Origin of the sequence: Pseudomonas sp. PDM25 (assembly GCF_019219045.1) — a bacterium.
Lineage (GTDB): Bacteria > Pseudomonadota > Gammaproteobacteria > Pseudomonadales > Pseudomonadaceae > Aquipseudomonas.
This window is the reverse complement of record NZ_JAHUWL010000004.1, coordinates 115344-170889: the sequence shown is the minus strand read 5'-3', so window position 1 is coordinate 170889 and position 55546 is coordinate 115344. Positions and strand designations below refer to the sequence as shown.

General features: G+C 58.5%; 59 protein-coding genes and 1 pseudogene (2 of these 60 only partly in view). 29 read left to right on the top strand and 31 right to left on the bottom strand.

Features of this window, described 5'->3' with window-relative positions; all coding sequences use genetic code 11:
• From alr to dadA, 3 genes are all read right to left on the bottom strand, one after another.
• Window positions 1–551: the 5' portion of an alanine racemase gene (alr, locus tag KW848_RS08955; protein ID WP_218536603.1), read on the bottom strand. The gene continues 523 nt to the left of window position 1, outside the view; the window shows 551 of its 1074 coding nt (coding positions 1–551); it begins with the start codon at window positions 549–551; its stop codon lies off the left edge, out of view.
• 96 nt (window positions 552–647) lie between these two features.
• A complete protein-coding gene (locus tag KW848_RS08950; RefSeq protein WP_076029299.1) occupies window positions 648–1001 on the bottom strand; it encodes a RidA family protein in 354 nt (117 codons plus the stop codon).
• A complete protein-coding gene (gene dadA, locus KW848_RS08945; RefSeq protein WP_074880408.1) occupies window positions 973–2277 on the bottom strand; it encodes a D-amino acid dehydrogenase in 1305 nt (434 codons plus the stop codon). The genes KW848_RS08950 and dadA overlap by 29 nt, the downstream gene beginning before the upstream one ends.
• 157 nt (window positions 2278–2434) lie before the next feature.
• Here dadA and KW848_RS08940 point away from each other — a divergent pair, with 157 nt between their 5' ends.
• The gene (locus KW848_RS08940) at window positions 2435–2923 is read left to right on the top strand and encodes an Lrp/AsnC ligand binding domain-containing protein (RefSeq protein ID WP_003206849.1); all 489 of its coding nucleotides are present in this window, start codon (window positions 2435–2437) and stop codon (window positions 2921–2923) included.
• A 121-nt stretch (window positions 2924–3044) separates the two neighbouring features.
• Here the strand turns inward: KW848_RS08940 and KW848_RS08935 are convergent, their stop codons facing one another.
• Complete coding sequence (locus KW848_RS08935) at window positions 3045–3398, bottom strand: YkgJ family cysteine cluster protein (RefSeq protein ID WP_007947437.1); 354 nt, start codon at window positions 3396–3398, stop codon at window positions 3045–3047.
• A gap of 147 nt (window positions 3399–3545) precedes the next feature.
• Between KW848_RS08935 and KW848_RS08930 the strand changes: the two genes are divergently transcribed.
• A complete protein-coding gene (locus KW848_RS08930; protein ID WP_218536602.1) occupies window positions 3546–4859 on the top strand; it encodes an FAD-binding oxidoreductase in 1314 nt (437 codons plus the stop codon).
• 106 nt (window positions 4860–4965) lie between these two features.
• Here KW848_RS08930 and KW848_RS08925 read toward each other — a convergent pair whose 3' ends face one another.
• Entirely contained in the window at window positions 4966–5211 is a 246-nt protein-coding gene (locus tag KW848_RS08925; protein WP_008150185.1) for a DUF1127 domain-containing protein, read from the bottom strand.
• A 179-nt stretch (window positions 5212–5390) separates the two neighbouring features.
• Between KW848_RS08925 and KW848_RS08920 the strand changes: the two genes are divergently transcribed.
• The gene (locus tag KW848_RS08920) at window positions 5391–6812 is read left to right on the top strand and encodes a PLP-dependent aminotransferase family protein (protein ID WP_192408911.1); all 1422 of its coding nucleotides are present in this window, start codon (window positions 5391–5393) and stop codon (window positions 6810–6812) included.
• Window positions 6813–6868: 56 nt separating this feature from the next.
• Window positions 6869–8467 carry a phospholipase D family protein gene (locus tag KW848_RS08915; protein WP_218536601.1) on the top strand — a complete coding sequence of 533 codons (1599 nt, stop codon included), beginning with the start codon at window positions 6869–6871 and terminating at the stop codon, window positions 8465–8467.
• 14 nt (window positions 8468–8481) lie between these two features.
• Here the strand turns inward: KW848_RS08915 and KW848_RS08910 are convergent, their stop codons facing one another.
• Together KW848_RS08910 and KW848_RS08905 are read right to left on the bottom strand one after the other, a co-directional pair.
• Window positions 8482–9624: an MFS transporter gene (locus KW848_RS08910; protein WP_218536600.1), complete on the bottom strand. Its 1143-nt coding sequence runs from the start codon at window positions 9622–9624 to the stop codon at window positions 8482–8484.
• 160 nt (window positions 9625–9784) lie between these two features.
• Window positions 9785–11278, bottom strand: coding sequence for an aldehyde dehydrogenase (locus KW848_RS08905; RefSeq protein ID WP_046045050.1), 1494 nt, complete (start codon window positions 11276–11278; stop codon window positions 9785–9787).
• A gap of 237 nt (window positions 11279–11515) precedes the next feature.
• Here KW848_RS08905 and KW848_RS08900 point away from each other — a divergent pair, with 237 nt between their 5' ends.
• Window positions 11516–11878 (top strand): cupin domain-containing protein, encoded by a 363-nt coding sequence (locus KW848_RS08900; RefSeq protein ID WP_111448285.1) that lies wholly within the window; start codon window positions 11516–11518, stop codon window positions 11876–11878.
• 185 nt (window positions 11879–12063) lie between these two features.
• Entirely contained in the window at window positions 12064–12348 is a 285-nt protein-coding gene (locus KW848_RS08895) for a peptidase inhibitor (protein WP_218536599.1), read from the top strand.
• Window positions 12349–12430: 82 nt separating this feature from the next.
• Here KW848_RS08895 and rpmG read toward each other — a convergent pair whose 3' ends face one another.
• Together rpmG and rpmB are read right to left on the bottom strand one after the other, a co-directional pair.
• Window positions 12431–12586 carry a 50S ribosomal protein L33 gene (rpmG, locus tag KW848_RS08890; protein ID WP_008150173.1) on the bottom strand — a complete coding sequence of 52 codons (156 nt, stop codon included), beginning with the start codon at window positions 12584–12586 and terminating at the stop codon, window positions 12431–12433.
• An 11-nt stretch (window positions 12587–12597) separates the two neighbouring features.
• Window positions 12598–12831, bottom strand: a complete 234-nt coding sequence (gene rpmB, locus KW848_RS08885; protein WP_007894701.1) for a 50S ribosomal protein L28 — start codon at window positions 12829–12831, stop codon at window positions 12598–12600.
• Window positions 12832–13276: 445 nt separating this feature from the next.
• Between rpmB and KW848_RS08880 the strand changes: the two genes are divergently transcribed.
• Window positions 13277–14863: an ABC transporter substrate-binding protein gene (locus KW848_RS08880; protein ID WP_008150170.1), complete on the top strand. Its 1587-nt coding sequence runs from the start codon at window positions 13277–13279 to the stop codon at window positions 14861–14863.
• 138 nt (window positions 14864–15001) lie between these two features.
• Here the strand turns inward: KW848_RS08880 and radC are convergent, their stop codons facing one another.
• A complete protein-coding gene (gene radC, locus KW848_RS08875) occupies window positions 15002–15676 on the bottom strand; it encodes a DNA repair protein RadC (RefSeq protein WP_111448282.1) in 675 nt (224 codons plus the stop codon).
• A gap of 136 nt (window positions 15677–15812) precedes the next feature.
• Between radC and coaBC the strand changes: the two genes are divergently transcribed.
• The 7 genes and pseudogenes from coaBC (at window position 15813) to KW848_RS08840 (ending at window position 21435) form a co-directional block, all read left to right on the top strand.
• Window positions 15813–17021, top strand: coding sequence for a bifunctional phosphopantothenoylcysteine decarboxylase/phosphopantothenate--cysteine ligase CoaBC (coaBC, locus tag KW848_RS08870; protein WP_192408905.1), 1209 nt, complete (start codon window positions 15813–15815; stop codon window positions 17019–17021).
• 5 nt (window positions 17022–17026) lie between these two features.
• The gene (gene dut / locus KW848_RS08865) at window positions 17027–17482 is read left to right on the top strand and encodes a dUTP diphosphatase (protein WP_111448280.1); all 456 of its coding nucleotides are present in this window, start codon (window positions 17027–17029) and stop codon (window positions 17480–17482) included.
• 268 nt (window positions 17483–17750) lie between these two features.
• A pseudogene (locus KW848_RS08860) lies at window positions 17751–19127 on the top strand (phosphomannomutase/phosphoglucomutase); the annotation flags it as partial.
• Between the two features lie 39 nt (window positions 19128–19166).
• Window positions 19167–20072: an acetylglutamate kinase gene (argB, locus tag KW848_RS08855; RefSeq protein ID WP_008007602.1), complete on the top strand. Its 906-nt coding sequence runs from the start codon at window positions 19167–19169 to the stop codon at window positions 20070–20072.
• 190 nt (window positions 20073–20262) lie between these two features.
• Window positions 20263–20475, top strand: coding sequence for a hypothetical protein (locus KW848_RS08850; RefSeq protein ID WP_218536597.1), 213 nt, complete (start codon window positions 20263–20265; stop codon window positions 20473–20475).
• A gap of 17 nt (window positions 20476–20492) precedes the next feature.
• A complete protein-coding gene (locus KW848_RS08845; RefSeq protein ID WP_192408901.1) occupies window positions 20493–21065 on the top strand; it encodes a hypothetical protein in 573 nt (190 codons plus the stop codon).
• Window positions 21052–21435 carry a hypothetical protein gene (locus KW848_RS08840; protein WP_218536596.1) on the top strand — a complete coding sequence of 128 codons (384 nt, stop codon included), beginning with the start codon at window positions 21052–21054 and terminating at the stop codon, window positions 21433–21435. Before KW848_RS08845 ends, KW848_RS08840 begins: the two co-directional genes overlap by 14 nt.
• Before the next feature lie 164 nt (window positions 21436–21599).
• Here the strand turns inward: KW848_RS08840 and pyrE are convergent, their stop codons facing one another.
• Window positions 21600–22244 (bottom strand): orotate phosphoribosyltransferase, encoded by a 645-nt coding sequence (gene pyrE / locus KW848_RS08835; protein WP_111448275.1) that lies wholly within the window; start codon window positions 22242–22244, stop codon window positions 21600–21602.
• An 82-nt stretch (window positions 22245–22326) separates the two neighbouring features.
• Between pyrE and KW848_RS08830 the strand changes: the two genes are divergently transcribed.
• Window positions 22327–23106, top strand: coding sequence for an exodeoxyribonuclease III (locus KW848_RS08830; protein ID WP_007934608.1), 780 nt, complete (start codon window positions 22327–22329; stop codon window positions 23104–23106).
• Window positions 23107–23272: 166 nt separating this feature from the next.
• On the opposite strand, the gene KW848_RS08825 is transcribed toward KW848_RS08830, so the two are convergent.
• Both KW848_RS08825 and rph read right to left on the bottom strand, forming a co-directional pair.
• Window positions 23273–23641, bottom strand: a complete 369-nt coding sequence (locus KW848_RS08825; RefSeq protein WP_218536595.1) for a DUF4870 domain-containing protein — start codon at window positions 23639–23641, stop codon at window positions 23273–23275.
• A 28-nt stretch (window positions 23642–23669) separates the two neighbouring features.
• On the bottom strand, window positions 23670–24392 hold the full coding sequence (gene rph / locus KW848_RS08820; protein WP_046045041.1) for a ribonuclease PH: 723 nt from the start codon (window positions 24390–24392) through the stop codon (window positions 23670–23672).
• Window positions 24393–24662: 270 nt separating this feature from the next.
• On the opposite strand from rph, the gene KW848_RS08815 reads away from it, so the two are divergent.
• The 7 genes from KW848_RS08815 to KW848_RS08785 all read left to right on the top strand — a co-directional run bounded on the left by KW848_RS08815 (window position 24663) and on the right by KW848_RS08785 (window position 30771).
• Window positions 24663–25526 (top strand): YicC/YloC family endoribonuclease, encoded by an 864-nt coding sequence (locus KW848_RS08815; RefSeq protein ID WP_008150145.1) that lies wholly within the window; start codon window positions 24663–24665, stop codon window positions 25524–25526.
• A gap of 12 nt (window positions 25527–25538) precedes the next feature.
• Window positions 25539–26159, top strand: a complete 621-nt coding sequence (gene gmk / locus KW848_RS08810; protein ID WP_218536594.1) for a guanylate kinase — start codon at window positions 25539–25541, stop codon at window positions 26157–26159.
• A gap of 167 nt (window positions 26160–26326) precedes the next feature.
• Window positions 26327–26590 carry a DNA-directed RNA polymerase subunit omega gene (gene rpoZ, locus KW848_RS08805; protein ID WP_007894670.1) on the top strand — a complete coding sequence of 88 codons (264 nt, stop codon included), beginning with the start codon at window positions 26327–26329 and terminating at the stop codon, window positions 26588–26590.
• A gap of 56 nt (window positions 26591–26646) precedes the next feature.
• Window positions 26647–28752 (top strand): bifunctional GTP diphosphokinase/guanosine-3',5'-bis pyrophosphate 3'-pyrophosphohydrolase, encoded by a 2106-nt coding sequence (spoT, locus tag KW848_RS08800; protein WP_218536593.1) that lies wholly within the window; start codon window positions 26647–26649, stop codon window positions 28750–28752.
• Between the two features lie 25 nt (window positions 28753–28777).
• On the top strand, window positions 28778–29158 hold the full coding sequence (locus tag KW848_RS08795) for a RidA family protein (protein WP_003229509.1): 381 nt from the start codon (window positions 28778–28780) through the stop codon (window positions 29156–29158).
• A 57-nt stretch (window positions 29159–29215) separates the two neighbouring features.
• Window positions 29216–29956 carry a hypothetical protein gene (locus tag KW848_RS08790; protein ID WP_111448274.1) on the top strand — a complete coding sequence of 247 codons (741 nt, stop codon included), beginning with the start codon at window positions 29216–29218 and terminating at the stop codon, window positions 29954–29956.
• Window positions 29957–30036: 80 nt separating this feature from the next.
• Window positions 30037–30771 (top strand): hypothetical protein, encoded by a 735-nt coding sequence (locus tag KW848_RS08785; RefSeq protein WP_218536592.1) that lies wholly within the window; start codon window positions 30037–30039, stop codon window positions 30769–30771.
• A gap of 51 nt (window positions 30772–30822) precedes the next feature.
• Here KW848_RS08785 and KW848_RS08780 read toward each other — a convergent pair whose 3' ends face one another.
• Window positions 30823–31680, bottom strand: a complete 858-nt coding sequence (locus KW848_RS08780; protein WP_218536591.1) for an SDR family oxidoreductase — start codon at window positions 31678–31680, stop codon at window positions 30823–30825.
• Window positions 31681–31869: 189 nt separating this feature from the next.
• On the opposite strand from KW848_RS08780, the gene exbB reads away from it, so the two are divergent.
• The 6 genes from exbB (at window position 31870) to KW848_RS08750 (ending at window position 38795) form a co-directional block, all read left to right on the top strand.
• Window positions 31870–32844: a tonB-system energizer ExbB gene (gene exbB / locus KW848_RS08775; protein ID WP_218536590.1), complete on the top strand. Its 975-nt coding sequence runs from the start codon at window positions 31870–31872 to the stop codon at window positions 32842–32844.
• A 6-nt stretch (window positions 32845–32850) separates the two neighbouring features.
• Window positions 32851–33279: a TonB system transport protein ExbD gene (gene exbD / locus KW848_RS08770; protein WP_008150131.1), complete on the top strand. Its 429-nt coding sequence runs from the start codon at window positions 32851–32853 to the stop codon at window positions 33277–33279.
• Window positions 33276–34025, top strand: coding sequence for an energy transducer TonB (locus KW848_RS08765; RefSeq protein ID WP_218536589.1), 750 nt, complete (start codon window positions 33276–33278; stop codon window positions 34023–34025). Before exbD ends, KW848_RS08765 begins: the two co-directional genes overlap by 4 nt.
• Window positions 34026–34301: 276 nt before the next feature.
• Window positions 34302–35231, top strand: coding sequence for a hydrogen peroxide-inducible genes activator (locus KW848_RS08760; RefSeq protein ID WP_218536588.1), 930 nt, complete (start codon window positions 34302–34304; stop codon window positions 35229–35231).
• 9 nt (window positions 35232–35240) lie between these two features.
• The gene (recG, locus tag KW848_RS08755) at window positions 35241–37316 is read left to right on the top strand and encodes an ATP-dependent DNA helicase RecG (RefSeq protein WP_218536587.1); all 2076 of its coding nucleotides are present in this window, start codon (window positions 35241–35243) and stop codon (window positions 37314–37316) included.
• 78 nt (window positions 37317–37394) lie between these two features.
• Window positions 37395–38795 carry an aminoacyl-tRNA deacylase and HDOD domain-containing protein gene (locus KW848_RS08750; protein WP_218536586.1) on the top strand — a complete coding sequence of 467 codons (1401 nt, stop codon included), beginning with the start codon at window positions 37395–37397 and terminating at the stop codon, window positions 38793–38795.
• 313 nt (window positions 38796–39108) lie between these two features.
• Here KW848_RS08750 and KW848_RS08745 read toward each other — a convergent pair whose 3' ends face one another.
• From KW848_RS08745 to KW848_RS31750, 10 genes are all read right to left on the bottom strand, one after another.
• Window positions 39109–39498 (bottom strand): hypothetical protein, encoded by a 390-nt coding sequence (locus KW848_RS08745; protein WP_008150118.1) that lies wholly within the window; start codon window positions 39496–39498, stop codon window positions 39109–39111.
• Window positions 39499–39661: 163 nt separating this feature from the next.
• Entirely contained in the window at window positions 39662–39844 is a 183-nt protein-coding gene (locus KW848_RS31765) for a hypothetical protein (protein WP_256365085.1), read from the bottom strand.
• Complete coding sequence (locus KW848_RS32230; protein WP_309140068.1) at window positions 39823–40104, bottom strand: lysozyme inhibitor LprI family protein; 282 nt, start codon at window positions 40102–40104, stop codon at window positions 39823–39825. The genes KW848_RS31765 and KW848_RS32230 overlap by 22 nt, the downstream gene beginning before the upstream one ends.
• Window positions 40101–41675, bottom strand: coding sequence for a hypothetical protein (locus tag KW848_RS31755; RefSeq protein WP_256365084.1), 1575 nt, complete (start codon window positions 41673–41675; stop codon window positions 40101–40103). Before KW848_RS31755 ends, KW848_RS32230 begins: the two co-directional genes overlap by 4 nt.
• 30 nt (window positions 41676–41705) lie before the next feature.
• Window positions 41706–42554, bottom strand: a complete 849-nt coding sequence (locus tag KW848_RS08730; protein ID WP_218536585.1) for a type IV pilus biogenesis/stability protein PilW — start codon at window positions 42552–42554, stop codon at window positions 41706–41708.
• A gap of 371 nt (window positions 42555–42925) precedes the next feature.
• Window positions 42926–45376 carry an alpha/beta hydrolase gene (locus KW848_RS08725; RefSeq protein WP_218536584.1) on the bottom strand — a complete coding sequence of 817 codons (2451 nt, stop codon included), beginning with the start codon at window positions 45374–45376 and terminating at the stop codon, window positions 42926–42928.
• Window positions 45377–45385: 9 nt separating this feature from the next.
• Window positions 45386–46828 carry a TIGR01777 family oxidoreductase gene (locus KW848_RS08720; RefSeq protein ID WP_218536583.1) on the bottom strand — a complete coding sequence of 481 codons (1443 nt, stop codon included), beginning with the start codon at window positions 46826–46828 and terminating at the stop codon, window positions 45386–45388.
• On the bottom strand, window positions 46821–47309 hold the full coding sequence (locus KW848_RS08715) for a cell division protein (protein ID WP_218536582.1): 489 nt from the start codon (window positions 47307–47309) through the stop codon (window positions 46821–46823). Before KW848_RS08715 ends, KW848_RS08720 begins: the two co-directional genes overlap by 8 nt.
• 109 nt (window positions 47310–47418) lie before the next feature.
• Window positions 47419–48288 (bottom strand): hypothetical protein, encoded by an 870-nt coding sequence (locus tag KW848_RS08710; protein ID WP_256365083.1) that lies wholly within the window; start codon window positions 48286–48288, stop codon window positions 47419–47421.
• A gap of 18 nt (window positions 48289–48306) precedes the next feature.
• Entirely contained in the window at window positions 48307–48705 is a 399-nt protein-coding gene (locus KW848_RS31750) for a hypothetical protein (protein ID WP_256365082.1), read from the bottom strand.
• 383 nt (window positions 48706–49088) lie between these two features.
• On the opposite strand from KW848_RS31750, the gene KW848_RS08705 reads away from it, so the two are divergent.
• Window positions 49089–49475, top strand: a complete 387-nt coding sequence (locus KW848_RS08705) for a DUF6124 family protein (RefSeq protein ID WP_218536581.1) — start codon at window positions 49089–49091, stop codon at window positions 49473–49475.
• A 51-nt stretch (window positions 49476–49526) separates the two neighbouring features.
• On the opposite strand, the gene KW848_RS08700 is transcribed toward KW848_RS08705, so the two are convergent.
• The 7 genes from KW848_RS08700 to tssI all read right to left on the bottom strand — a co-directional run.
• Window positions 49527–49742 (bottom strand): DUF1328 domain-containing protein, encoded by a 216-nt coding sequence (locus KW848_RS08700; protein WP_218536580.1) that lies wholly within the window; start codon window positions 49740–49742, stop codon window positions 49527–49529.
• 118 nt (window positions 49743–49860) lie between these two features.
• Window positions 49861–50727, bottom strand: coding sequence for a tetratricopeptide repeat protein (locus KW848_RS08695; RefSeq protein WP_218536579.1), 867 nt, complete (start codon window positions 50725–50727; stop codon window positions 49861–49863).
• Window positions 50714–51583 (bottom strand): tetratricopeptide repeat protein, encoded by an 870-nt coding sequence (locus KW848_RS08690; RefSeq protein ID WP_218536578.1) that lies wholly within the window; start codon window positions 51581–51583, stop codon window positions 50714–50716. Before KW848_RS08690 ends, KW848_RS08695 begins: the two co-directional genes overlap by 14 nt.
• Complete coding sequence (locus KW848_RS08685) at window positions 51567–52433, bottom strand: tetratricopeptide repeat protein (protein WP_218536577.1); 867 nt, start codon at window positions 52431–52433, stop codon at window positions 51567–51569. Before KW848_RS08685 ends, KW848_RS08690 begins: the two co-directional genes overlap by 17 nt.
• Entirely contained in the window at window positions 52420–53292 is an 873-nt protein-coding gene (locus tag KW848_RS08680; protein ID WP_223529964.1) for a tetratricopeptide repeat protein, read from the bottom strand. Before KW848_RS08680 ends, KW848_RS08685 begins: the two co-directional genes overlap by 14 nt.
• Entirely contained in the window at window positions 53273–55459 is a 2187-nt protein-coding gene (locus tag KW848_RS08675) for a phosphatidylserine/phosphatidylglycerophosphate/cardiolipin synthase family protein (RefSeq protein ID WP_218536576.1), read from the bottom strand. Before KW848_RS08675 ends, KW848_RS08680 begins: the two co-directional genes overlap by 20 nt.
• Window positions 55460–55473: 14 nt before the next feature.
• On the bottom strand, window positions 55474–55546 hold the final stretch of the coding sequence (tssI, locus tag KW848_RS08670) for a type VI secretion system tip protein VgrG (protein ID WP_218536575.1). It continues 2288 nt past the right edge of the window; only the last 73 of its 2361 coding nucleotides appear in the window; the start codon falls outside the window, past its right edge — the gene reads right to left on this strand; it ends in the stop codon at window positions 55474–55476.

Here is a 55546-nt window from a genome sequence, read left to right as displayed (position 1 = left end):
AAGCCCTGACGCGCCGCTTCGAACACCGCGACCTGCTCGACACTGGCCTGACTGTGCAACTCATCGGCCCGGGCGAAGTGGCTCATCAGAACAATCTTCGCCACCTTGCCGCTGGCCAGCAGCCGTTGATAGCCCGCCTGATAATCCTTTGGATGCAAGCCCACCCGATGCATGCCCGAATCGAGTTTGAGCCAGACCGTGATCGGTTTGCTCAGTGCAGCGTTCTCGATGGCTTCGAGCTGCCACAGCGAATGCACCACGCACCAGAAGTCATGCTCGACGATCAGCGACAGCTCATCGGCTTCGAAAAAACCTTCCAGCAACAACACCGGCGCACGAATGCCCGCGGCTCGCAGCTCCAACGCTTCTTCGATACAGGCTACGGCGAAACCGTCTGTTTCGGCTTCCAGCGCCTGGGCGCAACGCACCGCGCCATGGCCGTAGGCATCGGCCTTGATCACCGCGAGGGCCTTGGCCCCCGTGACTTCACGGGCGATTTGGTAGTTGTGACGCAGGGCTTGAAGGTCGATCAGGGCACGGGCTGGACGCATGGCGGCAGACTTCTAGGCGGTCATGGGAAGAAAAACCGGCGCTGGCTGACGGCGTGAACCGCCAGTAGCACCGGGAGAGGGATCTTTCTGACGGGTTTATGGCAGAGCGGCGACAACCGACAGCTCAACCAGGATTTGCGGTTCGCACAACTTCGATTCAACGGTGGCACGGGCCGGGGCGACGCCTTTTGGCAGCCACTTGTCCCAGACCGCGTTCATGCCTTCGAAGTGTGCATCAATGTCTTTCAAGTAAATCGTTACCGACAGCAGGCGGCTCTTGTCGGTCCCGGCCAGATCCAGCAAACGCTCGATGTTGGCAAGCGTTTCACGGGTCTGCTGTTCAATCCCGGCGTTCATATCGTCGCCGACCTGCCCTGCCAGATACACGGTACCGCTGTGGACTACGATCTGGCTCATGCGCTCATTGGTGAGCTGGCGCTGGATTGACATGTTTTGCAGACTCCTGAAGTTTTTTTCCATAACGGGAAATATCGAGGCCTTCGGCGCTGATCTGCGGCGTTTTCTTCGCCATCAGATCGGCCAGCAAGCGACCGGAACCGCACGCCATGGTCCAACCAAGCGTGCCGTGACCCGTGTTCAAAAACAGATTGCTGAACGGCGTAGCACCCACGATCGGCGTGCCGTCCGGGGTGGTCGGACGCAGACCGGTCCAGAAACTCGCCTGGGCCAGATCGCCGCCCTGAGGATAGAGGTCGTTGACGATCATCTCCAGGGTTTCGCGCCGACGTGGGTTCAGCGACAGGTCAAAACCGGCTATTTCAGCCATGCCACCGACGCGGATGCGGTTGTCGAAACGGGTGATCGCGACCTTGTAGGTCTCGTCGAGAATAGTCGAAGTAGGGGCCATCGCCGGGTTGGTGATCGGTACGGTCAAGGAATAACCCTTGAGCGGATACACCGGCGCCTTGATCCCCAGCGGCTTGAGCAGTTGCGGCGAGTAGCTGCCCAGGGCCAGCACGTAGCGATCAGCGGTTTCCAGCTTGCCGTCGATCCATACGCCGTTGATGCGGTCGCCGGCGTAGTCGAGACGCTGAATGTCCTGGTCGAAGCGGAATTCCACACCCAGTTTGGTCGCCATTTCGACCAGGCGGGTGGTGAACATCTGGCAATCGCCGGTCTGGTCGTTCGGCAGGCGCAGGGCACCGGCGAGGATGTCGGTGACGCTGGCCAGGGCCGGTTCGACGCGGGCAATGCCGGCACGGTCGAGCAGTTCGAATGGCACGCCGGACTCTTTCAGCACGGCGATGTCTTTCCAGGCGCCGTCGAGTTGAGCCTGGGTGCGGAACAGTTGGGTAGTACCGAGGCTGCGGCCTTCGTAGGCGATACCGGTTTCGGCACGCAATTCGTCGAGGCAGTCACGGCTGTACTCGGACAGGCGGACCATGCGCTCTTTGTTCACCGCATAACGGCTGGCGGTGCAGTTGCGCAGCATCTGCGCCATCCACAGGTATTGGTCGATGTCGGCGGTGGCCTTGATCGCCAGCGGTGCGTGGCGCTGCAACAGCCACTTGATGGCCTTGAGCGGCACGCCCGGCGCGGCCCACGGCGAGGCATAACCCGGCGAAACCTGCCCGGCGTTGGCGAAACTGGTCTCCATCGCAGCGGCCGGCTGACGGTCCACAACCACCACTTCAAATCCGGCACGCGCCAGATAGTAAGCACTGGTGGTACCGATGACGCCGCTACCCAAGACCATAACGCGCATTTTCATATCCCTCATCGCGGCTTGCCGCTGACGTTCGTAGTTGTCGAGCATTGATGTGCGCAGTGTAAAAAAGATTAGGCAGTGCTTTTCACTATATAAGTGCCTATATTTGGCGAGAATTCTCGGCAAAAACGCTTTTCACGGAGGCGCATCCCCTATGCGTACCAACACTCAGACCAAACGTGAGCTGGACAAGATCGACCGCAACATCCTGCGGATCCTACAAGCGGACGGACGCATCTCCTTCACCGAGCTGGGGGAAAAGGTCGGGCTCTCGACCACGCCATGTACCGAACGGGTCCGGCGGCTGGAGCGCGAAGGGATCATCATGGGCTACAACGCCCGGCTCAATCCGCAGCACCTCAAGGGCAGTCTTCTGGTGTTCGTCGAAATCAGCCTCGACTACAAATCCGGCGATACTTTCGAAGAGTTCCGACGCGCGGTCCTGAAGCTTCCCCACGTGCTGGAGTGCCATTTGGTGTCAGGGGATTTCGACTATCTGGTGAAGGCGCGGATTTCCGAGATGGCCTCGTATCGCAAGTTGCTGGGCGACATCCTGCTCAAGCTGCCGCATGTGCGCGAATCCAAGAGCTACATCGTGATGGAAGAGGTGAAAGAGAGCTTGAACCTGCCGATTCCGGATTGAAGTATGCGGTGTCTGTTCGGCCGCCTTCGCGAGCAAGCCCGCTCCCACACTGGATCTGTGCCGTACACAAAACCACTGTGGGAGCGGGCTTGCTCGCGAAGGCAGGCAACTCGGTCATTCCTTAGACCAGCACCTGCCGCGTCGAAGCCATGTACTCATGAATCTGCTTCTCGACCCGCGGATGAATCAGCTCCACCGGCCCCCGCCCATTCGGGCACGGCAAGGTCTTGGTGGTGCCGAATAGTCGACAGATAAGTGGCCGCTCGTCATACACGGTGCAGCCGTTGGGCCCCAGGTGAACGCAATTGAGCTCATCCATCGCAGCGTCCTGCTCGGCCCGGGTCTTGCGCGGCAGGCGGGACATTTCTTCCGGCGAGGTGGTCACCGGCCCACAGCAGTCATGGCAGCCGGGCACACACTCGAACGAGGGAATTTGCTGCCGTAGCGTGCGAATTTTCTGACTGTTGCAGCTCATCGAAGCGTTGACCAAAAGCGGAATAGAGCGGGATTCTGACGCAAAAGCCCCGATCCAGACAGCACCAACCGACCAGTGTTGCCGGTATCCGAAGGTCCGGCTTATGCTCCGTCAAATTTTCTAAACACAAGAATCAGGAACACGCACATGAATGCCCGTGCTCAGCAGCCTGCCCCGAACCACCAGCACCCTGCTTCTTACTACGCCGCCAGCAGCTTGCCGCAGCCCGATCATCCGGTGCTCACAGGCGACCTGGTGGCTGACGTTTGCGTGGTCGGTGGCGGGTTCTCCGGTTTGAACACGGCGCTCGAACTGGCCGAACGCGGCTTCAGTGTGATCCTGCTTGAAGCCCACAAAATCGGTTGGGGCGCCAGCGGACGCAATGGCGGACAGTTGATTCGTGGCGTCGGCCATGGCCTCGATCAGTTCGCCAACGTGGTCGGTGCGGACGGCGTGCGTCAGATGAAACTCATGGGCCTGGAAGCGGTGGAAATCGTCCGACAGCGCGTCGAGCGTTTTCAGATCCCTTGCGACCTCACGTGGGGCTATTGCGACCTGGCCAACAAGCCCCGGGACCTCGAAGGTTTTGCCGAAGACGCCGAAGAGTTGCACAGTCTCGGTTACCGTTACGAAACCCGTCTGCTACAAGCCAGTGAAATGCATTCCGTAGTGGGTTCCGACCGTTACGTCGGCGGTTTGATCGACATGGGCTCCGGGCACCTGCATCCGCTGAACCTGGCATTGGGCGAAGCGGCCGCCGCCCAGCAGTTGGGGGTGAAGCTGTTCGAACAATCGGCAGTCACCCGCATCGATTATGGCCCCGAGGTCAAGGTCTACACCGCCCAAGGTTCGGTCCGCGCCAAGACGCTGGTGCTGGGCTGCAACGCCTACCTCAATGAACTCAATCCCGAACTCGGCGGCAAGGTGCTGCCCGCCGGCAGCTACATCATCGCCACCGAACCCTTGAGTGAAGCGCTGGCACACTCGCTACTGCCGCAGAACATGGCGGTCTGCGATCAACGGGTGGCACTGGATTACTATCGGCTCTCGGCGGACCGCCGCTTGCTGTTCGGCGGCGCCTGCCATTATTCAGGTCGCGACCCGAAGGACATCGCCGCCTACATGCAGCCGAAGATGCTGGAGGTTTTCCCGCAACTGGCCGGGGTCAAGATCGACTATCAATGGGGCGGGATGATCGGCATCGGCGCCAACCGTCTGCCGCAGATCGGGCGACTCAAGGATCAGCCGAATGTGTATTACGCCCAGGCTTATTCCGGTCATGGCGTGAACGCCACGCACCTCGCGGGGAAGTTGTTGGCTGAAGCTATCAGTGGCCAGCAGGGTGGAGGGTTTGATCTGTTTGCCAGGGTGCCGCATATCACCTTTCCTGGCGGCAAGCATTTGCGCTCGCCGTTGTTGGCGCTGGGGATGATGTGGCATCGGCTTAAAGAGTTGGTCTGATACATTTCTGTGCCTGTACTGGCCTCATCGCGAGCAGGCTCGCTCCCACAATGGATTTGTGAACGCCACAGATCACCTGTGCGAGCCTGCTCGCGATGGGGTCGACTCAAATCCGCCAAAACGGTTTAAGCCCCTCCTCCCGCGCCTGCTCCCGACTCAACCCGACGTCCTTAAGCTGCTCGGGCGTGAGCTCCAGCAATGCCTTGCGCGTGTGCAGACGATGCCAGAACAGACCCCAGCGACTCAGGCCGGACGGTGCGTTGCGCATGACCGCCTCGCGTGCACCGTTGTTTTGCCCTGCCGCCAGTTCCTGACTGTGTAACGTCAGCCGCACATCGCTCAAGCCGTTCATTTTGATTGCTCCTGTTTACTTGGGTAGCCAGAGCTTTCATGATGCGTCGACGGCAAAAAGCATTACAGATTCAACGAGACTGTATTAATTCCATACAGATTTTGCATTTCAGCGTCTGAATCCCCTATTTTCGACCCATCTGTACTGGTCAACCGAATCACCCACACCGAGACTGCGCCATGACCCTTTACGTCAACCTCGCCGAACTGCTCGGCACGCGTATCGAACAGGGCTTCTATCGCCCCGGCGACCGGCTGCCGTCGGTGCGGGCGTTAAGTGTTGAACACGGCGTCAGCCTGAGTACGGTGCAGCAGGCGTATCGCGTGCTGGAAGACAGCGGCCTGGCGACACCCAAACCCAAGTCGGGCTACTTCGTACCGGTGGGTCGTGAACTGCCGGAGCTTCCGGCCATTGGCCGCCCGGCGCAGCGGCCGGTGGACATTTCCCAGTGGGATCAAGTGCTGGAACTGATCCGCGCGGTGCCACGCAAGGATGTGGTGCAACTGGGTCGCGGCATGCCGGACATCACCACGCCGACCATGAAACCGCTGCTGCGCAACCTGGCGCGAATCAGCCGACGGCAGGACATGCCCGGTCTGTATTACGACAACATCTACGGCACCCTCGAACTGCGCGAACAGATTGCCCGCCTGCTGCTCGATTCCGGCTGCCAATTGACTGCTCACGACCTGGTGATCACCACTGGTTGTCACGAAGCGCTGTCCGCCAGCATCCGCTCCATCTGCGAGCCGGGCGACATTGTCGCCGTGGACTCGCCCAGCTTTCACGGCGCCATGCAGACGCTCAAGGGCCTGGGCATGAAAGCCCTGGAAATCCCCACCGACCCGCTCACCGGGATCAGCCTCGATGCGTTGGAACTGGCGTTGGAGCAATGGCCGATCAAGGCCATACAGTTAACCCCCAACTGCAACAACCCGCTGGGCTACATCATGCCGGAGTCGCGCAAACGCGCGTTGTTGACACTCGCACAGCGTTTCGACGTGGCGATCATCGAGGACGATGTGTATGGCGAACTGGCCTACACCTACCCGCGTCCGCGCACGATCAAATCCTTCGACGAAGACGGCCGCGTTCTGCTGTGCAGTTCCTTTTCCAAGACCCTGGCACCGGGGCTGCGTATCGGTTGGGTGGCGCCGGGACGGTATCTGGAACGGGTGCTGCACATGAAATACATCAGCACCGGCTCTACCGCGCCGCAACCGCAGATCGCGATTGCCGAATTTCTCAAGGCTGGGCATTTCGAACCGCATTTGCGGCGGATGCGTACCCAATACCAACGCAATCGCGACGTGATGATCGATTGGGTCAGCCGCTATTTCCCAGCCGGTACCCGCGCCAGTCGCCCCCAAGGCAGCTTCATGCTCTGGGTCGAGCTGCCGGAGGGCTTCGACACCCTGAAACTGAATCGTGCGCTGCACGATCAAGGCGTACAGATTGCCGTCGGCAGTATCTTTTCCGCCTCGGGCAAATACCGCAATTGCCTGCGGATGAACTACGCTGCCAAAACAACCCCGCAGATCGAAGAAGCAGTGCGCAAGGTCGGTGCGACAGCCATCAAACTGCTGGCGGAAATCGACTGACCTTTCTTCGGGAAGCGGCGTCCATATGCTAACCGTCACTCCCCGGAATACGCTCCGTGAGAATCAGACAGCCCCTGCTTGCTCTTCTGTTACTCGCCTCGCTCCTTGGTGGCTGTACGACACTCAATGTCCCTCGCGAACCGAGTCAGGCCCTGCCGGCCGCCGATTCTGCGTTCGGCCGTTCGATCCAGGCACAGGCCGCCCCCCATGAGGGTCAATCGGGCTTTCGCTTGCTCTCCGATAGCTCAGAGGCCTTCACTGCCCGCGCCGAGCTGATTCGCAAAGCCCAAAGCAGCCTCGACCTGCAGTACTACATCGTCCACGACGGCATCAGCACACGAATACTGGTGAGCGAACTGCTCAACGCCGCCGACCGCGGCGTGCGGGTGCGGATTTTGCTCGACGACACCACCAGCGATGGCCTGGACCAGATCATCGCGACCCTTGCCGCACATCCAAAAATTCAGATCCGGGTGTTCAACCCGCTGCACTTGGGCCGCAGCACCGTCGTTACGCGAACCATGGGCCGACTCTTCAACCTGTCGCAGCAACACCGACGCATGCACAACAAACTGTGGGTCGCAGACAACAGCGCAGCGATCGTGGGCGGGCGCAACCTGGGGGACGAGTATTTCGATGCCGAGCCCAACCTCAATTTCACCGACATCGACATGCTCAGTGTCGGCCCGGTTGCAGAGCAGCTGGGGCATAGCTTCGACCAGTACTGGAACAGCGCCCTGAGCAAGCCGATCGAGCAGTTTCTCTCGACCAGGCCGACAGCCAAGGATCTGAGAAACACCCGGACCCGACTGGACGAATCCCTGGAGGAAACGCGCAAACAGAACCACGCGCTTTATCAGCAGTTAATGGCCTATACCACTCACCCGCGCCTGGATGTCTGGCGCCGAGAGTTGATCTGGGCCTGGAACCAGGCGTTGTGGGACGCACCAAGCAAGGTGCTGGCCGACGGCGAACCGGACCCGCACCTGATACTGACCACCCAGTTGGCGCCCGAACTCAATGGGGTCAGCAAGGAGCTGATCATGGTCTCGCCCTACATCGTGCCCGCCCAACCGGGCCTGGTGTACCTGACCGGTCGCGCTGATGCCGGCGTGTCGGTGAGTTTGCTGACCAATTCACTGGAAGCCACCGATGTACCGGCCACGCATGGTGGTTACGCGCCTTATCGCAAAGCCTTGCTGGAGCACGGTGTGCAATTGTTCGAATTACGCCGCCAGCCCGGCGACAGCGGTGGCAGCGGTGGCAGCGGTGGCAGCGGCAGAGGACCGAGCCTGTTCCACAGTGGGAGCAACACCTCCCGTGGTTCCGAATCCAGCCTGCACAGCAAGGCAATGGTTTTCGACCGACAGAAAGCCTTCATCGGCTCGTTCAATTTCGACCCGCGCTCGGTACTGTGGAACACCGAAGTCGGGGTACTGGTGGACAACCCGCAGCTCGCCGGACGGGTGCGCGAACTGGCACTGGAGGGTATGGCGCCGCCCCTCAGCTATCACGCCCGGCTGGAAAAGGGTCAGATCGTCTGGGTCACTGAAGATGACGGCAAACAGCACACACTGACCAAAGAACCGGGAAGTTGGTGGCAGCATTTCAATTCATGGCTCAGCAGCATGGTCGGCCTGGAGCGGATGTTGTAACAGCTGCTACAGAACTATACCGGCTGCACCGCACCAAACGCGCCTTGCCGTGACAGCAGAATCACCAACCCCAGCGCACCCGCCGCCATCAGCAGCGGCAACGCATGCCCGCTGATCCACTGACTGCCGGCGCCGGCCGCCAGCGGTCCGACCAGGCAACCGATACCCCACAGCTGCGCGATATGCGCATTGGCGCGCACCAGCGCATCGTCGCGATAGCGCTCGCCGATCAGGATCAGTGACAAGGTGAACAAACCGCCGGCACTGGCACCGAACAACACCCACAACGGCCAGATCAGCAACGTGTCGATCAACAACGGGATGGCCAGGCTCGATATCAGCAGAACCGCCGCACACCCGGTGAACAGCGTGCGCCGCGACAAGCGATCGGCCAGTGCGCCAATCGGCAACTGCAGCAAGGCATCACCCACCACCACCGTACTGACCATCGCCAACGCAATTTCCGTCGTAAAGCCCTGACGCAGGCAATACACCGGCAACAACGTCAGGATCATCGCTTCGAACGCGGCGAACAGCGACACCGCCCAGGCAATCGCCGGCAGGCCACGGCAGAAACCCAGCAAGTCGCTGAAGGTCACGCTGCAGGCTTCACTGGTCGGCGCGCCGCTGCGGCCCAGCAACAGGAACGGTGCCGCCATCAACAAACCGACGCCGACCCAGAATCCGTAATCGTGCTCAGTGCCCAGTACGCCAAGCAGCAACGGCCCGGCCAGCTGACTCAGCGCGTAGCTGCTGCCATACAACGCCACCAATCGCCCGCGCCACTCTTCCACCACAAGCTGGTTGATCCAGCTTTCGCCGAGGATGAACACAAGGGTCAGGATCACGCCGATCATCAAACGCAACGCCAGCCAAATCGGATAGCTCGGCAACAACGCCAGCAAACCGATGGACAACGCCCCGGCCCACAGGCACAAACGCATCAGATTGGCCGTGCCCAGACGCGCGGCCAGATGGCTGGAGACCTTCGCACCCAACAGCACGCCTATGGCGGGCATCGCCGCCATCACGCCAATGGCGAACGAGCCATAGCCCCAACCTTCCAGACGAAACGACACCAGCGGCATGCTGACGCCCAAGGCCAGGCCGACACTCAAGACAGACGCCAACACGGCGAAATAAGTCGCCCAACGCATTTCCCACGCTCCTGTGGATATTATTTTTCAGACACCGCACAAAACAAATGTGGGAGCGGGCTTGCTCGCGAAGAGGCCATCACATCCAACATCATCGTTGGCTGTCACGGCGCCTTCGCGAGCAAGCCCGCTCCCACAGGGGATCGTCGTTGTGTGGTACTTACAACTTGATCCAGGTCGCCTTCAGCTCGGTGTACTTGTCGAATGCATGCAGCGACTTGTCACGACCGTTGCCGGACTGTTTGAAGCCACCGAACGGCGCCGTCATGTCGCCGCCGTCATACTGGTTGACCCACACGCTACCAGCGCGCAGTGCCTTGGCGGTCAGGTGGGCCTTGGAAATATCCTGGGTCCACACCGCTGCGGCCAAGCCGTAAGGGGTGTCGTTGGCAATCGCAATGGCTTCTTCGGCGGTATCGAACGTGATCACCGACAGCACTGGGCCAAAGATTTCTTCCTGCGCGATTTTCATCGCGTTGCTGACGCCGTCGAAAATCGTCGGCTCAACGTAAGTGCCACCGGTTTCCTGAAGGATGCGCTTGCCGCCCGCCACCAGTTTGGCGCCGTCGGTGTGGCCGGATTCGATGTAGGACAGCACGGTGTTCATCTGCTGGGTATCCACCAGCGCACCGACGTTGGTTGCCGGGTCCAGCGGGTTGCCCGGTTTCCAGGTTTTCAGTGCCTCGATCACCAGCGGCAGGAATTTGTCCTTGATCGAACGCTCCACCAGCAGGCGCGAGCCGGCAGTGCAGACTTCGCCCTGGTTGAAGGCGATGGCACCGGCAGCCGATTCAGCGGCAGCTTGCAGGTCCGGCGCATCGGCGAACACGATGTTCGGGCTCTTGCCGCCGGCTTCGAGCCAGACGCGTTTCATGTTCGATTCGCCGGAGTAGATCAGCAGTTGCTTGGCGATTTTGGTCGAACCGGTGAACACCAGGGTGTCCACGTCGTTATGCAGGGCCAGGGCCTTGCCGACGGTGTGACCGTAGCCTGGCAATACGTTCAGCACGCCTTTCGGGATACCAGCCTCGACGGCCAGCGCAGCGATGCGGATGGCGGTCAGCGGGGATTTTTCGGACGGCTTGAGGATCACCGAGTTACCGGTGGACAGCGCCGGGCCGAGTTTCCAGCAGGCCATCATCAGCGGGAAGTTCCACGGCACGATCGCGCCGACGACGCCGACGGGTTCGCGGGTCACCAGACCCAGCTGGTCATGGGGAGTGGCGGCCACTTCGTCGTAGATCTTGTCGATGGCTTCACCGCTCCAGCTCAGGGCTTGCGCCGCGCCTGGAACGTCGATGTACAGGGAGTCGCTGATCGGCTTGCCCATGTCCAGGGTTTCAAGCAGGGCCAGCTCTTCGGCGTGCTGTTTCAGCAGGCCGGCGAAACGGATCATGGTGGCTTTACGCTTGGTCGGCGCCAGGCGGGACCAGACGCCGGAATTGAAAGTAGCGCGGGCATTTTCAACAGCGCGCTGGGCGTCGGCGGCGTCACAGCTGGCAATCTTGCCCAGCAGACGGCCATCGACCGGGCTGATGCACTCGAAGGTCTCGGCGGAGACGGCATCGGTGTATTCACCATTGATGTAGGCGCGGCCTTCGATCTTCAGATCGCGAGCCCGTTGTTCCCAATCGGCACGAGTCAGGGTGGTCATACGAGTGTCCTCCTCTTATTGAATACGAACGCTCCACGGTCTTCGCGGGCGCTGTCAGGAATTCTGCCCAGCCAGCCTGATTTGTCGGCCCAAGGCAACTGCCACCCTAAACCAGTGGCCGGGGTTGTTTCAATATATTTGACACAAGGTCGGCAAACGGCCTTGCGGTGTTCATTTTAATAAACATAGACTTTGGACTTTCCAGCCATCGCGTCGCAATCACGGGGGATAACAACAATGAGCATCCAGGACATCGTCGACTTCAGCCAGGCCACCACCCAGCCCGAACGCTATCGGCCAGACCAGGCAAAAGTCCTCAAGGGTGACCCCGAGCAAGCAGTGTACAACCACTACAACAGCCCTTGTGGTCAGTTGAACGCCGGCGTGTGGGAAGGTGCGATTGGTCAGTGGCTGGTGAATTTTACCGAGCATGAATACTGCGAAATCGTCCAGGGCGTGTCCGTGCTACGCGACAACGACGGCAACAGCAAGACCGTTCGGGCAGGCGATCGTTTCGTCATCCCGGCCGGGTTCCGGGGTACCTGGGAAGTGCTGGAGACCTGCCGCAAGATCTATGTGGCGTTTGAACAAAAGACCTGAGCAGTTTGTTAAGGCATCAAAATGGCCCATATCGCGAGATATGGGCCTTTTTTTTGCTTAGCTGCACTGCCAGATGCCAGGTGAAGTACTTAATTACCGCACTCAATCGCTGACCTTGCCGAATGCTGTTCTCGCTCCCGAATAAAGGAGCCTCACCGTCATCATTCACAAGGAAGCGAATAAACATGAAAAATTTTCTTAACACTGGCCTGCTGGCAGGTCTTTTCCTGGCAGTCACCCTGACGTCGGCACATGCGAACGAACCGGAACAGCCAGCGCAGCGATGCGATGCACGGAGGGTTACGTACCTGATTGGCGAATACCTGTCCCGGTCCGTTCGAGATGAGGCATTCAGGGAGTCACGGGCGACCAGCATTAAAGTCAACTCCCGCGACCTGGACCCTGACAACAATCGCCTGCAAATCAGGACCGATATAAACCTGGAGATTATTGCCATGTACTGCGGCTGATCACTCGCAAGGACGACTTGTGGGCAACAAAAAAGGCCCGTATCTCGCGATACGGGCCTTTTTCGTAAGAGGGAAAAATCAATTACTTGATTTTGCCTTCTTTGTACATCACGTGCTTGCGAACGCGCGGATCGAACATGCGCTTTTCGAGCTTGTCCGGAGTAGTACGCTTGTTCTTGTCGGTAGTGTAGAAGTGACCAGTACCGGCGCTAGAAATCATTCGAATCAATTCACGCATGATTAGCTCCCTTAGATCTTGCCAGCTTTGCGAATTTCGGCCAGCACGACAGTAATGCCACGCTTGTCGATGATACGCATGCCTTTGGCAGATACGCGCAGACGCACGAAACGTTTCTCTTCTTCAACCCAGAAGCGGTGATGCTGCAGGTTCGGCAGGAAACGACGACGGGTTTTGTTGTTTGCGTGGGAAATGTTATTCCCAGTCACCGGACCCTTACCGGTAACTTGACATACTCTCGACATGCCTCAGCCCTCTAAAACCACATGCCCAACCCGGCATGGGTTGGCCGCTTAATCTCTCAGTCATTTGGCGCCAGGCGCCGCGTTTCTTTAGAGGTCTTACCGGCTACACCTACAGTGAAGGAACCGGGCCCCTAGAAAAGAGCGCTGCTTTATACCAGAAAGACTGGAGAGCAACAACATTCCGTGTGCGCGGACTTGATAAATCCCCCATTTTTCGCGCGCCGAGCGCCTTGGATAAAGGCTGTCGTCGATTAAGACCGCTCGTCGCAGAGAATCGGCCAACCGACCGATTCCGGGTTTTCCTCGGCCCGCATCACCGAAAACAAGCGCACATAGTCCACTTAAAATGAAAAAGGGGATAGTCATTTGCAAAAGAGCCCACTAGGGTAAGCCTTTTCCAGACTGCACTTGCAGATGGGCCTTCGATCTGTAAAGGAATCCGACCATGCGCCTCGCTGCCCTACCGCTGCTGCTCGCCCCTCTTCTGCTGAGCCCGCTGGCTCATGCCGCCGCTCTGAGCGTTTGCACTGAGGCAAGCCCGGAAGGGTTCGACGTGGTGCAATACAACTCGCTGACCACCACCAACGCCTCGGCCGACGTGCTGATGAACCGTCTGGTGGACTTCGATACCGCCAGCGGCAAAGTGGTCGCCAGCCTCGCGGACAGCTGGGAAGTCACGCCCGACGGCCTGACCTACGTGTTCAAACTGCATCCGCAGGTGAAATTCCACCGCACTGAATACTTCAGCCCGACCCGCGACCTGACCGCCGAAGACGTGAAATTCAGTTTCGACCGCATGCTCGACCCGGCGAACCCGTGGCACAAGGTCGCCCAGAGCGGCTTCCCGCACGCCCAGTCGATGCAGTTGCCGGCATTGATCAAGAAGATCGACGCACTGGACCCGCTGACCATACGGTTCACCCTCGACCACCCGGACTCGACCTTCCTCGCGACCCTGAGCATGGGCTTCGCCTCGATCTATTCGGCTGAATATGCCGACAAACTGATGAAGGCCGGCACCCCGGAGAAGCTCAATAGCCAGCCAATCGGCAGCGGGCCGTTCATCTTCACGCGCTTCCAGAAAGATGCCTCGATCCGCTACAAGGCCAACCCGGATTACTTCCGCGGCAAGCCTTCGGTGGATCCGCTGATTTTCGCCATCACCCCTGACGCCAACGTGCGTCTGCAGAAATTGCGCCGCAACGAGTGCCAGATCGCCCTGTCGCCCAAGCCTCTGGACGTACAGGCCGCGCTGAAAGAACCGACCCTGAAAGTGGAAAAGACTGACGCCTTCATGACCGCGTTCGTCGGCATCAACAGCCAGCATCCGCCACTGGACAAGCCTGAAGTGCGCCAGGCGATCAACCTCGCGTTCGACAAGGCCAACTACGTCAAAGCTGTGTTCGAAGACACCGCCGAGGCCGCCAACGGCCCGTACCCGCCTAACACCTGGAGCTACGCCAAAGGCCTGCCGGGTTATCCGCATGACGTCGAAAAAGCCAAAGCACTCATGGCGAAGGCCGGGCTCAAGGACGGTTTCCAGACCACCATCTGGACCCGACCTTCTGGCAGTCTGCTTAACCCAAACCCGAGCCTCAGCGCTCAAATGCTGCAATCGGACCTCGCGGAAATCGGCATTCAGGCCGAGATTCGGGTGATCGAATGGGGTGAGCTGATTCGCCGCGCCAAGGCCGGTGAACACGACCTGTTATTCATGGGCTGGGCCGGCGACAACGGCGACCCGGACAACTTCCTCACGCCGCAGTTTTCCTGCGCTGCGGTCAAATCCGGCACCAACTTCGCACGCTACTGCAACCAGGACCTGGACAAACTGATCAGCGCCGGCAAGACCACCGGCGAGCAAGGTGTGCGTACCAAACTCTACGAACAGGCCCAGGCACAGATCCAGCAGCAGGCACTGTGGTTGCCGCTGGCCCACCCGACCGCCTTCGCGCTGACGCGCAAGGACGTTGAGGGTTATCAGGTCAGCCCTTTTGGTCGTCAGGATTACTCGAAGGTCAACCTCAAGTAATCCGCCCCGCCACAACCCCCTGTAGGAGCCGAGCTTGCTCGCGATGGCGTTCCTTCACTCACTGTACAGGGTGACTGATACGACGCCATCGCGAGCAAGCTCGGCTCCTACAGGGTTTTATGTTTGTCGTGATGCCTCTTACATCCACCCGTACTCGGCCATGGACAGCGGATCGCCGTCACCGATGATGAAATGGTCGAGCACCCGCACATCGATCAGGTCCAGCGCCTCTTGCAGGCGCTTGGTCAGCACTCGGTCGGCTTGACTGGGGTTGGTATTACCCGACGGATGGTTATGGCAGAGGATCAACGCTGCGGCGTTGTGGGCCAACGCACGTTTAACCACTTGTCTCGGATAGACACTGGTGCTGTCGATGGACCCGCGAAACAGCACTTCAAAGGTCTGCACTTGATGCCTGGAATCCAAAAAAAGACAGCCGAACACCTCGTGAGGCTCGTGGCGCAGCATTGATTTCAGGTAATCACGAACCGCTTGCGGATTTTCCAGCGCCGATTTTTGGCGCGCACGTTCGGCCAAATGACGCCGGCTCATTTCCTGGACCGCTTGCAACTGAGCGAATTTCGCCGGCCCGAGCCCCAACTCCCTGCTGAACGCCTCCTGATCGGCCTCGAGCAGCGAGCGCAGGCTGCCAAACTGATTCAACAGGTGTCGCGCCAGATCTACCGCGCTTTTGCCCGACACGCCCGTTCGTAAAAAAATCGCCAGCAGTTCGGCGTCTGAAAGGCTCCCCGAGCCCAACTCAAGCAACCTCTCCCGCGGCCGTTCCGCCGCTGGCCAATCGCGAATACTCATAGCACCTCCCTGGTCTGTGGGCGCCGCTGTTCCGTAGCGGTCGCTGTGATATCGTAGCCCATCTTTTTTGCGGGCGATTTCATCCCTGGGGAGGGGGTATCGCCATGCAGTCATCAACGAAATGAAAGGCAGACCTATGCAGCGGCTGTATCGGAAACGCATCGTTCTGGGCGTCGGCGGCGGCATCGCTGCCTACAAGAGCGCCGACCTGGTTCGCCGCCTGATCGACCAGGGCGCTGAAGTGCGCGTGGTCATGACCCGCGGCGGCAGCGAGTTCATCACACCGTTGACCATGCAGGCCTTGTCCGGGCATCCGGTCCACCTCGACTTGCTCGACCCTGCGGCCGAAGCTGCCATGGGCCACATCGAGCTGGCCAAATGGGCCGACCTGGTGCTGATCGCCCCCGCCACCGCGGACCTCATTGCCCGTCTGGCCCAAGGCATTGCCAACGACCTGCTGACCACGCTGGTGCTGGCCACCGACGCCGTGGTCGCCGTTGCCCCGGCGATGAACCAGGCCATGTGGCGCGACCCGGCTACCCAGGCCAACCTGCAAACCCTCGAAAGCCGCGGCCTGAAAACCTTCGGCCCAGCCTCCGGCAGCCAGGCCTGCGGCGACGTTGGCATGGGTCGCATGCTCGAAGCCACCGACCTCGCCCAGTGCGCGGCGGACTGCTTCCAGCGTCAGGCGCTGACCGGCAAACACGTGCTGATCACCGCTGGCCCGACCCAGGAAAACATCGACCCGGTGCGCTACATCACCAACCACAGCTCCGGAAAGATGGGTTTTGCCCTGGCCGAGGCCGCAGTGGAAGCCGGCGCCCGCGTCACGCTGATCACCGGCCCGGTGCACCTGCCGACCCCGGATCGCGTCACCCGCATCGACGTGGTCAGCGCCCGCGACATGCTCGCCGCGTGTGAAGCCGCGATCCCTTGCGACCTGTTCATCGCCTCGGCAGCGGTTGCGGATTACCGCCCGGAAGTCGTCGCCCCACAGAAACTCAAGAAAGACCCTACGAACGGCGACGGCTTGTTGCTACAGATGGTGCGTAACCCAGACATTCTGGCCACCATTGCCACACGCCCCGACCGTCCGTTCAGTGTCGGGTTCGCCGCCGAAACCGAACACTTGCTCGATTACGCTGCACGCAAGTTGAAAGACAAGAACCTCGATTTGATCGTCGCCAATGACGTCGCCAACCCGAGCATTGGCTTCAACAGCGAAGAAAACGCCTGCAGCGTGATCGACCGCCAGCTACACGCCACACTTTTCGCCCAGACCAGCAAGAGCAAGATTGCTCGCCAGCTGATCACTTTTATCGCCGAACGTCTGAACCAGGTTTAATTTACATGCACGCTTTGCAAGCCAAGATCCTCGACCCTCGCATCGGTACCGATTTCCCGCTGCCGCAGTACGCCACGCCAGGCTCCGCCGGCCTCGACCTGCGCGCCATGCTGGAAAAAGACACCGTCATCAAGCCGGGCGAAACCCTGCTGATCCCGACTGGCCTGTCCGTCTACATTGGCGATCCGGGCTTGGCGGCGCTGATTCTGCCGCGCTCCGGCCTGGGCCATAAGCACGGCATCGTGCTGGGCAACCTGGTCGGCCTGATCGACTCCGATTACCAGGGCCCGCTGATGGTGTCGTGCTGGAACCGTGGCCAGAACGATTTCAACATGGTGGTAGGCGAACGCCTGGCCCAGTTGGTGCTGGTACCGGTGGTTCAAGCGCATTTCGAGATGGTCGAGGAATTCGTCGAAACCCAGCGCGGCACTGGCGGGTTCGGCCACTCCGGCAGCCATTGATGATTTCCTTGTGGGAGCCAGCAGGCTCGCTCCCACAAGTTTTGTACTGAATTGCAAAGACGTCATCTGGAAGGTTTACCACTGAAAATCAAGGCATTGGCCGGCCATTTACTCGCCGATGCTGGTGGCATGGCCTTTTCACACCACGAACTCTCAGTGGAAAACGCCGTCATACCCTTCAGTTTGAGCCTGCCGACGAGTTCTTCGCGGCAGGTCCAGCCACTTTCGAGATGGAGCATTCCTACAGATGAGCACCCCAGCCCAAGTCGCACCCAAGTTCCCCGACAGCATCTTCCGCGCCTACGATATTCGCGGCACCGTCCCGGAATTCTTGAACGCTGAAACCGCGTATTGGCTCGGTCGCGCCATCGGCTCCCAGAGCCTGGCCCAGGACGAACCCAACGTGTCCGTCGGCCGTGACGGTCGCCTGTCCGGCCCAGAACTGGTCGAACAACTGATCAAAGGCCTCGCCGACAGCGGTTGCCACGTCAGCGACGTCGGCCTGGTGCCAACGCCTGCGCTGTACTACGCCGCCAACGTGCTGGCCGGCAAATCCGGCGTGATGCTCACCGGCAGCCACAACCCGTCGAACTACAACGGCTTCAAGATCGTCATCGCTGGCGACACCCTGGCCAACGAACAGATCCAGGCCCTGCACGAACGCCTCAAGACCAACAACCTGAGCAGCGGCAAGGGCAGCATCACCCAGGTCGAGATCCTCGACCGCTACAACACCGAAATCGTCCAGGACATCAAACTGGCTCGCCGTCTGAAAGTCGTGGTCGACTGCGGTAACGGCGCGGCCGGCGTGATCGCCCCGCAACTGATCGAAGCCCTGAACTGCGAAGTCATCCCGCTGTTCTGCGACGTCGACGGCAACTTCCCGAATCACCACCCGGACCCAGGCAAGCCTGAAAACCTTGTGGACCTGATCGCCAAGGTCAAGGAAACCAACGCTGACCTGGGCCTGGCGTTCGACGGCGACGGCGACCGCGTCGGCGTGGTGACCAACACCGGCAGCATCGTCTACCCCGACCGTCTGCTGATGCTGTTCGCCCGTGACGTGCTGGCGCGCAACACTGACGCGGAAATCATCTTCGACGTCAAATGCACCCGCCGCCTGACGCCGCTGATCAAGGAATACGGCGGCCGTCCGCTGATGTGGAAGACCGGTCACTCGTTGATCAAAAAGAAAATGAAACAGACTGGTGCCCTGTTGGCCGGCGAAATGAGTGGGCACATCTTCTTCAAGGAACGCTGGTTCGGTTTCGACGACGGCATTTACAGCGCCGCGCGTCTGCTGGAGATCCTCAGCAAAGAAAAATCCACCGCGGAAGAGCTGTTTGCGACCTTCCCGAACGATATTTCTACGCCGGAAATCAATATCCATGTGACCGAAGAGAGCAAATTCAGCATCATTGATGCTCTGCACGACGCGAAGTGGGGCGAAGGCGCCGACCTGACCACCATTGACGGCGTGCGAGTCGACTACGCCAAAGGCTGGGGCCTGGTGCGCGCGTCCAACACCACACCGGTGCTGGTGCTGCGCTTCGAGGCCGATGACGAGGCTGAATTGCAACGCATCAAGGACGTGTTCAAAGTCCAGTTGAAGCGTGTTGCCCCTGATCTCCTTTTACCGTTTTGATTTATCGAAGCGCCTTTTATTGAAGTGCCGGAGCCCTGAATGACCCTCGAACGCGAAGCCGCCGCCAACACCGCCAAGGTCCTGTCCGAAGCGCTGCCTTACATTCGCCGCTATGTCGGCAAGACGCTGGTGATCAAATATGGCGGCAACGCGATGGAAAGCGAGGAGCTGAAAACCGGCTTCGCCCGCGACATCGTGCTGATGAAAGCCGTCGGCATCAACCCGGTGGTGGTTCACGGCGGCGGCCCGCAAATCGGCGACCTGCTCAAGCGTCTGTCGATCGAGAGCCACTTCATCGATGGCATGCGCGTGACTGACGCGCAAACCATGGACGTGGTGGAAATGGTCCTCGGCGGCCAGGTCAACAAGGACATCGTCAACCTGATCAACCGTCATGGCGGCAGCGCCATCGGCCTGACCGGTAAAGACGCCGAGCTGATTCGTGCGAAAAAGCTCACCGTGACCCGCCAGACGCCGGAGATGACCCAACCGGAAATCATCGACATCGGCCAGGTCGGTGAAGTGGTCGGCATCAACACCGACCTGCTGAACCTGCTGGTCAAAGGTGACTTCATCCCGGTGATCGCGCCAATCGGTGTCGGCGCCAACGGCGAGTCGTACAACATCAACGCTGACCTGGTAGCCGGTAAAGTCGCCGAAGCACTGAAAGCTGAAAAGCTGATGCTGCTGACCAACATCGCCGGCCTGATGGACAAGTCGGGCACGGTCCTGACCGGCCTGACCACCCAACAGGTCGACGACTTGATCGCCGACGGCACCATCTACGGCGGCATGCTGCCGAAGATCCGTTGCGCGCTGGAAGCCGTTCAAGGTGGCGTGGGCAGCTCGTTGATCATCGATGGCCGGGTGCCGAATGCGATTCTTCTGGAAATCTTCACCGACACCGGTGTGGGTACCTTGATCAGCAATCGCAAGCGTCACTGATTCAAGTACGTCAAAAGATCGCACCCTTCAGCAGCACCTATGGATGTACGAATATTCCGTAGGAGCTGATGAAGTCTGCGATCTTTTTTATGCGCGCAGGAAATGTCTGACCTGATTAAGCGAAACATCCGACATCCCGCCAGCATTAGTCCGCATAGGATCTTCCCTGTATCCACAGGAGATCTTCCCCATGAAAAAAGACCACGTTCCCTACGGCAGTGATGTTTCAGCAGGCACTTACGAGTGCGCAGACTGCGGGCGCGAATACTCCAATCAGTCAAAGACTTCGCTTCCGCCGTGTCCAGACTTCAAACCCAGCACCCACACACTCAATGGCTGGAATATCCTGACCGGCCAAGGTGACGCCGTGGCAGATCCGTATCCAAACAAGCCTTCCAAGTAATCACGGGGGTCTGAACCATGCAGATCTCGTTCACGATTGACGCCCAGGCATTCGACCTCGAGCAAAAGGAGCCGGTCAAAAAGACCCTGAGGATTTCCGACCACGAAATCGCCCACGCCCTGCAGCGAATAGCCAAGGCGAGTCTGACCGAATACTTGAAAATGCTGGTCGAAGGCGGCATGCCGAGTCGGGCCGATGAAGCGAAACAGGACCGTTTGCTGTATCTGATTCAAAGCTACTTCGGACAGACATTGCCGACCGAATCTCAGATATCGACGATTTTTCAGCTGACCCAAAGCCAAAGCAAAACCCTGCTGAAAAACACGGTTTCGCGCTTTCGCAATCAGCTGGACGAGATCCTTCAACACAGCATGAGGGCCGTGATCGAAACGGCAGAGCATGCGCAGACGGTTTATCTGGTGGTCATCAGCTCTGACGTCATCCGTGATGAGCTGAACATGCTGATCACCCAAAACGAGCCGACATTCAAACCCATCACCAAACGCAAAGGCAGCGCCGGTCAGTTCGAAATCAGTGAAGACTCCCACGCGCTGTTATGCCAGACACTGGGCCTGAATGCCGCTCAGTGACATCGTCGCGGTCAGCGGTTTGCTGCTGACCTTGACCACCTTCATGTTCAACCTGGCTTGGCCGAAGCTGCATGAAGCGTTGGAACTGGATGAAAAACAACCAGGTCCGCTGGCCAGAAAACGCAGCCAAGGGAAAGTGATGAGCGTTTTGTTGGGCCGCGCCGTACCGCTGACCTGCGCCTTCATGGCGTTGTTTTACGTCAATCTGCCGGCCGCCGTAAGGATCATGGGAAGCAGCACGCTGGATCTGTGGGATTTCGATGTGGATCGCACGCTCTACGTGCTAGTCGTCCTGGCACTGCTGGTGTTTGCGCTGTTCAGCCTGGGATTGGTACTAAAACTAATCGGAAAATGGCGAAGACTGCGCTGACGACACAAAACAAAAGACCCCACTCAGCCTGGCTGAGCGGGGTCTTTTTTTGTACGCCAATCCTGTGGGAGCGGGCTTGCTCGCGAAGAGGCCATCAGATTCAACATCTTCGTTGACTGATACACCGCTTTCGCGAGCAAGCCCGCTCCCACAGGTGATTGTGGTTAAACGCCGAACTGCGCGCGGTAGGCTTCAACCGCCGGCAGGTGCTGCTTGAGCTGCGGGTCATCAGCCAGGAATTCGAGCACCTGGTTCAGCGAAACAATGCTGATCACCGGAATACCGAAGTCACGCTCCACTTCCTGGATGGCCGACAACTCGCCGTTGCCACGCTCCTGACGGTTCAGGGCGATGAGCACACCCGCCGCCTTGGCGCCGTCCTGGGAAGCGATGATCTGCATCACCTCGCGGATGGCAGTACCGGCGGTGATCACGTCGTCGATGATCAACACATCACCGGTCAACGGCGCGCCGACCAGACTGCCGCCTTCGCCGTGAGCCTTGGCTTCCTTGCGGTTGAAGCACCATGGCAAATCACGGTCATGATGTTCGGCCAAGGCCACTGCGGTGGTCGCCGCCAAAGGGATGCCTTTGTACGCCGGGCCAAACAAGACATCGAACGAAATACCGCTCTCGACGATGGCTGCCGCGTAGAAACGACCCAGCTGCGCAAGGGCCTTCCCTGAGTTGAACAGGCCGGCATTGAAGAAGTAAGGACTGGTGCGTCCGGACTTCAGGGTGAACTCGCCGAAGCGCAAAACGCCGCGATCGATGGCAAAACGAATGAAATCGCGCTGATACGCTTGCATGAAAAAAACCCCAAATACCACGGATTTAGCTAATTAGGTTGACGCCGTGTATCATACACGCACGCGATTTTTGGGGCCATTTATGCGGATCATCAGTGTGAACGTCAATGGTATTCAGGCTGCAGTGGAGCGAGGTTTGCTCAGTTGGCTGCAAGCACAGAATGCCGACGTCATCTGCCTGCAGGACACCCGCGCCTCCGCCTTTGAACTGGACGATCCAGCCTTCCAACTGGATGGCTACTTCCTTTATGCCTGCGAAGCTGAAGTTCCCGCCCAGGGTGGCGTGGCTTTGTATTCGCGGTTGCAACCGAAGGCAGTCATCAGCGGTCTCGGCTTCGAGACAGCCGACCGCTACGGGCGCTACCTGCAAGCCGATTTCGACAAGGTCAGCATCGCGACCTTACTGCTCCCTTCGGGGCAGAACGGCGATGAAGACTTGAACCAGAAGTTCAAGCTAATGGACGATTTCGCCCGTTATCTGGATAAACAGCGACGCAAACGTCGCGAGTACATTTACTGTGGCTCGCTGTACGTGGCGCAACAGAAGCTGGATATCAAGAACTGGCGTGACAGCCAGCAATCCCCGGGCTTCCTGGCACCTGAACGTGCCTGGATGGACGAGATTGTCGGCAACATGGGTTATGTCGATGCGTTGCGCGAAGTCAGCCGTGAAGGCGACCAGTACAGCTGGTGGCCGGATAACGAACAGGCTGAAATGCTCAATCTCGGTTGGCGTTTCGACTATCAGTTGCTGACTCCAGGCCTGCGTCGCTTCGTACGCAGCGCGCGTCTGCCTCGTCAGCCACGGTTCTCGCAACACGCACCGCTGATCGTGGACTACGATTGGACGCTGACCATCTAAGCGTCGTTTCGCAGATGCAAAAAAAGCCGACAGTGATGTCGGCTTTTTTGTGCACGCCTTATTTCTGTAGGAGCATAGCTTGCTCGCGATGAACGAAGACGCACTGTATCTGACGCACCGCGGCGCCTGATCGCGAGCAAGCTTTGCTCCTACAGGACCGTGGTGATTATTTGATCAAGCGCCAGGTGAACGGGTAACGATAAGGCACCCCTTCATTGGCCTTCACGCCGGCAATGATCGTCAGCACCAGCGCACCGATCGCCACCAGACCGAACAGGAAGAACCCGACGATCACCACCATCAGCAGGAAGCAGATGGCGGAGGCAATGGCGACGGTGATCTGAAAGTTCAGCGCCTCCTTGCCTTGAGCATCAACAAACGGGTCCATCTCGCGCTTCATCTGCCAGAGAATCAGCGGGCCGATCAGCGTACCGAACGGAATCCAGATCCCCAGCAAGGCGGACAGGTGACAAAACATTGCCCACTGCCGAACCTCTTTGCTCGGTGTGGGAAGCAGCTGTTGCTCGTCACTCATGGCGTCCTCCTTGTGTGGAACAGTCCGATCAGTCGGCCAGTGCAGCCTTTTGCAGCTCGAAGATTTCGCTCATGCCTTTCTTCGCCAACTCAAGCATAGCGTTCAGTTCTTCCGGCTGGAACGGAGCGCCTTCGGCAGTGCCCTGGACTTCGATGAAGCCGCCAGTGCTGGTCATCACCACGTTCAAGTCGGTCTCGGCGGCCGAGTCTTCCAGATAGTCGAGGTCGAGTACCGGCTCACCCTGGTACATACCCACCGATACGGCTGCAATCATTTGCTTGAGCGGGTCGCCGCCTTTCAGGCCGCCGCGCTTCTTGATCACTTTCAAGGCATCGACCAGTGCAACCATGGCGCCGGTGATGGACGCGGTGCGGGTGCCGCCGTCAGCCTGGATCACATCGCAATCGACGTACAGGGTGACGTCGCCCAGCTTGGACATATCCAGCGAAGCGCGCAGGGAACGACCGATCAGACGCTGGATCTCCAGGGTGCGGCCGCCTTGTTTGCCGCGGCTCGCTTCACGCTGGTTACGCTCGCCGGTGGCGCGCGGCAGCATGCCGTATTCAGCGGTCAACCAGCCTTGGCCCTGACCTTTGAGGAAACGCGGCACGCCATTCTCGACGCTGACGGTGCAGATGACTTTGGTATCACCGAACTCGACCAGTACAGATCCCTCGGCGTGTTTGGTGTAGTTGCGGGTAATGCGGATCGAGCGGAGCTGATCGGCAGCGCGACCACTTGGACGTTTCATAGGGAATACCTGTACGGGGGACGGAAAACTGCGGAGCATTATAGAGCCGCAGGGCCAGGAGTGGGCACTTCTAAAAAAATCCCCCGACGACTGAAGGCCCGCAATAGCGCTTTACCGACGGCCTGCAGCCCTTTGTCACTCCGTGTGTTTGGGCGCATTCGCCCCACTGCGCTACAATCCTGCGCCTTTGCTGCCTCTTGGCTTAAATTCATATAGATCAGGTCTGCGAAACCTTTGGTAACGCATGAACCTGCATTGCGAGGTACCTCCATGGTGCACAGCATGACCGCCTTCGCCCGCGTCGAAAAAGCCGGCGCCCAAGGCACCCTGAGCTGGGAACTGCGCTCGGTCAACAGCCGCTACCTGGAGCCGCACTTGCGTCTGCCGGAGTCCTTTCGCGACCTCGAAGGCGCGGTCCGCGAAGCGTTGCGCCAGGGAATCTCCCGGGGCAAGCTCGAATGCACCTTGCGCTTCACCGAAGAAAATACCGACAAACCCCTGCAAGTGGACCGCGAGCGTGCCGCGCAATTGGTCGCCGCCGCCGAGACAATCGCCGGCCTGATCAAAAATCCGGCCGCGCTGAACCCGCTGGAAGTCCTGGCCTGGCCCGGCGTGCTGGTGGGCGACGCGACCGACCCGCAAGCCTTGAATGCCGAAGCCCTGGCGCTGTTCAACGAAGGCCTGAAAGAACTCAAGGCCGGCCGCGAGCGCGAAGGCGCGGAGCTGGCGCGGTTGATCAACGATCGCCTGACCTCCATCGAAGAAGACGTGGTAACCCTGCGTGAACTGGTCCCGCAGATGCTTGCCACCCAGCGCCAGAAGGTCCTCGACCGCTTCGCCGACATGAAGGCCGAGATGGATCCGCAGCGGCTGGAGCAGGAAATGGTCATGCTCGCGCAAAAGAGCGACGTCGCCGAAGAACTGGATCGCCTGAGCACTCACATCATCGAAGTCCGCCGGGTGCTCAAATCCGGTGGCGCTGCCGGTCGGCGCCTGGACTTCCTGATGCAAGAGCTCAACCGCGAAGCCAACACACTGGGCTCCAAAGCCTTCGACCCGCGCAGCACCCAGGCGGCGGTCAACCTCAAAGTGTTGATCGAGCAGATGCGCGAACAAGTGCAGAATATTGAGTAAGGCAACCCTGACATGACCCACAGCACCGGCACCCTGTACATCATTTCCGCCCCTTCGGGCGCGGGCAAGAGCAGCCTGGTCAAGGCCTTGACCGACTCCGATCAGGAGATCCGCGTCTCGGTTTCCCACACCACCCGCGCCATGCGCCCCGGTGAAGTGGACGGCGTGAACTATCACTTCGTCTCCCGCGAAGCGTTTGTGAAGATGGGCGAACATGGCGACTTCCTGGAGCGCGCCGAAGTGTTCGGCAATCTCTACGGCACCTCGCAAAGCCACTTGCAGCAGACCCTCGACGCAGGCCACGACTTGATCCTGGAAATCGACTGGCAAGGCGCCGAGCAAGTGCGCAAGTTGATGCCCCAGGCCCGTTCGATCTTCATTCTGCCGCCGTCCCTGCAAGCCTTGCACCAGCGTCTGACCAATCGCGGCCAGGACAGCGACGAGATCATTGAAGGCCGGATGCGCGAAGCCGTCAGCGAAATGAGTCACTACGTCGACTACGATTACCTGATCATCAACGACGATTTCGCCCACGCACTGCGCGATTTGCAGGCGATTTTCCGTGCCAATCAGCTGCATCAGAAGCGCCAGCAGCAGCGTCACGGAAAACTTTTGGCCGAATTACTCGGCTAAACAGCTCTTCCCAAAACCGCTGCAAGGGCTTTACATTGGTACTTGCAGCGCGTTGAAGGGCTTGGTCAAAAAATCAGCGCTTCCCTAATCGCTGGTGATTTTTTAAACTGTTGAGTCCGCTCGCCCAACCGGGCAGCGCGCATATTGCATTCGCTCCGAGGAATACCATGGCCCGCGTAACCGTTGAAGATTGCCTAAACCACGTGGAAAACCGCTTTGAGCTGGTCATGCTGTCTACCAAGCGTGCCCGTCAACTGGCCACCGGCGGCAAAGAGCCACTGGTTCAGTGGGAAAACGACAAGCCTACCGTTGTAGCCTTGCGTGAAATCGCTGAAGGCCTGATGAGCTACGAGTTCATCGCCAACGCTGAAATCGTCGAAGACGAACCGCTGTTCGCAGCGTTCGAGGACGAGTCCAACGAGGCAGTCTAAGCCATGCCTGGTCGACGTAGCACGGCGCGGGGTCACAGCGAACGGCAGGTCTCATCATGCCGAGCATAGACGCCCTCGCCGATCGCTTATCGACCTACCTCGGCAAGGACCAGGTCAACCTGGTCCGCCGAGCGTACTTCTACGCCGAACAAGCCCACGACGGCCAACGCCGCCGTAGCGGCGAGGCGTACGTCACGCACCCACTCGCGGTTGCGAATATTCTTGCCGACATGCACATGGACCATCAGAGCCTGATGGCTGCGATGCTGCATGACGTGATCGAAGACACCGGTATTGCCAAGGAAGCGCTGCAAGCGCAGTTCGGCGAAACCGTGGCCGAACTGGTCGACGGGGTCAGCAAACTGACCCAGATGAACTTCGAGACCAAAGCCGAAGCCCAGGCTGAAAACTTCCAGAAGATGGCGATGGCCATGGCCCGCGACATTCGCGTGATCCTGGTCAAACTGGCCGACCGCCTGCACAACATGCGGACCCTGGAAGTCCTGTCCGGCGAAAAACGCCGACGCATCGCCAAGGAAACCCTGGAAATCTATGCGCCCATCGCCAACCGGCTGGGCATGCACGCCATCCGCATAGAATTCGAAGACCTTGGCTTCAAGGCGATGCACCCGATGCGTTCCGCACGGATCAACCAGGCGGTCAAACGCGCCCGGGGCAACCGCAAGGAAATCGTCAACAAGATCGAAGAATCCCTCAGCCATTGCCTGGCCATCGACGAAATCCAGGGCGAGGTCAGCGGTCGCCAGAAACACCTCTACGGCATCTACAAGAAAATGCGCGGCAAGCGTCGGGCCTTCAACGAGATCATGGACGTCTACGCGTTCCGGATCATCGTCGACAAGGTCGATACCTGCTACCGCGTGCTGGGTGCTGTGCATAATTTGTACAAACCGTTGCCGGGGCGCTTCAAGGATTACATCGCGATCCCCAAGGCCAACGGCTACCAGTCGCTGCACACCACCTTGTTCGGCATGCACGGTGTACCGATCGAGATTCAGATCCGCACCCGTGAAATGGAAGAGATGGCCAACAACGGCATCGCCGCCCATTGGCTCTATAAATCCAGTGGCGATGAACAGCCCAAAGGTACTCATGCCCGCGCCCGCCAGTGGGTCAAAGGCGTGCTGGAGATGCAGCAACGGGCCGGCAACTCGCTGGAATTCATCGAGAGCGTGAAGATCGACCTGTTCCCGGACGAGGTCTACGTGTTCACGCCCAAAGGCCGGATCATGGAGCTGCCCAAAGGCTCCACGGCGGTCGACTTCGCTTACGCGGTGCACACCGACGTGGGCAACAGCTGCATTGCCTGTCGGATCAATCGTCGTCTCGCGCCGCTGTCCGAACCGCTGCAAAGCGGCTCCACGGTCGAGATCGTCAGCGCCCCCGGGGCACGGCCGAATCCGGCGTGGCTCAACTTCGTGGTCACCGGCAAGGCGCGGACGCACATCCGCCATGCGCTGAAACTGCAGCGCCGCTCCGAGTCCATCAGCCTCGGCGAACGCCTGCTGAACAAGGTACTCAACGGTTTCGACAGCTCGCTGGAAAAAATCCCGGCCGAGCGCGTGCAGTTGATGCTCCACGAATACCGCCTCGAACTGATCGAAGACCTGCTCGAAGACATCGGCCTGGGCAATCGCATGGCCTACGTGGTCGCCCGCCGACTGCTGGGTGAAGGCGAACAGCTGCCGAGTGCCGAAGGCCCGCTGGCGATTCGCGGCACCGAAGGCCTGGTGCTCAGTTACGCCAAGTGCTGCACGCCGATCCCGGGCGACCCGATTGTCGGCCACCTGTCCGCGGGCAAAGGCATGGTCGTGCACCTGGACAACTGCCGCAACATCAGTGAAATCCGCCACAACCCGGAAAAATGCATCCAGCTCTCGTGGGCCAAGGATGTCACCGGCGAATTCAATGTCGAACTGCGCGTCGAGCTGGAACACCAGCGCGGCCTGATCGCTCTGCTGGCCAGCAGCGTCAACGCGGCCGACGGCAATATCGAAAAAATCAGCATGGACGAACGCGATGGTCGCATCAGCGTGGTTCAACTGGTGGTCAGCGTGCACGACCGCGTACACCTGGCCCGCGTAATCAAGAAACTGCGCGCCCTGACCGGGGTGATTCGCATCACCCGCATGCGTGCCTAAGCCACCCCATTACAAGGAGTCATTCATGACCAAAACAGTTATCACCAGCGACAAGGCCCCCGCTGCCATCGGCACTTACTCCCAGGCAATCAAGGCCGGCAACACCGTTTACATGTCGGGTCAAATTCCTCTGGACCCAAAAACCATGGAACTGGTTGAAGGCTTCGAAGCCCAGACCGTCCAGGTGTTCGAGAACCTCAAAGCCGTGGCTGAAGCCGCTGGCGGTTCGTTCAAGGACATCGTCAAACTGAACATCTTCCTCACCGACCTGAGCCACTTCGCCAAGGTCAACGAGATCATGGGCAAGTACTTTGACCAACCTTACCCTGCCCGCGCCGCCATCGGCGTAGCGGCCCTGCCAAAGGGTTCGCAGGTTGAGATGGATGCCATTCTGGTCATCGAGTAATGTGTCCGGCGCAGCCTTCCAAAGGCTGCGCCGATCTTGCTTTGAAAGGATTCCACCATGCGCCAAGCGCTAGCTCTCTCGCTGGTCGCCCTACTCTTGGGCGGTTGTGCCAGCAATCCTGCCGACCGTGACATCAGCGGCACCTGGATCAATCAAGTGGCGATCGATTCAGCAGCCAAAGGCGGCCCCCTGCGCGAAGCGCTCCAGGCCTATGGCCCGAACCTGGAATGGGACGTCAACACCAAGGCCGGGCAGGCCCGCTACACCAACGGTTTTGAAAACGTCGACGGCAAGCTGCTGGGCGAACAGTCCGGCGCCTGGAAAGTCGACTTTTATGGCAGCTCGGGTAGCGAGCTGAAGCGTGACGGCAAGCAACTGAGCCAGGTCGCCAGCGACAATGAGCCGGAGCAAGTCTTCGACCGCGCGCAGGTTACGGTGCCGGACGGCGCACCGATAGGTGCCAGTTTTGAACGCGCACTGTATTCGGCCTACATGGGCGGCAGCTGGAAAGTCGTCAGCGGTCCCGGCGAAGGCAATACCGTGCAATTCCAGGCTGATGGCCAGGTTGCCGGCCTGCCGGGGGCGGATCGTTATGCCTTGTGTCTGGCGGGCGATTGCGCGTCGATGAGCGGCGGTAACGACAACATGTGGCTACAGGCGAATGGTCAGGGCAACACCTGGATCTTTGCGCGCAAGGGCAAGGAACTGGAAATCCTCCAGGCAGTGAACACCGCACACGCGGATGAAATGCCGCAGTTCACCCCGGGTGATCGCAAGTGGTTGCTGGAAAAACAGTGATACAGAATACAGGAGCCTACGGGCTCCTTTTTCTTTAGCCTGCACCGTCGAGTTCTTTGCCTCCCGCTCAAGGATTAATCATGCGCCCACTGCTTATTCTTGGCCTGTTGCTGCTCGGCGGCTGCACCTCTATGCCCGCAGAAACGGATATCAGCGGTATCTGGATCAATCAGGCAGCCATCGATGCGGCGGCCCAAGGCCAGTCTTTACATAAAGCCCTGAACACCCATGGCCGGAATCTGGAATGGGACATCAACACCCACACCGGCAAGGCGCAAGTGAGCAGCGGGTTTGAGAGGGGTGAAGGCCAACTGCTGCAAAAGTCACCCAATGCCTGGAGCGTCGACTACAACGGCTACGGCACTGACGAACTGCGCCTGGAGGACAAGCGACTGACTCAACTGGCCAAGGAGCACGTCCCCCAGCAGGTGTTCAGCCGCACCAGCAAGACCGCCAAAACGAAAACAGGGTGGGTTGATACCTTCAGGAGCGCCTTGAACGCTGCCTATATGGGTGGGCAGTGGGAAATCATCGACAGTCACGGAACAGGCCAAATGGTCGTGTTTACGGAAGATGGCCATGTTTCAGGGTTACCGGGAACCGATCGATACGAGTTATGCCTGGACGGTGATTGCGCCAGCCAAGGTGCAGGCAATGACACTTTGTATCTGAGCACGGGCGACCTGAGTGACACATGGATTTTCGTTCGCAAAGGCAAGCAACTGGAGATTTTCCAGGCAATCAATCAATCCCGGCCAGACGAAATCCCCTACTTAACCCCCGGCCCACGCCACTGGCTGCTGGTAAAACAATGACCCAAAAACAAAGGCGCCCGCAGGCGCCTGTTGTTTAGAGGCTCGCTCAGCTCAACTCCCCTGGGCAAGTATCGCGGCATAACCTTCGCGGTAACTTGGGTACTTCGGTGTCCAGCCCAAGGCTTTCGCCCGAGCATTGCTGCATTGCTTACTGCCAGTGCGGCGCACGCTCGCGTCTTCGGCCCATTCGGTCACGCCCAGATACTCACGCAACCAGCCCACCACTTCGGCCAGCGGCGCAGGCGCATCGTCCACACCAATGTAGATGTCATCCAGCGCCACACCACGACGATCCGCTTCAAGCAGACACGCCATCAACCCCGCCGCGTCGTCGGCGTGAATGCGATTGCCATACAACGGTGGATCGACCGCCACGCGATAACCCTGACGGACCTGAGTCAGCAGCCTTTCGCGACCCGGGCCATAAATGCCAGTCAAACGTACGATGCTGGCCGGGATGCCACTATCGAGCGCAATCTGCTCGGCTTCCAGCATCACACGCCCCGAATAGCCAGCGGCCAAAGCAGGCGAAGTCTCATCGACCCACTCGCCATCCTGCTGGCCATACACACTGCTGCTGGAAACAAACAGCAGGCGATTGGGCACCTGCCCGTAATCGTTCAGCCACTCCAGCACATGCTGCAAGCCCTGCACATAAGCGGCGCGGTAACCGGCTTCATCGTGCTCAGTGGCGGCCGCGCAATACACCAGATAATCCACCGCACCGATTGGCCAGGTTTGCGGACAGTCTTTATTGAACAAGTCGCCGGCGACGCCGATCACGCCCTTTGGCAGACGTGAGACATCACGCCGCAGGCCGTGAACCTCCCATCCGCCAGCCAACAATTGCGTGGCCAGACGACTACCAACATCACCACAGCCGGCGATCAAAACAGAGGGCGCGGACATCAGAAAACTCCCATCAGAAAGGCACAGACTAGCGCTGACAATGGACGAGCGGCTAGCAATGAAGGAAAAAAAGATACTCTATTACTTTTGTTAACAAGAATTAATTGCAATAATGCCGACCACTTTTGTTCTCGGCCTCACGAGGCCTGGAAGAGCATTTACCGTTTTTCTTTCTCAGGTCCGGCCAGCATGACACGCAATCAATTCCCCGCTTCGCCAACCAAACGACCTCGCGCCTGGAGCGCAGTGGCCGCCCTGCTGCTCAGCTTGATGCTGGCGCCGACCGCCGCTTTCGCTGACGCACAAGCGCCAGCCGCTCCGACTGCCACTGCGGCTCAAGCTCCAGCCGATCACGCCGCACCGGCCGTTACCCCGGCTGCGACCGACCCGGCCCAAGCCGTAGACACCACCGCCGAAGACGTTCCCGAAGTCCTTGAAGCCGACAACTCCCTGGGCATGGCCCACGACCTGTCGCCGTGGGGCATGTACCAGAACGCCGACATCATCGTGAAAATCGTGATGATCGGCCTGGCCATCGCATCGATCATCACCTGGACTATCTGGATCGCCAAGGGTTTCGAGCTGATGGGCGCCAAGCGTCGTCTGCGCACCGAAATCGTCCATCTGAAAAAAGCCACCACACTCAGAGAAGCCAGCGCTTCAGCCACCAAGCAAGGCACCCTCGCCAATTTGCTGGTGCATGACGCTCTGGAAGAGATGCGCTTGTCGGTCAACAGCCGCGAGAAAGAAGGCATCAAGGAACGCGTTGCCTTCCGCCTTGAGCGTCTGGTTGCAGCGTGCGGTCGCAACATGAGCAGCGGCACCGGCGTGCTCGCCACCATTGGCTCCACCGCGCCGTTCGTCGGCCTGTTCGGTACCGTTTGGGGCATCATGAACAGCTTCATCGGCATCGCCAAAACCCAGACCACCAACCTCGCCGTCGTGGCTCCCGGCATCGCCGAAGCCCTGCTGGCGACCGCGCTGGGTCTGGTTGCAGCGATTCCGGCCGTCGTGATCTACAACGTTTTTGCCCGCTCGATTGCCGGTTACAAGGCACAAGTATCCGATGCCTCGGCTGAAGTCCTGCTGCTGGTCAGCCGTGACCTCGATCACCTGCCGACCACCGAGCGCTCCGCGCAACCCCACAGGGTCAAAGTAGGGTAATCAGCCATGGGCTTGCATTTGAAAGAAGGCGCAGACGACGATCTGGCCGAGAACCACGAAATCAACGTCACACCGTTCATCGACGTGATGCTGGTGCTGTTGATCATCTTCATGGTGGCAGCCCCGCTCGCCACCGTGGACATCAAGGTCGACCTGCCGGCTTCCAGCGCCAAACCGGCGCCGCGACCAGAGAAACCAGTGTTCCTCAGCGTCAAGGCTGACCAACGCCTGTTCCTCGGCGAAGACGAAGTGAAGGCCGAAGCACTCGGCGCCACCCTCGACGCCAGGACCAAAGGCAAGAAAGACACGACGATCTTCTTCCAGGCCGATAAAGGTGTGGATTACGGCGACCTGATGAGCGTGATGGACAACCTGCGCTCTGCCGGTTACCTGAAGGTGGGTCTGGTCGGACTCGAGACGGCAGTCAAGAAATGATCACGACGCGCCAAAAGCTGACGCGTTACAGCGCGAGCCTGGCCGTGGTGCTGGGCGTCCATGCGCTGGCCATTGCGCTGGCGCTGAACTGGACGTCGCGCCCACCGATCGAGCTGCCGCCGCAGGCGATGATGGTCGAGTTGGCGCCGGTTCCGGCCCCGCCACCGCCGGCACCGCCGAAGGTCATAACGCCGCCACAGCCACCCGCCCCGGTGGAAGAACTGCCGATACCGAAACTAGCGGAAGTGCCGAAGGCCGAGATCGCCGTGCCGAAACCGGTCAAACCCAAGCCAAAGCCTCAACCGCCCAAGCCTGTGGAGAAAAAGCCGGAACCGCCTAAAGAGAAGCCGTCCGAGGAAAAACCGAGCGACGCGCAACCGACTCAGGCGCCAACGGAGAAATCGGCTCAGCCGGCACCGGGCCCTTCACCGGCGCAGCAAGCGGCCAAGGCCAGCTGGCAAGGCACCCTGCTCGCTCACTTGGCCAAGTACAAGAAGTACCCGGCCAGTGCGCAGGCGCGGGGCAAGGAAGGCATGAACCGTCTGCGCTTCGTGGTGGATGCTGAAGGTAACGTGTTGTCGTTCGAACTGGTGGGCGAATCTGGTACTGCCGATCTGGACCGGGCGACCCTGGAAATGATCCGCCGCGCCCAGCCGCTGCCCAAGCCACCGGCCGACATGTTGACCAACGGCGCCATCGAAATCGTTGCACCGTTTGTTTACTCGCTGGAAAAACGCCGACGCTAAACCACCGCAGATCCCCTGTGGGAGCGGGCTTGCTCGCGAAAGCGGTGTGACAATCGACATCAACTTTGACTGACACACCGCTTTCGCGAGCAAGCCCGCTCCCACAGAGGATCCTCAGCGCAGAAATAACGCCACAAGGCACCCGAAAGGTGCCTTTTGCATATCCGTCAGCGGCAATCCTGCTTTGCCCTGTGTCACTCAACGCACTCAGTCTGATAACGTGCGTCTATCGATTGCAGCCGGTATGCTTGGCTCGCAACTTCATGGACGCTTGCTATGACTCTTACAGAATTACGCTACATCGTTACCCTCGCCCAAGAGCAGCACTTCGGCCACGCGGCCGAGCGTTGCCATGTCAGCCAGCCGACCCTGTCGGTGGGCGTGAAAAAGCTTGAAGACGAACTCGGTGTGCTGATTTTCGAGCGCAGCAAGAGTGCCGTGCGCCTGACCCCGGTCGGTGAAGGCATTGTCGCCCAGGCGCAGAAAGTGCTGGAACAGGCCCAAGGCATCCGCGAACTGGCCCAGGCCGGCAAGAACCAGCTGACCGCACCGCTGAAAGTCGGCGCCATCTACACCGTCGGCCCGTACCTGTTTCCACACCTGATTCCACAACTGCACCGGGTCGCCCCGCAGATGCCGTTGTACATCGAAGAAAACTTCACCCACGTGCTGCGCGACAAACTGCGCAACGGCGAGCTCGACGCGATCATCATCGCCCTGCCGTTCAACGAAGCCGACGTGCTGACCCTGCAGCTCTACGACGAGCCGTTCTACGTCCTGATGCCGGCCCAGCACCCGTGGACCCAAAAAGAATCCATCGACGCCCCCCTGCTCAACGACAAGAGCCTGCTGCTGCTCGGTGAAGGCCACTGTTTCCGCGATCAAGTGCTGGAAGCCTGCCCGACCCTGGCCAAAGGCAACGACGGCGCCAAGCACACCACGGTGGAATCCAGTTCCCTGGAAACCATCCGCCACATGGTTGCGTCCGGCCTCGGCATCTCGATCCTGCCGCTGTCGGCAGTCGACAGCCATCACTACGCCCCCGGCGTGATCGAAGTGCGCCCACTGACGCCGCCGGTACCGTTCCGCACCGTGGCCATCGCCTGGCGCGCGAGCTTCCCGCGGCCGAAAGCGATTGAAATCCTCGCTGACTCCATTCGCCTGTGCTCGGTGGCCAAGCCGCAAGCACCGGTAGTTGCGGCCTAAGTCGCTGCCATGACCGAGTTGTCGCAAGTGTCGGTGACGGCACTCAAAGGTGTCGGCGAGGCCATGGCCGAGAAGCTGGCCAAGGTCGGCCTGGAGAATCTCCAGGACGTGCTTTTTCACCTGCCGCTGCGCTATCAGGACCGCACTCGTGTGGTTCCGATCGGCCATTTGCGACCCGGGCAAGACGCCGTGATCGAAGGCACCGTCAGCGGCGCCGATGTGGTCATGGGCCGTCGCAGAAGCCTGGTGGTGCGCCTGCAGGACGGCACTGGCGGGCTCAGTCTGCGTTTCTATCACTTCAGCAACGCCCAGAAAGAAGGCCTCAAACGCGGCACGCGCATTCGCTGCTACGGCGAAGCACGGCCCGGCGCGTCAGGGCTGGAAATCTACCACCCGGAATACCGCGCCATCACCGGCGACGAGCCGCCGCCGGTGGATGAAACCCTGACCCCGGTTTACCCGCTCACTGAAGGCCTGACCCAACAGCGCTTGCGCCAGTTGTGCATGCAGACCCTGACGATGCTCGGCCCCACCAGCCTGCCCGACTGGCTGCCGAACGAACTGGCGCGGGACTATCAATTGGCGCCGCTGGCCGATGCGATCCGCTACCTGCACCATCCGCCGGCCGATGCCGATGTCGACGAACTCGCCCTCGGTCATCACTGGGCGCAGCACCGTCTGGCCTTTGAAGAACTGCTGACCCATCAACTGTCCCAGCAGCGCCTGCGCGAGAGCATGCGCTCCCTGCGCGCGCCAGCGATGCCGAAAGCCACCCGGCTGCCGGCTCAATATCTGGCCAACCTCGGTTTCACTCCGACCGGCGCTCAGCAACGGGTCGGCAACGAAATCGCCTACGACCTCAGTCAGCACGAGCCGATGCTGCGGTTGATTCAGGGCGACGTCGGCGCGGGTAAAACCGTGGTCGCTGCCCTCGCCGCACTCCAGGCCTTGGAGGCCGGTTATCAAGTGGCGCTGATGGCGCCCACCGAAATCCTCGCCGAGCAGCACTTCATCACCTTCAAACGCTGGCTCGAACCACTGGGCATCGAAGTCGCGTGGCTGGCCGGCAAGCTCAAAGGCAAGAACCGCGTGGTCGCGCTGGAGCAGATTGCCAACGGCACACCGATGGTGGTCGGCACCCACGCGCTGTTTCAGGACGAAGTGCAGTTCAAAAACCTCGCACTGGCGATCATCGACGAACAGCACCGCTTCGGCGTGCAGCAACGGCTGGCATTGCGGCAGAAAGGTGTCGGTGGGCGGATGTGTCCGCATCAGCTGATCATGACCGCGACACCGATTCCCCGGACGCTGGCCATGAGCGCCTACGCCGACCTCGACACCTCGATCCTCGACGAACTGCCGCCCGGCCGGACCCCGGTGAACACCGTGCTGATCACCGATACCCGGCGCGTCGAAGTCATCGAGCGGGTGCGCGGCGCCTGCGCTGAAGGGCGTCAGGCCTATTGGGTGTGCACGCTGATTGAAGAGTCGGAAGAGCTGACCTGCCAGGCCGCCGAAACCACTTACGAAGACCTCACCGCCGCCCTCGGCGAGCTGAAGGTCGGGCTGATCCACGGCCGCATGAAGCCCGTCGAAAAAGCTGCGGTCATGGCCGAATTCAAGGCCGGCAACCTGCAACTGCTGGTCGCCACCACGGTGATTGAAGTCGGCGTCGACGTGCCCAACGCCAGCCTGATGATCATCGAAAACCCCGAACGCCTCGGGCTTGCGCAATTGCACCAGTTGCGCGGTCGTGTGGGTCGGGGCAGCGCGGCCAGTCATTGCGTGCTGCTTTACCATCCGCCGCTGTCACAGATCGGTCGTCAGCGTTTGGGCATCATGCGCGAAACCAACGACGGGTTTGTCATCGCCGAAAAAGACCTTGAGCTGCGCGGCCCCGGCGAAATGCTCGGTACGCGTCAGACCGGCCTGCTGCAATTCAAGGTCGCGGACCTGATGCGCGACGCCGATCTGCTGCCCGCCGTGCGCGACGCCGCCCAGGCGCTGCTGGAGCGCTGGCCGGATCACGTCAGCCCGTTGCTCGACCGCTGGCTACGTCATGGGCAGCAATACGGCCAAGTGTGAGCACCGTCGCAGTTTCTGAACCACCGTTCTGAGCAAGCTGGTTATACTCCTGCCATTGTTTTAAAACGGATACAGACCATGACCGAAGTTGCCCTCGCACCCGCCACCCCGCACGCTCCGTCGGTTATTCGGCTGATGCTGGGCAAACTGGGTATCGCCTACGAAGATGTCCTCGACCACCACGGCCTGAACGCCGCACGCAAAGTGCAGGCCGTTCTGCTCGATGACGCCGTGGGCACGCTCATGGTGCTGTTCCCGCAGAGCCAATTGCTGGACCTCAATAGCCTCGCCGAACTGACCGGCCGCCGCCTCACCGCCGTGTCGACCGAACGCCTGGTAAAAATGCTCGGCAAACACAACCTGAGCTTGCTGCCCGGCATGCCGGCGCTCACCAGCACACCGTGCCTGTATGAAGAAAGCCTGCTGCGCGAGCCGAAGTTACTGATCAACTCGGGCGAGCCGGGCGTGTTGCTGGAGATCACCAGCGAAGACTTCAAGAGCATGCTGATCAAGGCCAGCGCCGCCAACTTCGGCGAAGCGCTGACCAGCATTCGCCCGAACCTCGACCGCCCCCACGATGACCGCGAGGAAATCACCCAGGCCGTTCAAGCGTTCACCGCGCGGCGCATCCAGCAGCGCCTGGAAGAGACCATCGAGATTCCGCCGCTGGCCGAGACCGCGCAAAAGATCATCAAGCTGCGTGTTGACCCCAACGCTACCATCGACGACATCACCGGCGTCGTCGAAACCGACCCGGCCCTGGCCGCACAAGTCGTGAGCTGGGCAGCGTCGCCGTACTACGCGTCGCCGGGCAAGATTCGCTCAGTGGAAGACGCCATCGTGCGGGTGCTGGGTTTCGACCTGGTGATCAACCTCGCGCTGGGCCTGGCCTTGGGCAAAACCCTGAGCCTGCCAAAAGACCATCCGCAACACACCACGCCGTACTGGCAGCAATCGATCTACACCGCCGCCGTCATCGAAGGCCTGACCCGCGCCATGCCGCGCGCCCAGCGCCCGGAAGCCGGCCTGACCTACCTCGCCGGCCTGCTGCACAACTTCGGCTACTTGCTGCTGGCCCACGTGTTCCCGCCGCACTTCTCGCTGATCTGCCGCCACCTGGAGGTCAACCCGCACCTGTGCCACAGCTACGTCGAGCAACACTTGCTGGGCATCAGCCGTGAACAGATCGGCTCGTGGCTGATGCGCTACTGGGACATGCCCGAAGAGCTGGCCACCGCGCTGCGCTTCCAGCACGACCCGGGCTACGACGGCGATTACGCTGAATACCCGAACCTCGTGTGCCTGGCGGTGCGTTTGCTGCGTAGCCGCGGGATTGGGTCCGGGCCGGATGAAGACATCCCGGACGCCCTGCTGGAACGCGTCGGCCTGACTCGCGACAAAGCCAACGACGTCGTCAGCAAAGTGCTTGAGGCTGAAGTGTTGCTGCGCGAACTGGCTTCGCAATTCACACAGGCCTAAAAAAACCCGCTCCCACACTCGGTCAAATGTGGGAGCGGGCTTGCTCGCGAAGAATCCCCCGCCGATCTACCTGATTCACCACACGCCCCTGTAGGAGTGAGCCTGCTCGCGATGAATCCAACTCGGTATCTCTGAATCACCACACCCCCTGTGGTGAGGGGATTTATCCCCGTTCGACTGCGCAGCAGTCGCAAACCCAACCAACACGGTACGCCTGATACAACCCAGTCTCTGGCTTCAGGGCCGCTTCGCAGCCCAACGGGGCGGTGCGACGCTTCGCCAAGTCCCCTCACCACAGGGTTTACCATCGACCTCAAGCCTTGGCTTTAGCCTTCGCCTTCCTCGGCTTCAAATACTTGGTCAACCCCTGGAACCAGATCACCAGCGCTGGGTTGCCCTTGATCTGAATCGACTTGTCCTGAATCCCCGTCATAAACGCCAACTGCTTGTTCTTCGCCTGCATCGTGGCAAAGCCATACGCCGCATCCTTGAACGCGATCGCAAACGCCGGCTCGGCATACACGCCGGACTTACTGGTGATGCGTTGATCCTTCACAAAGAAATGCCGCGCCACCTTCCCGTCCAGGGTCTGTAGTTGAAACACCAATTCCTTGTCACCCAACTGCTGCTGAAACGCAGGATTAGTCCGACTGGCCTTACCCATCAACAAACCCAGCATCCACAGAAGAAAACGAAATTTCATGCGCACAGCCTCAAAAGGAAAATGAACGGCCGGCGCAGTGTAGCGGCTTCAGACGATAACGACACTATTGGCTTGTGTTTGCAGAAGATGATGCAGTTTTTGGCGTCAATGACTGCCAAGTCACGCTTTTCAACTGACGAAGCAACGCCTATTTAGCCCACGATCAACGATTGATGGGCAACTGAAAATGCATGCGCTGCCCACAGAACTCCAGATCTTCTCGAAACAGACCGAAGGCCATTTCACAGTGGCCATCCACGTAATGCTGCCAAATCGGGTCAACCAACGCCTCGCCTCCCAACCGTTCTGCCGCTGCCTCCAGCGTCATGGCGTTGTCTTTGCCCACCATCCCTCCTTGAACTTCACCCAACTGCGCTGAACATCCACCAACAATTGCTTGTCGTCCGGGGACAAGCTGGCCAGCGCTTTTTTGTATTGGGCATTCAATGCCACGTCGAGTGAATCGAAAGTCTGCTGGCTGCACATCAGCAAATCAGGCGTTTCCAAACTGTCGAGATTGCAGTTGGGCTGGGCGAAAACCGTGGCCATGGCCGCAGCCAGGACCACGCCCGCGAAAATGAAAAACAGCTTCTTGCGTCCGTTCACTCCACCACTCCATTGCTACGCTCAGCCACTCGCGTGGGAATCTTCGATATCTTGCCCGCGTCGGTCATCAACGAGGCGTACCGCTTGTAAGCCTGTGCCGCCAGCGCTTTATTGTTCAGGCCCCAGTAACTGTCTGCGAGGTTCAGATAGGCCACGGTGCGGGTGGGGTTTCTGGCAATTACCGCGTTCAATAGCTCAGTGGACTCTGCGTAATAACCGGTTTCACCGAATAGAAACCCCAGGTCGTTGGACCAGCCCGGCGATTGGGCGAAGTCATACTTTTGCGCGATGTAGCTGTCCGGATAACAGTGACCGCTGCCTCCATCCATCAGGAAATTCGCCATCACCGTCGAAACGGCCTCGGTCTGCCCTTTTCGATACAGCCCCAACGCCTTGTCGAGCTGTTCCGCGACGTCAGTCATCATCAATTTTTTGTAATCGCTGGCAGCTTTAATGCGCAAGTCAGACAACCGCTCAAACACTTTGCGTCCATCGAAAGACGCCAAAGACATTTCACCGATCAGGCTTTTTGGTACTTCTTCGACACTGACAACCGAGTGATCACAGGACTCGTTGTTGACGACCTGCAATACATTTTTCAGCTCGAACTGCCTGGAGCTTTTGTTGTAGCGAAACACCAGGTTGAAGTTATAAACGGCGTTATCTTCTTCGCTGCTGACCAGCACAAGGGCGTTTCCGGCTTCGGCAGAAGACTGCTTGACCGACACGGACTCGCCTTGCATATCGATGACCTTCAGCACGCCAGCCGAGTTGTTGATTATGTTGACGCTGAAGATATCGCTCATGGCCGACGAGTATTGGCTCTTGATCAACGGCAATGCCTTGGAGGTATCCAGCAGGATGTCGTCACCGGTGCCGTGTTCAGGTGTGATCTGCAGGCGGCGGAAGTCTGCCCCAGCATCACCGGACAGCACAGACACGTTTTGACGGGATGCATCACCCAATAAACTGGCCTGTTGCTGTTTGATCACCGTTGGCTGATGGGCGCTGGAACTCGGCTGCGCGACCTCACTCGTACTCAGAGAAACTGGTTCTTTCAAGGGAAGCGCGCAGCCGGAATCACACGCCATCTTCAGAAACTCAGGCTCGTCAGTCCCCTCGAACACATAAGTTGCCGCGCCATTGCGTTGCCCGTCGCTGTACACCGGGACACTGACCGCCAACGAACCGGTGGCCGAAGATGCTGGGGGTTGATCCGCAACCGTTACCACGCTGGCTTCAACGTCCTTGCAAAAGGTGTTGATGGCGGAATCCAGAAGCCCCTGCCCCGCGCCAGCAACCAACTTCGCATTGGCCGGACGGCAGTCATAGCCATGCCAGTACGGGCCAATCTGTGTAGAGATATCCAAGGAAAAAATATAGATATGGTTCAGGACGATCTCTTTACCGTCATAGCTGAAAACCACCCAACTGTGCGATTTAGCCGAAGAGTAATTCTCACTGTCCAGGATGTACTGCCTTCCGGATCGATACAGCGCGTTTGTAAACATCGCGCCGGTGTATTCCGCGTCGTCGAACAGTCGCTTTGAATGAAGCGGACAGAAGTCCAAAGGACAACGCGACAAGCCGGATAAACATGTTCAATTTTTCAGTCCCTGATTTACGGATCGCTCGACGACTCGCTGTGGAATTTTTTGTATCTTGCCGGCGGCACTCATCGCTTCGCGGTACTCGCTGTAATACCGCCGCGCTTCCTCTTTTCGATCAAGTCGCCACAGCGAATCAGCCATGTTCAACATCAACACCGTGCGCTTGCCGACCGCCTCAACGCCACGATAAAACTTCAGCGCAAACTCATCGTTACCGCCCTCGGCCAGGTAAAAACCCAGGTCGTTGAACGCCTGAACATTTTGCGCCGGGGGATGACACGCCATGTAGGACTCCGGACTCAAAAAGCTCAGGCTCCATTCGATGGATTCCGCACGGGACTGCGCCAGCTCGATGTCCACGACATGCCTCAACAAGTCCTTTGGGGGCTTCGTCTCCAGGGCGGGATTGAACACTTCGCCGTCGTTGGAAACCCACTGATTGCCCACCCATTTACCGACACAAAAACTGGCAGAACGCTCAGCCAGCACGCAACCGGTCTCCATCGAGATCACATCGCAATGCTGTTGCGACACCAGTTTTTCTTCATCATTCTCGACCGACAACATGCCGAAGCTCACCGGGTCGAGCAACAAGGTTTTCTTGTCAGGACTGAGCCAGTCGGAGTGCCCCTCGGCGCCAACGTCGGAGCCGAAGAGTGGGAAGGTTTTGCCGTTTGCGGTGAACCAGGCGGTCGCCGACTCCACACCGGGCATCGTCCATTTGGTCGTTCGAAACGTCACTGTGCGCCCGTCGATACCAACTATTGGCGGATCTTCGGCAAAGGCACTGGCGACGACAAACAGACTACCGACCATCAACACCCACTTAAGGCTGGCCATAGACGATCCTTTTCACTGCAAGGCTTTCCGATTGCAGCTGCCTCTTCGTGATGCCATACGCTTTGCTTTCGCAAGATCAATGGCTGCAGTTCGACTCGCGCGATCTGGTGTTTGTCGCAGCAAAACAGCTGCTCGGTCCATCCAGCACACCTCACTTTTGGCAAGCTCAGACGTTGAGCGGCTATGAATGGAATTTCGATAAATCCACCGAAAACGGCACGACGTCATGTCGATCGAGGCTTCGACTGGCCCTTGAACAACCGGAGATTGGCCTGTCGCATTGCCGACCATCACGGAATCTGCGGAAACGGCGTGGCCCGTATGAACAAGCGCGAACAAACCAGGCAGCAACCCGTGGAGGTATCGAGGTTTCAATTCATATCCTTCGAATTCATCAGTTCCAACTCACCATCGCGATACAACACCTCATACCCCATCCACGCCGGATCAACCTGCGGTATCACCGCCGAGGGTTTGCGCAGTTCGCGCAACAACGTCGAGCCATGCGACAAGCGCCCGCCCATACGCGCAATCACCGCCCGCGCGGCTTGGTAGTGCGCGTGACGTCCGGGGTCCAGGGTGTCTTCAAGCAAAATGTCGTCCCCCAGAATGCCTTGCACCCGCCCCGGATAAATCATGAAACCCATCGCTTGTTCAGTGCCTTCACGGCCGTCCTGCCAGAAGCTGCCGTCGCGGGTTCGAATGTCTGGATGCGGTCCAAACCAGTGCGCTCGGTCGGCCATCGGCATGGCGTGGTGCAGGCGGAAGAACACTCGCATCAGGTTGTCGCGATACCACTCTCGCACTTGCAGATAGTAGCCGCGCAGACCCGGCAGGCCGGTCGAATGGGCCACGCGGATAAATCCAGCCCATTGCGGAAAAGCCTTTAACGGCAGATCGGTTGGGGCTGGGCGTGGCGTGGCCGGATCGGTTTCCCAGGGCAGTCGATGCGGACTGTTTTCGAGGTCGTCGTAAGCGGTCGGCGGTCGCCCCTGCAGGTCGCCGCCACTGCTCGCCAGCGAGGTGGCGATGCAAAGATTGCCTTGCACCACGAACACATAAAACCGGGTGAACCAGTCGGCCAGTTGCTGGCCGTCGGCACCTTGGGCAATCAGCTCGGACAGTTCTTCGTCGAAGCGGCGCAAACGCTTTTCCAACGTCAGCAAATGCCCGCGCGCGATGCGTTGCATATGTAGGAACAGTGGCAGCGAACGCATTAAACGCAGCGGTCGCCATGGCAGATGCGGGGTCGCGCCGCCGACTTCACCGGCGTAGCTACTGGCAGAGATTCCCCAGTCGGCCAATCGGGCGAGAAACAGATCGTTGTTGATGTACGACGCGCCGCCAAACACAGCGGTGAACGGCTCGTTATCCTGCAATACGCGCGAATCCCAACGCGCCATGATCGCCGGAATACTCGCCGCCGCACGTCGCTGGGCGTACTCCACCAAGCGGCTTGGTTGCGGCGGCAGGATTTCGGCGATGTTGGCGGCGGTCAGGTGCCGACGCCAGCCGTAGTCGCTGATCGGCCGGTATTGGAGCAGCCACAGTTGAGTGCCGTCCCAAGCCCATTCAACGTCGCCAGGCACGTAGTGAAAGACCCGCAAAACGTCTTGTAGAAAGCGCCACAACAGGTCAGCGGTCAAGCCGAGTGAAGGCTTGAAGGTGTCGCTGCTCCAGGAGGCGCCGAGGCGGGAAATGATTGCGCGTTCGGGACTCACCTGACCATCGGCCAGTGACTCAAGATGCCCTTCCACCCATTCCAGTTCCACCGACAGGTGACGCACGAAAGCGATGCCGGACAGCTGCGGTGTGATGAAACGCTGCACCACCACTTCTTCAACACCCGCGGCGCTCAATTCGGTAATACGAGCCGGCACGTTCGAAGTCGATTCGCGCAGGAACGTAGTGCTCAAACCCGCATTCGCCGCATCGGCCTGATCCTCGCCGTAACTGGAGGAACGCACCGCCCACGTGGCGCCCGGTTGGCTGGCGAGGAACGCCGGCAAGCGTGAATCATCGCAGTCATTGAGTGACAGCGCTGGCGGCACCGCTTGCCCGGCCAACTCGGCCAGACGCAAACGCCCGCCCTTGGTGTGGGCGACGAATCCGCACTCACCCGACTCCAGCCACGCGGCAAATTCGACGGGCGAGTCGATCCATGGGTAATGCCCCCAACCGGTTTTCAGGCTGATAGTCAGATCAGCGCGAGCCAGAATCGCCGACCATGCTGCGGCCTGCTCGATGCCCAGCACATTGTCCTGATCGCCCCAGACCAACTCGACCGGATCGGTGATCCACTCCAGCAATGGCAACGCGGTGTCCGCCCGCACCAGGTCCCAGTGCGGCACAAACGCGCGGCAGCGTGCATAGCCGGCGCCCATGCGCTCGTACTGCGCGGGCGTCCAGGCCTGGTTGGAAAACTTGTGCGCAAACAGCGTGGGCTTGTTCGACAGCAGCCAGTGAATGGTTTTGCGAATGGGCAGCGGCGACATCAACGCCGGCAGCCGTCGTTGCCACAAAAACGCCCCCACCGGCGCCAACAAAACACTGCGGCAAAAGTGCCCCGGCTGACGTTGTAGCGCATGCAACACCAGCAACGCATTCACCCCGACCGCCATGATCGCGCTGCCTTTGACGGTCGCCGTCACCAGGGCCTGAGCGTAGGCGGCAAGGTCTTCGCACGGGGCTTGAGGATTATTGCCGAAGCCTGGTAGTTCCAGTGGTACCACCTGATAGCGCTGAAAGTGCGGCAACGCGTCATCCCACCAATCGGCGGCACCACCGTTGCCGGCCAGCAGGTACATCAGGGGCTTGCTCATGGGTAGTCCTCAGGCCAGATCGCGCAGGGCAGCGTCGAGGGTCGGGTAACGGAACGTGTAACCCGCCTCGGTCAGACGGCTGGGCACTACGCGCTGACCGTCGAAGAACAACTGCGCCATTTCGCCGGCCAGTGCGCGTACCGGCGTGGCCGGAATGTGGAACCACACCGGGCGCTTCAAGACTTTGCCGACACGCTCGGCGAACACCGCCTGACTGACCGCGTCCGGCGCCACCAGGTTGTAGGTGCCGCTCAGGTTGTCGTCGGCGAATGCGCGGGCGATCACTTGAATCACATCATCGCGGTGCACCCAACTCATGATCTGTTGGCCATCGCCCATCCGCCCGCCAAACCCCAGGCGGAACGGAATCAGCAACGGCAACAACGCGCCGCCCGGGCCGAACACCACACCCAGACGCAGCACCACCTGACGCACGCCGAATTCGGTGGCCGGTTGCGCGGCGGCTTCCCATTTTGCGCACAACTCGGCCATGAATCCGTCGCCCTTGCTGGCGTGTTCATCAAGACTCTCGCTGGCATCGCGCACGCCGTAAAAACCGATGGCCGAGGCCTGAACCCACAGCGCCGGTTTATGCCGGGCATTCTTCAGCCAGCTCATCAATGCTTCGGTGGTGTTGACCCGACTGGCGATCAGTTGCGCCTGGCGCTTGGCACTCCAGCGCGGACCCGCCACCGGCGCACCCGCCAGATTGATCACCACGTCGAAGGATTCGTTGTAGCCCAGTTTGCTCAAGGAACGCAGGCACCGGGCGCGACCGTCAAACAGATACGCCGCTTTCAACGGATCGCGAGCCAGCACGCTGACGGTGTGACCGGCGTCGAGCAATTGATTGACCAGCACTTCACCGATAAACCCGGTGCCACCGGTCACCAGCACGCGCTTATAAGCGCCGCCCGCGAACGGGTTCGACGGCTTGCCTTCGCGCTGCATGCGCAGCGCCGCCAATCCATCGCGAATGCCCGAGGCCGTCACGCCGACCGCGAACAGCGTCAGCAACCAGCCGCGCCAGCCGAAATCGATCGCGCTCAGGCCCGTCGGCAGACTCGCCCACTGCGCCAGTTGCACCCCGTACAAGGCAAAAAACGCCCCGCCATTCACCGCCAACACGGTGTGCATGATCCGCTCGATGGCCGGCAGTTTGCGGCTGCGATCCTCGACCACGAAATCCCACAGAGTCAGGCCGATCTCCAGTGCGAACAGCAACACAATCACAATCGCCCATGTGCCCTGAAACGCCAGATGCGCCATGCCCAGAAACAGAATCCCGTAGAAACACGACCGCAGCGCGTGGATCGACAACTCCAGCCGAGCGCTGTGCCGATAAGGCAACGCGACGGTGAGTTCGTGGTGATAGAGGGTATCCAGCGCCCCGAGAATGGCTTGGGCAATCAGCAGCGCGACCGCCCAATCCAGGGGAGAAAAATCAGGCATGGTTGGCGTCACTCGGCGTGTTGTTTGAAGGGGCGGTGCGGCGGTCATGGCGATAGAGCCAGAACAGCGGCGGCAGCAGGGTGAGCAGCGCGAGGCTGTCGAACCACAGGTGTGACCAGACGCGAGCCTGGGCGGAGACCCACATGTCTTGCGGCGCCCAGAGCACGATGCCGGCGATTAACCAGCCCCACGCCATGGGACTTCGGAGTCGATGGCCGATGCGCACGAGGGCGAGCATGTAGAGGGAGTAGCTTTGCAGCGTGGCGCCGAATAAGGCGAGCCACCAGACTTGTTGGGCACGGGCGGCGATGGGGACGGCGTCGGTTGCCCAGAAGGCTTGTTCGATGGTTTGTAGGTAACCGTCGAGTAATCCCGAATGGCCGGCCCAGGTCAGCGCGAGGCTGACGAGCAGATGCACCAGGGCGGCGGCGTACAGCCAAACCACCAGCACAGAGCGAAGGGTATTAGAGGGGACTGACATTCCGTGTCCTGAGCGCTTCCTTGAGGGTGGCAAGTCTAAAGGAAAACGCAGGACTTAGTGATTAATCACGGAGCCCGTCTGGCCTCTGACTTTTCGAACGCAGAATCGACTAACAGCCATCGGCATCGCCGCACTGGACCCAGCCGCGAATCTGTTTCCCCTTGGGGGTCTTGAACATGATGTTCAGCCACCCGGCCTCGACCCCTTCCTGCAACACCGAATCGCCCTTGATCAAATACATCTTCGTCACGTCGGCTAGAACAGGTGAACTGTAAATCGGGGTCTTTTTGTTGATCGTGAGCTTCACCTCGTCCCCCGCAGCCCAGTGTTTATAGGCGGTGGAATTGAGCTTGGCGACAATGTCCTCGGCGGTTTTATACGGGAACGTGTAGATCAACTCCTCCGACTCGGGATCGTGCGCAATATCGCCGCCGTTACCGAAGTAATTCGACAGTTGTTCATCTCTGACATAAGCCGTCGCCGTACGGGCATATGCGTGAACGGTGTAGTAATCGCCCAAATAATTAACGCCCGTATCGGCTCTGATCCCGACGGCATGAATGACGATTAACTCAGGCTCCGACCCGGGTTTAGCCGCTGTAAAGAAAGCCGCTTTGACTTCCCCTGTGGCCGCCAAAAACGGCAGCCCGGTGATGTTCTTTTTTGAACCGTCAGCACAATTGACGAAATCCATGTCGATGGCGACGTCGTCGGAGGCTTGGGATTCGTCTTCGGGCAGTTTGGCGAAGTTGAAAACGATAGACCCTGAGTCTGTCTGGAGCGCTGGGAAGGCTTCACTTTTTGGGGGGTCGCAGGTGATCGAGGAAAGGATCTTTTTCAGGCTTGAGATTTCACTTTCATAAAAGGTGTTGCACTGAGAAACAACAATGAAACCCTTCGTTGTTTCTGCTTGAAGCGTGCTGCAAATTAATCCGAATCCTTCGACACCCCCCGGGCCAGGGTAAATGACGTTTTTCATGTCCAACAGCTTCCAGCCTTATTGCTTCATCGACGCTTTTGCTGTCGCCGCAGCGTCCGAAAACTCCATGATTCCTTCAGCGTCAGGCAGTTCGATCAACTTGTTGTAACGATGTGCATTGTCGATTCCGACTACCGCCAAAATGTCCTGCAGGTTTTTCCCGCTCACAATGACGGTAGGGAGATTGTCGAATGGGTTGGCGTAGTCAGGTTGGTGACGCGGTATCAGCTTTTGTATGTCCACGCCCCCTTCCTGAACGCAGCTTGCGACCTTCAGTTCTGTTTGAGTCACGTCGAACGGACAAGGTTGATCCTCAGCGAACGCATCCGCGCCACCCAGGAGCACGCTCAGCACAGCACTGGCCACCAGCGCCGTTGGGTAGCCGCTTATCTTCAAAAAACAATCCATGTCAATCACTCAAAAACCTTCGTTTAACCTGCTCAGGTGTCGTGTTTAAAAATGCCTGCTCATCCGCAGACATTGACTTCGACACCCTCGGACATTTCCTTCAATACGCGGGGCTGTTCGTGAACTAGGCATGCTTTGAGTTCACCGATAACCTCTGTTCGTCACCGCAAAATCGGTGACACGGACGTGCAAGTCCGAATCCAGGTGCGCAATTGCTTATGGCTATTCGTCGAGCGTTTTCCTATGCTCGCGAATCGTTATGGCGGCTGTGCGTCGGAGGCCTTCGGGTCTGCCGGTTCCTGGATCGGTCTTGCACACCAACGCACAGCTGCCACCTCTTTCGAAGTGCAAAGCGAAACGGTGTCGGTCTCTTAATTCCAGGAGATACATCTATGATCAAGCCAACACCGAATCCCCCAGAACACGAAGACACATCCCCCTACGAATCCTTCGATTCCAAAAAACTCCACGAAGCCGCCGAGCGCGCCCTAGATTTACACCTCGGCACACCTGCGGATAAAAAACCTAAACGTCGCAATGGCGACCTCTTCATCGTCGCTCCCGACCTCCATACCGAAACTATCCTGGCCAACGCCTCGGAAGACCTGCTGTCCATCAGCGCCATCGCCGCCGACCTGGCCGACAGCGTAGAAGGCTCACGCCGCTCCGTCGCACTGGCACTCAGCAGAATGGCGGTCGGCGTGCATCTGTTAGTGGAGCGAGCGCTGGATCATATTGATTCGCCGGATCCGGCGGAGCATCGCGCCAACGTGAAATAGCAAACAGGGGGAGGCGATGGGTTCAGCCTGAAAACCCATCCTTCCCCCGCTCTACGGGCGACTGTCTTTCGGCCAAAAAATAGCGACTACGCCGCTTAACAAGCTCAAGACAAACAGCACCCATGCCACGGTGAAGGCAACATCAAGGCCACTGGATAGGCTTCCGCTGCCAGTCGCTCCGGCAGCGATCCCCCCGAGCCCCAGCACTGCACTGAATATCGAAAGGGCTAACAACACAGCCGCCAAAATCCCCAAGGTTTTACGCATTACAGTGCTCCTTCATTCGTCGAGTCCCTCATGGACATGCTTGAGTCGAAAACCTGTGCACCGCTAGTTTGAGCGGGATGCTTTTTTCTGACGCAGAGTCTCTCATTTCGTTGCAGGATTAGTAGTCGTCATCACGTCCCGTGGGTTTCCAGTTGATGTCTTTATCGGCGTGATAGCCCTGAATAGGATGCGGTGGGAGTGGGTAGTCTTTTGCTAAATTAGGAAACCGCAGATCTGGATTTTTATATAGCTGACTAGAGATATTGCTATAAGCTTTCGCTACTCTTTCATTTTTTGCATAGCCAAATTCGCCATCCGTAAACGTATTTTCAATCAGCAGTGCGCCTTTTTTCATACCGAGAGAAGCGGCACGCTGATAGTAATGCATGGCGACAGGGTAATTTCTATCAACTATTTTGTAATATGCAGCAAGTTCATAGTTCGCTTCCGCATCATCCTGATGTGCAGCACACCGCAGATAAGACTCCCCAAGTTTAATTTTCTTTAATTCGTATATGTATATTTTGCCCAGCCTATTTTGCGCCAGTGAACTACCCATATCTCCAGCTTTTAGCAAAAACATCATGGCGTCTTTATCAGACTGAACTACACCGATACCACGCTGAGTCATCACACTCATATCATAGTAACCTAGCGGCACTTGCAACTTAACCATATCCTTATATAGATCGACAGCTTTATTAGTATCCTTATCCAATCCATCCCCACGCAGATAAAGTTCAGCCAAGTTATGCATGGCTTTCCAATGATCTTTCTCTACCGCCTGCTGATAGAGCCTAGCAACTTCAGCCCAGTTTGCAGGACGCTCTTTACTGATAGAGCGTCCCTGCTGAAACCACTGCTCCGCCTGTTGATTCAAAGGTGGGGCAGTATTCTGTTCATGGACACACTTGAATTCGTCGGCCTCAACAAGCCCACTGGCACTTAATAAACCCGCGATCAGCAACGCATTAATAATCGTCATCACGCCCCGTAGGTTTCCAGTTGATATCTTTGTCGGCGTGATAACCCTGAACCAAATTTGGTGGAAGAGGAATATCTTTGGCTAGATTGGGAAGACGAAGTTCAGGATTTTTTGATAATTGGCTCGACACTTCGTAGTACGCCTTGGCTAGCCTCTCATCCTTTTTATAAGAAAACTTACCTTCGCGAAATGTATCCTTGATTTCCATTGCGCCTTTACGCTCCCCCAAGGAAGCAGCGCGTTGATAGTAATGCATTGCCACGGGGTAATTCCTATCCACCAACTCATAGTAGTTACCCAATTCATAATTTGCCTCTGCGTCGTCCTGAAGCGCTGCGCACCGTAAATATGAAACTCCAAGCTGGTATTTTTTCAGGTTGTAAATATACATATCTCCCAGCCTGACCTGCGCTATCGGGCTCCCCATATCCCCGGCCTTAAGCAAAAAAAGTATGGCATCTTTATCGGATTGCACTACTCCAACACCACGCTGAGTCATCACACCCATATCGTAATAACCCAAGGGCACCTGTAACTTCACCATCTCCATATATAGGTCGATAGCTTTATTTGTATCCTTGACAACCCCGTCGCCGCGCAAATAAAGCTCGGCGAGATTGTGCATGGCCTTCCAATGATTTTTCTCTACCGCTTGCTGATAGAACCGAGCGACTTCCGCCCAGTTTGCAGGGCGCTCTTTACTGATAGAGCGTCCCTGCTGAAACCACTGCTCCGCGTGTTGATTCAAAGGCGGAGCAGTATCTTGTTCATGGACACACTTGAATTCGTCGGCCACAACAAGTCCAGTGGCACTTAATAAGCCCGCTGCCAGCAATGCTTTAATAATCGTCTTCACGTCCAGTAGGTTTCCAGTTGATATCTTTATCGCCGTGATAACCCTGAATAGGATGCGGTGGGAGTGGGTAGTCTTTTGCTAAATTAGGTAAACGCAGGTCAGAATCACGGTAAAAGCGACTCGATATATCATCATAGACTTTCGCTAATTTGGCATTTTTCGGATAACCGTTTAGCCCTTGTTCAAAAACATTTCTGATTTCCGTTACCCCTTTAGGCTCTCCTAGAGTAGCAGCACGCTGGTAGTAGTGCATGGAAACAGGATAATTTTCATCCACAACTTCATAATACGACCCCAGCTTGTAAGCTGCATCCGCATAATCTTGCTTTTCAGCACACTTTAAATACCCAAGTCCAACAGCATATTTTTTCTTATCATAGATATATATATAGCCAATCCTGGTTTGAGCCTGCGGACTACCCAAATCGGCAGCCTTAACAAGAAACAACATAGCATCCTTATCGGACTGCACAACGCCTACCCCACGCTGCGTCATCACACTCATATCGTAATAACCTAGAGGGACCTTCAAATCAACCATCCGCATATAAAGATCAATAGCCTTATTGGTATCTTTCAGCACACCATCACCGCGCAAATATAACTCTGCCAGATTATGCATGGCCTTCCAGTGGTCTTTCGCCACTGCTTGCTGATACAACTTGGCGACTTCTGGCCAGTCTGGCAAACGCTCTTTACTGATAGCACGTCCCTGTTGAAACCACTGCTCCGCCTGTTGATTCAAAGGCGGAGCAGTTTCTTGTTCATGGAAGCACTTGAATTCGCCAGCCACAACAAGCCCACTGACACTTAATAAAGCAGCGGCCAACGTCGCTTTAATAATCGTCATCGCGTCCGGTGGGTTTCCAGTTGATATCTTTATCGCCGTGATAGCCCTGAACAGGGTGTGGCGGCAGTGGATAGTCCTTCGCTAAATTGGGAAAGCGCAGATCTGGATTTTTGTAAAGCTGGCTAGATATATTGCTATATGCTTTCGCCAACGTCTCATTTTTTACGTAACCGAAATCCCCATCCATAAAAGTACTTTCAATTGCCAACGCAGCTTTGCGCATACCCAATGCTGCCGCACGCTGATAATAGTGCATAGCAACAGGATAATTAGCGTCTATATTACTGTTATACGAAGCCAGCTTGTAAGTGGCATCTGAATAGCCCTGCTCATCTGCACACTTAAGGTATCTAAGCCCCAAAGAGTCTTTGTTTTTATCGTATATATAAATATACCCGATCTGTGTTTGTGCCTGTGGGTTTCCGAGATCTGCTGCCTTGATCAAAAAAAGCATAGCGTCTTTATCAGACTGCACAACCCCAACTCCCCGCTGAGTCACTACGCTCATATCGTAATAACCCAGCGGCACCTCCAACTTGATCATTTTCATGTAGAGGTCAATTGCCTTATTGGTATCTTTGCTCACTCCATCTCCACGCAAATATAACTCCGCGAGATTGTGCATCGCCTTCCAGTGGTTTTTTTCTATAGCCCGTTCATACAGTCGCGCTACTTGTGACCAATCAGGCAGACGCTCTTTACTAATAGAACGAGCGTCCTTAAACAGTTGATCCGCTTGCTGATCCAGAGGTGGAGCCGTGTTTAGCTCATGAGTACATTTAAAGTCGTCAGCCATGGCTACAGCTCCAGTTAGAGATAAAAACAAAGTGAATACTGAGTTAATCAACAGCTTTTGCATAAGGCGTCACCAAATCCCAAAACCTGACCAAATTACCAACCAGCGGTAACTGCTTCTTTTGTTTTTCCCAATTGTTCGTTACCACCCGATCCCAAGTTTCATAATCGACCGCAATATTTTCGACTAGCGTTCCTTTTTCCGTCTTAACCGCCTTCCCCGAATGCATCGCCCACAACCGCTCTCTCCAAGTCCGCGTCGTTTTCGGACTAGGCATGGCAATGTTCAATTCAGAGTCAGTCTGCAAGCTGCGTAAGTTGATATTGGCGGAGCCCAGAGTGAAAAACAGATCATCAACCAGCAGCAATTTACTGTGCACATAAATCGACTTGTACTGCGCCGTGCCCTGTTCAGGGCCAAGGTGTTCTTCGATGGCCTTATCCGTTTGCCGCTCTGTACTGGTTTTTGCGACCACCGGAGCGCCGCCGTCCTTGCAGCTGACCAGCGTGGCAACGATGATTTTGAGCCCCTTTGGCGGGATCAGTTCGGGTTCCAGTTCACGCGCCGCTGCCTGGTTGTAGTGCTTGTTGGGGTCCGTTTCGATCAGGTCGTCGGCGCGGCTGGAGTCGATGTTCTCCTTGGCCATCTGCGCTTTCACGTCTGCCAGGTCCCGATCGCGCTGAGGTGAGCTGGGGCGGGCCGTCAATTCACGTTCGCGGAGGGCGAGTTGGCGCTGGTCGTATTTGAGATCGCGGTGAGCCAAGGGCATCAGCTCTCCCTGCCCGAGGGTATCCAGCGTCTCGTGAGTGGTGCTTGAGAAGTGACCGCTTTCCGGGTTGTTGGTCACCACAAACAGGTACAGGTCTTGAAGCTTGCCCGCGGCGGTGTAGTCGGCCGCGGTCTTTTTCAGGCGTTCGGCCAAGGGTTTGTAGCGGAAATACTGGTTCTCGATGTAGGCGTACTGGTGCACGTTGCCCAGTGCCTTTTCATACACTTCGAGGATGGTGGTTTCCGGCCCTTCTTCTGGCTGGGTTCTGCAGATTTGCGCAGGTTCACCGCCATTGCAGATGAGGCTCAACGGCTTGATCACTTTTCGCTGGTCGATCAACGTGCCGGTGAAGGCACGTTTTATCCAGTTGGTGCCCTTGTCCCACGCATTGCAAAAGTTGTGGTTGAGGTCGAACAGCACCGGGCCACGCACATGCAGGGAGAGGTCCTGCCAGGGGCCGAAGCCTTGGTCGCGCTTGCCAGTCTGGTCGTCGAAGGCATGCTCGGTGGTGTCCCAGTAGTTGCGTTGCAGGTTGTGCCCCATGACGAAGCCTTCGGCCGTTTGCGGGTCCATGTAGTCGATCACCAGGGTTTTCTGGTGATGGCTGGGGAACAGGCCGAGTGCGAGCATCTGAATAAAAGGCACATCCGGGGACTCGCTTTTCATCAACCGCCACAGAATGGCAAGACGCCCGTAATGGACCCGCAAGCCGTTTTCGTCGTCGTAGGTCAGTTCGCCCGCCCAGTTGAAGTCGCGCGTGCGAAATTCGATGTTGCGTGCCTCACTGCTGTGTACCCAGCGGTGCCAGTCACGCGTCTTGATCTGCTCGTTCGGGTCTTGCACTGTTCCGCCCGAATCGCTGCCCTTGGTGTAGCCGCTGTCCAGCGCATCCAGGTCAATCTGGATCTTGATCAACTTGTCACGTGCGGCGCGTCTGCCACTCTCGTCGCTTGGCGAAAGCTTGGCCAGCTTTGTCTGCTCTTCCTGCTGCTTTTGCAGGAGCTTCTGGCGTTTGGCGTCTCGCCCGCTAGTGTCCGCAGGTTGGCCCTGGGTCATGCCCGAGCCCATCGACGTTCCGCCGGAACCGTTCCAGCCTTCACCGATGACCGAGTTTTCCCCGAGCTGGGCCAGTCGGTTATTCCAGATCAGTACGCGGACTTCCACACCCTGATTAGCCTTTTTCTTGAGCAGTTCGCCGAGACTAAGACTGTCAGCTGAGCCGCGATTGAGGCGTAAACCCGGGTCAAACCCCCAACTGATGAGGTCGATACTGCGCTTGGCCTTCTGTATGCATTCATACACTTTGCCGAACGCTTCCTCCCCACACACCAGCGGAGTGACAATGTTGCCCGCCGGGCGTGGAGGGCTCAGCGGATGATTTTTGTGCGCGAACCAGTCAGCACTCAGGGTCGCTGCGCTTTCTTCAACCGAAAGCGATAATTTCTGATCGAGGTAGGTCATTCAAGTAACTCCATTTACGCCTTCGGCTCACTTTGATCTGCCCACAATTGGCGGAATACATCGCCGATATTCGCGGCTTCCAATGAC

Excerpts from the sequence above, each read along its gene's own strand:
- radC (WP_111448282.1), bottom strand. The coding sequence starts at position 15,676 with ATGAGTATTCGCGATTGGCCAGCGGCGGAACGGCCGCGGGAGAGGTTG.
- KW848_RS08905 (WP_046045050.1), bottom strand. The coding sequence starts at position 11,278 with ATGACCACCCTGACTCGTGCCGATTGGGAACAACGGGCTCGCGATCTG.
- KW848_RS08930 (WP_218536602.1), top strand. The coding sequence starts at position 3,546 with ATGAATGCCCGTGCTCAGCAGCCTGCCCCGAACCACCAGCACCCTGCT.
- KW848_RS08910 (WP_218536600.1), bottom strand. The coding sequence starts at position 9,624 with ATGCGTTGGGCGACTTATTTCGCCGTGTTGGCGTCTGTCTTGAGTGTC.
- KW848_RS08680 (WP_223529964.1), bottom strand. The coding sequence starts at position 53,292 with ATGCAAAAGCTGTTGATTAACTCAGTATTCACTTTGTTTTTATCTCTA.
- KW848_RS08765 (WP_218536589.1), top strand. The coding sequence starts at position 33,276 with ATGATCACGACGCGCCAAAAGCTGACGCGTTACAGCGCGAGCCTGGCC.
- KW848_RS08815 (WP_008150145.1), top strand. The coding sequence starts at position 24,663 with ATGGTGCACAGCATGACCGCCTTCGCCCGCGTCGAAAAAGCCGGCGCC.
- KW848_RS08785 (WP_218536592.1), top strand. The coding sequence starts at position 30,037 with ATGCGCCCACTGCTTATTCTTGGCCTGTTGCTGCTCGGCGGCTGCACC.
- argB (WP_008007602.1), top strand. The coding sequence starts at position 19,167 with ATGACCCTCGAACGCGAAGCCGCCGCCAACACCGCCAAGGTCCTGTCC.
- KW848_RS08880 (WP_008150170.1), top strand. The coding sequence starts at position 13,277 with ATGCGCCTCGCTGCCCTACCGCTGCTGCTCGCCCCTCTTCTGCTGAGC.
- KW848_RS08705 (WP_218536581.1), top strand. The coding sequence starts at position 49,089 with ATGATCAAGCCAACACCGAATCCCCCAGAACACGAAGACACATCCCCC.
- KW848_RS08710 (WP_256365083.1), bottom strand. The coding sequence starts at position 48,288 with ATGAAAAACGTCATTTACCCTGGCCCGGGGGGTGTCGAAGGATTCGGA.
- KW848_RS08825 (WP_218536595.1), bottom strand. The coding sequence starts at position 23,641 with ATGAGTGACGAGCAACAGCTGCTTCCCACACCGAGCAAAGAGGTTCGG.
- KW848_RS08830 (WP_007934608.1), top strand. The coding sequence starts at position 22,327 with ATGCGGATCATCAGTGTGAACGTCAATGGTATTCAGGCTGCAGTGGAG.
- KW848_RS08940 (WP_003206849.1), top strand. The coding sequence starts at position 2,435 with ATGCGTACCAACACTCAGACCAAACGTGAGCTGGACAAGATCGACCGC.
- rpmG (WP_008150173.1), bottom strand. The coding sequence starts at position 12,586 with ATGCGTGAATTGATTCGAATGATTTCTAGCGCCGGTACTGGTCACTTC.
- KW848_RS08920 (WP_192408911.1), top strand. The coding sequence starts at position 5,391 with ATGACCCTTTACGTCAACCTCGCCGAACTGCTCGGCACGCGTATCGAA.
- KW848_RS08895 (WP_218536599.1), top strand. The coding sequence starts at position 12,064 with ATGAAAAATTTTCTTAACACTGGCCTGCTGGCAGGTCTTTTCCTGGCA.
- KW848_RS08725 (WP_218536584.1), bottom strand. The coding sequence starts at position 45,376 with ATGAGCAAGCCCCTGATGTACCTGCTGGCCGGCAACGGTGGTGCCGCC.
- KW848_RS08685 (WP_218536577.1), bottom strand. The coding sequence starts at position 52,433 with ATGACGATTATTAAAGCGACGTTGGCCGCTGCTTTATTAAGTGTCAGT.
- KW848_RS08715 (WP_218536582.1), bottom strand. The coding sequence starts at position 47,309 with ATGTCAGTCCCCTCTAATACCCTTCGCTCTGTGCTGGTGGTTTGGCTG.
- KW848_RS08845 (WP_192408901.1), top strand. The coding sequence starts at position 20,493 with ATGCAGATCTCGTTCACGATTGACGCCCAGGCATTCGACCTCGAGCAA.
- KW848_RS08950 (WP_076029299.1), bottom strand. The coding sequence starts at position 1,001 with ATGTCAATCCAGCGCCAGCTCACCAATGAGCGCATGAGCCAGATCGTA.
- KW848_RS08700 (WP_218536580.1), bottom strand. The coding sequence starts at position 49,742 with ATGCGTAAAACCTTGGGGATTTTGGCGGCTGTGTTGTTAGCCCTTTCG.
- KW848_RS08730 (WP_218536585.1), bottom strand. The coding sequence starts at position 42,554 with ATGGCCAGCCTTAAGTGGGTGTTGATGGTCGGTAGTCTGTTTGTCGTC.
- exbB (WP_218536590.1), top strand. The coding sequence starts at position 31,870 with ATGACACGCAATCAATTCCCCGCTTCGCCAACCAAACGACCTCGCGCC.
- KW848_RS08790 (WP_111448274.1), top strand. The coding sequence starts at position 29,216 with ATGCGCCAAGCGCTAGCTCTCTCGCTGGTCGCCCTACTCTTGGGCGGT.
- exbD (WP_008150131.1), top strand. The coding sequence starts at position 32,851 with ATGGGCTTGCATTTGAAAGAAGGCGCAGACGACGATCTGGCCGAGAAC.
- pyrE (WP_111448275.1), bottom strand. The coding sequence starts at position 22,244 with ATGCAAGCGTATCAGCGCGATTTCATTCGTTTTGCCATCGATCGCGGC.
- gmk (WP_218536594.1), top strand. The coding sequence starts at position 25,539 with ATGACCCACAGCACCGGCACCCTGTACATCATTTCCGCCCCTTCGGGC.
- KW848_RS08720 (WP_218536583.1), bottom strand. The coding sequence starts at position 46,828 with ATGCCTGATTTTTCTCCCCTGGATTGGGCGGTCGCGCTGCTGATTGCC.
- dadA (WP_074880408.1), bottom strand. The coding sequence starts at position 2,277 with ATGCGCGTTATGGTCTTGGGTAGCGGCGTCATCGGTACCACCAGTGCT.
- coaBC (WP_192408905.1), top strand. The coding sequence starts at position 15,813 with ATGCAGCGGCTGTATCGGAAACGCATCGTTCTGGGCGTCGGCGGCGGC.
- rpmB (WP_007894701.1), bottom strand. The coding sequence starts at position 12,831 with ATGTCGAGAGTATGTCAAGTTACCGGTAAGGGTCCGGTGACTGGGAAT.
- KW848_RS08760 (WP_218536588.1), top strand. The coding sequence starts at position 34,302 with ATGACTCTTACAGAATTACGCTACATCGTTACCCTCGCCCAAGAGCAG.
- KW848_RS08925 (WP_008150185.1), bottom strand. The coding sequence starts at position 5,211 with ATGAACGGCTTGAGCGATGTGCGGCTGACGTTACACAGTCAGGAACTG.
- KW848_RS08675 (WP_218536576.1), bottom strand. The coding sequence starts at position 55,459 with ATGACCTACCTCGATCAGAAATTATCGCTTTCGGTTGAAGAAAGCGCA.
- rpoZ (WP_007894670.1), top strand. The coding sequence starts at position 26,327 with ATGGCCCGCGTAACCGTTGAAGATTGCCTAAACCACGTGGAAAACCGC.
- KW848_RS08840 (WP_218536596.1), top strand. The coding sequence starts at position 21,052 with ATGCCGCTCAGTGACATCGTCGCGGTCAGCGGTTTGCTGCTGACCTTG.
- KW848_RS08795 (WP_003229509.1), top strand. The coding sequence starts at position 28,778 with ATGACCAAAACAGTTATCACCAGCGACAAGGCCCCCGCTGCCATCGGC.
- recG (WP_218536587.1), top strand. The coding sequence starts at position 35,241 with ATGACCGAGTTGTCGCAAGTGTCGGTGACGGCACTCAAAGGTGTCGGC.
- spoT (WP_218536593.1), top strand. The coding sequence starts at position 26,647 with ATGCCGAGCATAGACGCCCTCGCCGATCGCTTATCGACCTACCTCGGC.
- KW848_RS08935 (WP_007947437.1), bottom strand. The coding sequence starts at position 3,398 with ATGAGCTGCAACAGTCAGAAAATTCGCACGCTACGGCAGCAAATTCCC.
- KW848_RS08900 (WP_111448285.1), top strand. The coding sequence starts at position 11,516 with ATGAGCATCCAGGACATCGTCGACTTCAGCCAGGCCACCACCCAGCCC.
- KW848_RS08745 (WP_008150118.1), bottom strand. The coding sequence starts at position 39,498 with ATGAAATTTCGTTTTCTTCTGTGGATGCTGGGTTTGTTGATGGGTAAG.
- KW848_RS08780 (WP_218536591.1), bottom strand. The coding sequence starts at position 31,680 with ATGTCCGCGCCCTCTGTTTTGATCGCCGGCTGTGGTGATGTTGGTAGT.
- dut (WP_111448280.1), top strand. The coding sequence starts at position 17,027 with ATGCACGCTTTGCAAGCCAAGATCCTCGACCCTCGCATCGGTACCGAT.
- KW848_RS08750 (WP_218536586.1), top strand. The coding sequence starts at position 37,395 with ATGACCGAAGTTGCCCTCGCACCCGCCACCCCGCACGCTCCGTCGGTT.
- KW848_RS08850 (WP_218536597.1), top strand. The coding sequence starts at position 20,263 with ATGAAAAAAGACCACGTTCCCTACGGCAGTGATGTTTCAGCAGGCACT.
- KW848_RS08695 (WP_218536579.1), bottom strand. The coding sequence starts at position 50,727 with ATGACGATTATTAATGCGTTGCTGATCGCGGGTTTATTAAGTGCCAGT.
- rph (WP_046045041.1), bottom strand. The coding sequence starts at position 24,392 with ATGAAACGTCCAAGTGGTCGCGCTGCCGATCAGCTCCGCTCGATCCGC.